55 protein-coding genes and 4 pseudogenes are annotated in these 55,627 nt (G+C 61.6%); 23 read left to right on the forward strand and 36 right to left on the reverse strand.

Features of this window, described 5'->3' with window-relative positions; translation table 11 throughout:
- A partial coding sequence (locus ACK41V_RS10870; protein WP_409781899.1) for a PLP-dependent aminotransferase family protein occupies window positions 1-1,113 on the forward strand: 1,113 nt, incomplete at its 5' end.
- Here the strand turns inward: ACK41V_RS10870 and ACK41V_RS10875 are convergent.
- Complete coding sequence (locus ACK41V_RS10875; protein WP_409781902.1) at window positions 1,114-1,632, reverse strand: GNAT family N-acetyltransferase; 519 nt, start codon at window positions 1,630-1,632, stop codon at window positions 1,114-1,116.
- 58 nt (window positions 1,633-1,690) lie between these two features.
- On the opposite strand from ACK41V_RS10875, the gene ACK41V_RS10880 reads away from it, so the two are divergent.
- Together ACK41V_RS10880 and ACK41V_RS10885 are read left to right on the forward strand one after the other, a co-directional pair.
- Window positions 1,691-2,026 carry a hypothetical protein gene (locus tag ACK41V_RS10880; RefSeq protein WP_409781905.1) on the forward strand — a complete coding sequence of 112 codons (336 nt, stop codon included), beginning with the start codon at window positions 1,691-1,693 and terminating at the stop codon, window positions 2,024-2,026.
- Window positions 2,027-2,139: 113 nt separating this feature from the next.
- A complete protein-coding gene (locus ACK41V_RS10885; RefSeq protein ID WP_409781908.1) occupies window positions 2,140-2,772 on the forward strand; it encodes a hypothetical protein in 633 nt (210 codons plus the stop codon).
- A 16-nt stretch (window positions 2,773-2,788) separates the two neighbouring features.
- Here the strand turns inward: ACK41V_RS10885 and ACK41V_RS10890 are convergent, their stop codons facing one another.
- The 10 genes and pseudogenes from ACK41V_RS10890 to ACK41V_RS10935 all read right to left on the reverse strand — a co-directional run.
- Window positions 2,789-3,721, reverse strand: a complete 933-nt coding sequence (locus ACK41V_RS10890; protein WP_409781910.1) for an electron transfer flavoprotein subunit alpha/FixB family protein — start codon at window positions 3,719-3,721, stop codon at window positions 2,789-2,791.
- Complete coding sequence (locus ACK41V_RS10895; protein ID WP_409781913.1) at window positions 3,722-4,477, reverse strand: electron transfer flavoprotein subunit beta/FixA family protein; 756 nt, start codon at window positions 4,475-4,477, stop codon at window positions 3,722-3,724.
- A 96-nt stretch (window positions 4,478-4,573) separates the two neighbouring features.
- A pseudogene (locus ACK41V_RS10900) lies at window positions 4,574-4,962 on the reverse strand (amidohydrolase family protein); the annotation flags it as partial.
- Between the two features lie 299 nt (window positions 4,963-5,261).
- Complete coding sequence (locus ACK41V_RS10905; protein WP_409782072.1) at window positions 5,262-6,395, reverse strand: branched-chain amino acid ABC transporter substrate-binding protein; 1,134 nt, start codon at window positions 6,393-6,395, stop codon at window positions 5,262-5,264.
- A gap of 527 nt (window positions 6,396-6,922) precedes the next feature.
- Window positions 6,923-7,519 carry an ABC transporter substrate-binding protein gene (locus tag ACK41V_RS10910; RefSeq protein WP_409781916.1) on the reverse strand — a complete coding sequence of 199 codons (597 nt, stop codon included), beginning with the start codon at window positions 7,517-7,519 and terminating at the stop codon, window positions 6,923-6,925.
- A gap of 251 nt (window positions 7,520-7,770) precedes the next feature.
- Complete coding sequence (locus ACK41V_RS10915; protein WP_409781919.1) at window positions 7,771-8,130, reverse strand: hypothetical protein; 360 nt, start codon at window positions 8,128-8,130, stop codon at window positions 7,771-7,773.
- Window positions 8,131-8,230: 100 nt separating this feature from the next.
- Window positions 8,231-8,629, reverse strand: a complete 399-nt coding sequence (locus ACK41V_RS10920; RefSeq protein ID WP_409781922.1) for a roadblock/LC7 domain-containing protein — start codon at window positions 8,627-8,629, stop codon at window positions 8,231-8,233.
- Complete coding sequence (locus ACK41V_RS10925) at window positions 8,626-9,201, reverse strand: GTPase (RefSeq protein ID WP_409781924.1); 576 nt, start codon at window positions 9,199-9,201, stop codon at window positions 8,626-8,628. Before ACK41V_RS10925 ends, ACK41V_RS10920 begins: the two co-directional genes overlap by 4 nt.
- Window positions 9,198-9,983, reverse strand: coding sequence for a hypothetical protein (locus ACK41V_RS10930; protein WP_409781927.1), 786 nt, complete (start codon window positions 9,981-9,983; stop codon window positions 9,198-9,200). The genes ACK41V_RS10925 and ACK41V_RS10930 overlap by 4 nt, the downstream gene beginning before the upstream one ends.
- A gap of 834 nt (window positions 9,984-10,817) precedes the next feature.
- A pseudogene (locus ACK41V_RS10935) lies at window positions 10,818-10,937 on the reverse strand (IS481 family transposase); the annotation flags it as partial.
- A 589-nt stretch (window positions 10,938-11,526) separates the two neighbouring features.
- Between ACK41V_RS10935 and ACK41V_RS10940 the strand changes: the two are divergent.
- Window positions 11,527-12,717, forward strand: coding sequence for a pyridoxal phosphate-dependent aminotransferase (locus ACK41V_RS10940; protein WP_409781930.1), 1,191 nt, complete (start codon window positions 11,527-11,529; stop codon window positions 12,715-12,717).
- A 229-nt stretch (window positions 12,718-12,946) separates the two neighbouring features.
- On the opposite strand, the gene ACK41V_RS10945 is transcribed toward ACK41V_RS10940, so the two are convergent.
- The 10 genes and pseudogenes from ACK41V_RS10945 to ACK41V_RS10990 form a co-directional block, all read right to left on the reverse strand.
- The gene (locus ACK41V_RS10945; protein WP_409781932.1) at window positions 12,947-14,890 is read right to left on the reverse strand and encodes a DUF3363 domain-containing protein; all 1,944 of its coding nucleotides are present in this window, start codon (window positions 14,888-14,890) and stop codon (window positions 12,947-12,949) included.
- 372 nt (window positions 14,891-15,262) lie between these two features.
- Window positions 15,263-15,769 carry a S26 family signal peptidase gene (locus tag ACK41V_RS10950; protein WP_409781935.1) on the reverse strand — a complete coding sequence of 169 codons (507 nt, stop codon included), beginning with the start codon at window positions 15,767-15,769 and terminating at the stop codon, window positions 15,263-15,265.
- Between the two features lie 23 nt (window positions 15,770-15,792).
- Window positions 15,793-16,242, reverse strand: coding sequence for a DUF2840 domain-containing protein (locus ACK41V_RS10955; protein ID WP_409781937.1), 450 nt, complete (start codon window positions 16,240-16,242; stop codon window positions 15,793-15,795).
- Between the two features lie 65 nt (window positions 16,243-16,307).
- Complete coding sequence (locus ACK41V_RS10960; RefSeq protein WP_409781939.1) at window positions 16,308-16,571, reverse strand: chromosome partitioning protein ParB; 264 nt, start codon at window positions 16,569-16,571, stop codon at window positions 16,308-16,310.
- Window positions 16,568-17,317 carry a ParA family partition ATPase gene (gene parA, locus ACK41V_RS10965; protein ID WP_409781941.1) on the reverse strand — a complete coding sequence of 250 codons (750 nt, stop codon included), beginning with the start codon at window positions 17,315-17,317 and terminating at the stop codon, window positions 16,568-16,570. Before parA ends, ACK41V_RS10960 begins: the two co-directional genes overlap by 4 nt.
- Window positions 17,318-17,550: 233 nt before the next feature.
- Window positions 17,551-18,369 (reverse strand): annotated as a pseudogene (locus ACK41V_RS10970) (replication initiator protein A); the annotation flags it as partial.
- 19 nt (window positions 18,370-18,388) lie between these two features.
- Window positions 18,389-18,685, reverse strand: coding sequence for a helix-turn-helix transcriptional regulator (locus ACK41V_RS10975; protein WP_409781944.1), 297 nt, complete (start codon window positions 18,683-18,685; stop codon window positions 18,389-18,391).
- A 92-nt stretch (window positions 18,686-18,777) separates the two neighbouring features.
- Window positions 18,778-19,317 (reverse strand): DNA -binding domain-containing protein, encoded by a 540-nt coding sequence (locus ACK41V_RS10980; RefSeq protein WP_409782075.1) that lies wholly within the window; start codon window positions 19,315-19,317, stop codon window positions 18,778-18,780.
- Window positions 19,235-19,657 (reverse strand): transcriptional regulator domain-containing protein, encoded by a 423-nt coding sequence (locus ACK41V_RS10985; RefSeq protein ID WP_409781947.1) that lies wholly within the window; start codon window positions 19,655-19,657, stop codon window positions 19,235-19,237. Before ACK41V_RS10985 ends, ACK41V_RS10980 begins: the two co-directional genes overlap by 83 nt.
- Window positions 19,658-19,677: 20 nt before the next feature.
- Window positions 19,678-20,019: a DUF2958 domain-containing protein gene (locus ACK41V_RS10990; protein ID WP_409781950.1), complete on the reverse strand. Its 342-nt coding sequence runs from the start codon at window positions 20,017-20,019 to the stop codon at window positions 19,678-19,680.
- Window positions 20,020-20,196: 177 nt separating this feature from the next.
- Here ACK41V_RS10990 and ACK41V_RS10995 point away from each other — a divergent pair, with 177 nt between their 5' ends.
- Entirely contained in the window at window positions 20,197-20,487 is a 291-nt protein-coding gene (locus ACK41V_RS10995; protein WP_093303043.1) for a helix-turn-helix domain-containing protein, read from the forward strand.
- Window positions 20,488-20,532: 45 nt separating this feature from the next.
- Here ACK41V_RS10995 and ACK41V_RS11000 read toward each other — a convergent pair whose 3' ends face one another.
- Window positions 20,533-20,880 carry a DUF2958 domain-containing protein gene (locus ACK41V_RS11000; RefSeq protein WP_409781952.1) on the reverse strand — a complete coding sequence of 116 codons (348 nt, stop codon included), beginning with the start codon at window positions 20,878-20,880 and terminating at the stop codon, window positions 20,533-20,535.
- A 588-nt stretch (window positions 20,881-21,468) separates the two neighbouring features.
- Between ACK41V_RS11000 and ACK41V_RS11005 the strand changes: the two genes are divergently transcribed.
- Window positions 21,469-22,137 carry a DUF6988 family protein gene (locus tag ACK41V_RS11005; protein WP_409781954.1) on the forward strand — a complete coding sequence of 223 codons (669 nt, stop codon included), beginning with the start codon at window positions 21,469-21,471 and terminating at the stop codon, window positions 22,135-22,137.
- Window positions 22,138-22,190: 53 nt separating this feature from the next.
- Here the strand turns inward: ACK41V_RS11005 and ACK41V_RS11010 are convergent, their stop codons facing one another.
- From ACK41V_RS11010 to ACK41V_RS11030, 5 genes and pseudogenes are all read right to left on the reverse strand, one after another.
- A complete protein-coding gene (locus tag ACK41V_RS11010; RefSeq protein ID WP_409781957.1) occupies window positions 22,191-22,496 on the reverse strand; it encodes a DUF736 domain-containing protein in 306 nt (101 codons plus the stop codon).
- Window positions 22,497-23,088: 592 nt separating this feature from the next.
- Window positions 23,089-23,538, reverse strand: coding sequence for a thioesterase family protein (locus ACK41V_RS11015; RefSeq protein WP_409781959.1), 450 nt, complete (start codon window positions 23,536-23,538; stop codon window positions 23,089-23,091).
- 236 nt (window positions 23,539-23,774) lie between these two features.
- Window positions 23,775-25,781 (reverse strand): ParB/RepB/Spo0J family partition protein, encoded by a 2,007-nt coding sequence (locus ACK41V_RS11020; protein ID WP_409781962.1) that lies wholly within the window; start codon window positions 25,779-25,781, stop codon window positions 23,775-23,777.
- A 638-nt stretch (window positions 25,782-26,419) separates the two neighbouring features.
- Window positions 26,420-26,929 (reverse strand): RadC family protein, encoded by a 510-nt coding sequence (gene radC / locus ACK41V_RS11025; RefSeq protein WP_409781965.1) that lies wholly within the window; start codon window positions 26,927-26,929, stop codon window positions 26,420-26,422.
- 324 nt (window positions 26,930-27,253) lie between these two features.
- Window positions 27,254-27,529: pseudogene (locus ACK41V_RS11030) on the reverse strand (transposase); the annotation flags it as partial.
- 315 nt (window positions 27,530-27,844) lie between these two features.
- Between ACK41V_RS11030 and ACK41V_RS11035 the strand changes: the two are divergent.
- From ACK41V_RS11035 to ACK41V_RS11085, 11 genes are all read left to right on the forward strand, one after another.
- Complete coding sequence (locus ACK41V_RS11035) at window positions 27,845-30,250, forward strand: UvrD-helicase domain-containing protein (RefSeq protein ID WP_409781967.1); 2,406 nt, start codon at window positions 27,845-27,847, stop codon at window positions 30,248-30,250.
- 2 nt (window positions 30,251-30,252) lie between these two features.
- On the forward strand, window positions 30,253-31,428 hold the full coding sequence (locus tag ACK41V_RS11040) for a PD-(D/E)XK nuclease family protein (protein ID WP_409781970.1): 1,176 nt from the start codon (window positions 30,253-30,255) through the stop codon (window positions 31,426-31,428).
- 181 nt (window positions 31,429-31,609) lie between these two features.
- The gene (locus ACK41V_RS11045; RefSeq protein ID WP_409781973.1) at window positions 31,610-32,401 is read left to right on the forward strand and encodes a DUF6884 domain-containing protein; all 792 of its coding nucleotides are present in this window, start codon (window positions 31,610-31,612) and stop codon (window positions 32,399-32,401) included.
- Entirely contained in the window at window positions 32,398-33,534 is a 1,137-nt protein-coding gene (gene dbpB / locus ACK41V_RS11050) for a DGQHR domain-containing protein DpdB (RefSeq protein ID WP_409781975.1), read from the forward strand. The genes ACK41V_RS11045 and dbpB (ACK41V_RS11050) overlap by 4 nt, the downstream gene beginning before the upstream one ends.
- Window positions 33,531-34,802, forward strand: coding sequence for a tRNA-guanine transglycosylase DpdA (gene dpdA, locus ACK41V_RS11055; protein WP_409781978.1), 1,272 nt, complete (start codon window positions 33,531-33,533; stop codon window positions 34,800-34,802). The genes dbpB (ACK41V_RS11050) and dpdA overlap by 4 nt, the downstream gene beginning before the upstream one ends.
- Window positions 34,799-35,887, forward strand: coding sequence for a DGQHR domain-containing protein DpdB (dbpB, locus tag ACK41V_RS11060; protein WP_409781981.1), 1,089 nt, complete (start codon window positions 34,799-34,801; stop codon window positions 35,885-35,887). Before dpdA ends, dbpB (ACK41V_RS11060) begins: the two co-directional genes overlap by 4 nt.
- On the forward strand, window positions 35,884-36,591 hold the full coding sequence (queC, locus tag ACK41V_RS11065) for a 7-cyano-7-deazaguanine synthase QueC (protein ID WP_409781983.1): 708 nt from the start codon (window positions 35,884-35,886) through the stop codon (window positions 36,589-36,591). The genes dbpB (ACK41V_RS11060) and queC overlap by 4 nt, the downstream gene beginning before the upstream one ends.
- On the forward strand, window positions 36,588-37,223 hold the full coding sequence (queE, locus tag ACK41V_RS11070; RefSeq protein ID WP_409781986.1) for a 7-carboxy-7-deazaguanine synthase: 636 nt from the start codon (window positions 36,588-36,590) through the stop codon (window positions 37,221-37,223). Before queC ends, queE begins: the two co-directional genes overlap by 4 nt.
- Window positions 37,220-37,597 carry a 6-carboxytetrahydropterin synthase gene (locus ACK41V_RS11075; RefSeq protein ID WP_409781989.1) on the forward strand — a complete coding sequence of 126 codons (378 nt, stop codon included), beginning with the start codon at window positions 37,220-37,222 and terminating at the stop codon, window positions 37,595-37,597. Before queE ends, ACK41V_RS11075 begins: the two co-directional genes overlap by 4 nt.
- Before the next feature lie 32 nt (window positions 37,598-37,629).
- On the forward strand, window positions 37,630-38,442 hold the full coding sequence (locus ACK41V_RS11080) for an HNH endonuclease (RefSeq protein WP_409781992.1): 813 nt from the start codon (window positions 37,630-37,632) through the stop codon (window positions 38,440-38,442).
- Window positions 38,443-38,445: 3 nt separating this feature from the next.
- Window positions 38,446-39,666, forward strand: a complete 1,221-nt coding sequence (locus ACK41V_RS11085; protein ID WP_409781995.1) for a DGQHR domain-containing protein — start codon at window positions 38,446-38,448, stop codon at window positions 39,664-39,666.
- A gap of 62 nt (window positions 39,667-39,728) precedes the next feature.
- Here the strand turns inward: ACK41V_RS11085 and ACK41V_RS11090 are convergent, their stop codons facing one another.
- The 4 genes from ACK41V_RS11090 to ACK41V_RS11105 all read right to left on the reverse strand — a co-directional run bounded on the left by ACK41V_RS11090 (window position 39,729) and on the right by ACK41V_RS11105 (window position 42,944).
- The gene (locus ACK41V_RS11090) at window positions 39,729-40,340 is read right to left on the reverse strand and encodes a hypothetical protein (RefSeq protein ID WP_409781998.1); all 612 of its coding nucleotides are present in this window, start codon (window positions 40,338-40,340) and stop codon (window positions 39,729-39,731) included.
- A 230-nt stretch (window positions 40,341-40,570) separates the two neighbouring features.
- On the reverse strand, window positions 40,571-41,386 hold the full coding sequence (locus ACK41V_RS11095; RefSeq protein WP_409782001.1) for a TatD family hydrolase: 816 nt from the start codon (window positions 41,384-41,386) through the stop codon (window positions 40,571-40,573).
- A gap of 104 nt (window positions 41,387-41,490) precedes the next feature.
- Window positions 41,491-42,336: a nucleotidyl transferase AbiEii/AbiGii toxin family protein gene (locus ACK41V_RS11100; protein WP_409782003.1), complete on the reverse strand. Its 846-nt coding sequence runs from the start codon at window positions 42,334-42,336 to the stop codon at window positions 41,491-41,493.
- The gene (locus ACK41V_RS11105; RefSeq protein WP_409782006.1) at window positions 42,333-42,944 is read right to left on the reverse strand and encodes an AbiEi antitoxin N-terminal domain-containing protein; all 612 of its coding nucleotides are present in this window, start codon (window positions 42,942-42,944) and stop codon (window positions 42,333-42,335) included. The genes ACK41V_RS11100 and ACK41V_RS11105 overlap by 4 nt, the downstream gene beginning before the upstream one ends.
- 607 nt (window positions 42,945-43,551) lie before the next feature.
- Between ACK41V_RS11105 and ACK41V_RS11110 the strand changes: the two genes are divergently transcribed.
- Together ACK41V_RS11110 and ACK41V_RS11115 are read left to right on the forward strand one after the other, a co-directional pair.
- A complete protein-coding gene (locus tag ACK41V_RS11110) occupies window positions 43,552-44,022 on the forward strand; it encodes a 2'-5' RNA ligase family protein (RefSeq protein ID WP_409782009.1) in 471 nt (156 codons plus the stop codon).
- 106 nt (window positions 44,023-44,128) lie between these two features.
- Entirely contained in the window at window positions 44,129-45,199 is a 1,071-nt protein-coding gene (locus ACK41V_RS11115) for a DUF6352 family protein (RefSeq protein WP_409782011.1), read from the forward strand.
- A 425-nt stretch (window positions 45,200-45,624) separates the two neighbouring features.
- On the opposite strand, the gene putA is transcribed toward ACK41V_RS11115, so the two are convergent.
- Window positions 45,625-49,383: a trifunctional transcriptional regulator/proline dehydrogenase/L-glutamate gamma-semialdehyde dehydrogenase gene (putA, locus tag ACK41V_RS11120; RefSeq protein ID WP_409782014.1), complete on the reverse strand. Its 3,759-nt coding sequence runs from the start codon at window positions 49,381-49,383 to the stop codon at window positions 45,625-45,627.
- Window positions 49,384-49,509: 126 nt separating this feature from the next.
- On the opposite strand from putA, the gene ACK41V_RS11125 reads away from it, so the two are divergent.
- The 3 genes from ACK41V_RS11125 to rlmD all read left to right on the forward strand — a co-directional run bounded on the left by ACK41V_RS11125 (window position 49,510) and on the right by rlmD (window position 51,910).
- Window positions 49,510-49,983: an Lrp/AsnC ligand binding domain-containing protein gene (locus ACK41V_RS11125; RefSeq protein WP_409782017.1), complete on the forward strand. Its 474-nt coding sequence runs from the start codon at window positions 49,510-49,512 to the stop codon at window positions 49,981-49,983.
- A 114-nt stretch (window positions 49,984-50,097) separates the two neighbouring features.
- Complete coding sequence (locus ACK41V_RS11130) at window positions 50,098-50,391, forward strand: hypothetical protein (protein WP_409782019.1); 294 nt, start codon at window positions 50,098-50,100, stop codon at window positions 50,389-50,391.
- A 58-nt stretch (window positions 50,392-50,449) separates the two neighbouring features.
- Complete coding sequence (gene rlmD, locus ACK41V_RS11135; RefSeq protein ID WP_409782022.1) at window positions 50,450-51,910, forward strand: 23S rRNA (uracil(1939)-C(5))-methyltransferase RlmD; 1,461 nt, start codon at window positions 50,450-50,452, stop codon at window positions 51,908-51,910.
- Between the two features lie 103 nt (window positions 51,911-52,013).
- On the opposite strand, the gene ACK41V_RS11140 is transcribed toward rlmD, so the two are convergent.
- Window positions 52,014-52,388 carry a hypothetical protein gene (locus tag ACK41V_RS11140; RefSeq protein ID WP_409782025.1) on the reverse strand — a complete coding sequence of 125 codons (375 nt, stop codon included), beginning with the start codon at window positions 52,386-52,388 and terminating at the stop codon, window positions 52,014-52,016.
- A 113-nt stretch (window positions 52,389-52,501) separates the two neighbouring features.
- Complete coding sequence (locus ACK41V_RS11145) at window positions 52,502-53,197, reverse strand: Bax inhibitor-1/YccA family protein (RefSeq protein ID WP_409782028.1); 696 nt, start codon at window positions 53,195-53,197, stop codon at window positions 52,502-52,504.
- A gap of 242 nt (window positions 53,198-53,439) precedes the next feature.
- Between ACK41V_RS11145 and ACK41V_RS11150 the strand changes: the two genes are divergently transcribed.
- Window positions 53,440-53,847 (forward strand): GlcG/HbpS family heme-binding protein, encoded by a 408-nt coding sequence (locus ACK41V_RS11150; RefSeq protein ID WP_409782031.1) that lies wholly within the window; start codon window positions 53,440-53,442, stop codon window positions 53,845-53,847.
- A 284-nt stretch (window positions 53,848-54,131) separates the two neighbouring features.
- On the opposite strand, the gene hemP is transcribed toward ACK41V_RS11150, so the two are convergent.
- Both hemP and ACK41V_RS11160 read right to left on the reverse strand, forming a co-directional pair.
- Window positions 54,132-54,353, reverse strand: a complete 222-nt coding sequence (hemP, locus tag ACK41V_RS11155; RefSeq protein ID WP_409782032.1) for a hemin uptake protein HemP — start codon at window positions 54,351-54,353, stop codon at window positions 54,132-54,134.
- Between the two features lie 185 nt (window positions 54,354-54,538).
- Entirely contained in the window at window positions 54,539-55,570 is a 1,032-nt protein-coding gene (locus ACK41V_RS11160; protein ID WP_409782035.1) for a hypothetical protein, read from the reverse strand.
- Window positions 55,571-55,627 lie beyond the last annotated feature (57 nt).

The following is a 55,627-nucleotide window of genomic DNA, read 5'->3' on the forward strand; positions in this document are numbered from 1 at the left end:
CCGGTGGCCAACTACCCGCGCAGCGTGAGTGGCATGTTCCAGATGGGCGTGCCGGCGCAGGATGCCTTCCCGGCCAAGGTGTGGGCGCGCATCGTCACGCGCGCTGCGCGTGCATCGGCCGATGCCCCGCTGCGCTACCCCGACCCGCGGGGCGATGCAGCACTGCGCACGGCCATCGCTGCCTATCTGGCGGTGGCGCGCGGCATGGCTTGCAGCGCGGCGCAGGTGTTCATCACCAGCGGGCACACGGCGGCCATCACGCTGGCCGTGCAGGCACTGGGTCTGCAGGGTGAGGTCTGGTGCGAAGACCCTGGCTACCCGCTCACGCGGCGCACGCTGGCGGCCCTGGGCCTGACCAGCGTGGCCGTGCCCGTGGATGCGCAGGGCCTGGACGTGGCAGCCGGCATGGCGACCGCACCCCACGCTGTGCTGGCTGTGGTCACCCCGGGGCAGCAGGCGCCGCTGGGTGCCACGCTGTCGGTAGAGCGCCGGCAGGCCCTGCTCGCCTGGGCAGCGCAGGCCGGGGCCTGGGTGCTGGAGGACGACTACCTGGGCGAGCTGCAGCTGCCGCCAGGGCGCGCCATGCGCGCCCTGGCGGCGCAGGACGCTGGCGGGCGCGTGCTGCACATGGGCACCTTCAGCAAGACCATCAACCCATCGCTGCGACTGGGTTTTCTGGTGGTGCCGGCCGCGCAGGTGGCGCGTTTCGACGATGCGGCGGCGCTGTTCGGCTCGGCCCCCGCGCCGCTGCTGCAGCAGGCCGTCGCCGAGTTCCTGCAGGGCGGCCACCTGCTGCGGCACCTGCGCCGCATGAAGGCGCTGTACGCCCGGCGGCGCGACGCCATCGTGGCCAGCCTGCAGGCGCAATCGGCCACCTGCCGCGCAGGCGGGCTCTCGGTGCTGGTGCGCCTGCCGCCCGGCACGGACGACCTGGCGCTGGCCCTGCAGGCGCGCCAGTACGGCCTGGCACCGGTGCCGCTGTCGCCCTGGTATGCCGACCCACAGCCTCACCATGCCGGGCTGGTCCTGGGCGTTGCCAATGTGCCCGAGGGCGACGCCGCCGTGCACTGCCGGCAGCTCCTGGACCTGGTGGAGGACAGCCAGCGCGGCTGATCAGGCCGCCGCGGCGGCCGCGGCCTGCAGTGGTCGCCCGAAACGCATGGCCTGCGTCAGCAAACCCTGGCGAAAATAGAAGCGCTGGGCCAGCGCGTTCGACAGCCCGGTGTCCAGCACCAGGCAGCTGCAGCCTGCTTCCTCGCCAATGCGTGCCATGGCGTCCATCAGCGCCTGGCCCCAGCGTGCGCCGCGTGCCGTGTCCAGGGTGACCAAGTCGTCCACGTACAGAAAGCGCCCATAGATCAAGTTCTCCGCCAGGCGGTAGCCGCCCAGCGCCACGGCCGTATGGCTGTCCTGCCACGCGGCCAGTATGCGGTAGTGGTCTGCCCGCATGCGGTGCACGCGGGAGATGAAGTCCTCGGCACTTTGCAGCCGGGGCCGCAACTGGTGCACCACGGGCCAGCAGGCCAGCAGGTCGGCATCGCTGTCGGCGTGGCGCAACGCCGGGCCGTAGGGTGTTTGGCTGGCTGCCAATGGCGACGAGGTGCTGGGGGGCAGGGGTGAGTGTGGGTCCATGGGCTGGACTTTAGGCACGGACCCGGCCGGGCGGTAGCACCAAGAATTGGCGATTGGCATGGACCATGTAGCGGCTTTTCGCCCTTGGCGGCCTGGCGCAGGCCGTGTTTTTGTGGTGTGGCGGCACCAGGTTCACGCATATGCATCGGCAAAGCAGTGGGAGTGCGGGCTACCGCATGTAACCGACTCGGCAACGCTCATCGGTGGCGACCGCGCAGCCATTGCCAGGGTCGATGGCGAACCCTTGCTATGGCAGCTGGGTGAGCAGTCTTACAAAGCGCCGTTCAGCCTGTTCTACCTGGTCGTGCTGGCCTCTTTCGGCAAGGACGAGGAAACCCGCACCTTTCAAAGGTACCGGGTGCCTAGACCAGGACGGCCTGCCCGCAGGCCCTGACACCGTTTCCATCTCCAGCTTTGCGTGGGGCGTGCCTGCGGTGCTGCGCCGCAAGGCTGGCACGCTGGCCCGATGCCGAACGGCTCCTCCGCGAGCAACTTCACCAGCGCCTCGTGCGGGTGGATAGCGGGGGCCTGTCCCTGCCGCTGGACCTGAAGGCGATCAACGACAGCCATGCTTGGCTGTGTGCCACCCTGGGCCTGCGCCCCGACCATGTGCTGCCGTCGAGCTTCGTGGCGCGGCTGTACCGCCACCCCAAGCTGGAGGGGGCGCTGGATGCGCCGCCCATCAATTCGTTCTACCTCGACGATCTGGCCAAAGCGCGCGCCATGTTGGATGTCGGGACTGCGCCCGAAACCCTGCTGCGCAATCTGTCCGTGCTGAAGCCCGCGCCGGCAGTCGATTTGCTCAAGGATACTGCAGGCATTGCCGATCTGATTTCCCCCGCGCGCTTTCCGCCTGCATGCTGGCCCAGCCGGGGCAGCCACCCGGTGGTGATGCTGCAGCAGGTGGCCGTGAGTGCGGCACGCACCGAATTTGCTGGCGACAGGCAGGGCATCCTGGCGGTGAATGACCCCCCGGCACAGGCACTTTGCTGGGCCTATGCTTGGGCGCCGGCCGTTGGCACGCCCGTGGCGCTGCAGGGCAAGGGCTACCGCATCGACCACGAGCGCGACAGCCGCCCGAATGGCGGCGCCTACACAAACGCCCCTGCAGGCGCGGTGCGGGTTGCCAACGGCTATTGAGCTGCGGCAGGCCTGATCACAGTGCCTTGACCAGCTCCGGCACAGCGGTAAACAGATCCGCCTCCAGCCCATAGTCCGCCACACTGAAGATAGGCGCCTCCGCATCCTTGTTGATCGCCACGATCACCTTGGAGTCCTTCATCCCGGCCAGATGCTGGATGGCCCCCGAGATCCCCGCCGCGATGTACAGCTGCGGCGCCACGATCTTGCCCGTCTGGCCCACTTGCCAGTCGTTCGGTGCGTAGCCCGCATCCACCGCGGCGCGGCTGGCACCCAGCGCAGCGCCGAGCTTGTCGGCCAGCGGGGTCATCACTTCATCGAACTTTTCCTTGCTGCCCAAGGCCCGGCCACCGGAGACGATGATCTTGGCAGCGGTGAGTTCGGGGCGGTCGCTCTTGGCGATCTCGCTGCCCACAAAGACGCTTTTGCCGGTGTCGGTGGTCGCTGCTGCGGTTTCCGTGGCTGCACTGCCACCGGATGCTGCCGCGGGGTCAAACCCCGTGGTACGCACGGTGATGACCTTGACGCTGTCTGCGCTTTGCACGGTGGCGATGGCGTTGCCGGCGTAGATGGGGCGCTCGAAGGTGTCAGGGGAGATCACCTTGGTGATGTCGCTGATCTGCGCAACATCGAGCTTGGCGGCCACGCGGGGGGCCACGTTCTTGCCGCTGGCGGTCGCCGGGAACAGGATGTGGCTGTAGTTGGATGCGATTGCGAGCACCTGGGCGGCCACGTCCTCGGCCAGGCCGTGTTCCAGGCCGGGGGCATCGGCGTGGATGACCTTGGCCACACCGGCGATTTGTGCGGCGGATTGGGCTGCAGATCCGGCATTGTGGCCGGCGATCAGCACATGCACGTCGCCACCGCAGGCAATGGCGGCGGTCACGGTGTTCAGGGTGGCGCCCTTGATGGCGGCGTTGTCGTGTTCAGCAATAACGAGTACCGACATTTAGATCACCTTCGCTTCGTTCTTGAGTTTCTCGACCAGGGCAGCCACATCGGCCACCTTGACGCCGGCGCCTCGCTTGGCGGGTTCGGTCACCTTCAGGGTCTTCAGGCGGGGCGTGACGTCCACGCCGAGGTCTTCGGGCTTGACGGTATCGAGCTGCTTCTTCTTGGCCTTCATGATGTTGGGCAAGGTGACGTAGCGCGGCTCGTTCAGGCGCAGGTCGGTGGTGATGACGGCGGGCAGGGTCAGGGACAGGGTTTCCAGGCCGCCGTCGACTTCGCGGGTGACGCTGACCTTGTCGGCAGTGAGTTCCACCTTGCTGGCGAAGGTGGCCTGAGGCAGGTCGGCCAGGGCCGCCAGCATCTGGCCGGTCTGGTTGGCGTCGTCGTCGATGGCCTGCTTGCCCAGGATGACCAAACCGGGTTGTTCCTTGTCGACCAGGGCCTTGAGGATCTTGGCCACGGCCAGGGGCTGCAGTTCCAGATCGGCGGGGATTTCCACCAGGATGGCGCGGTCGGCGCCAATCGCCATGGCGGTGCGCAGGGTCTCCTGGCACTGGGCCACGCCGCAGGAGACGGCGATGACTTCGGTCACCAGGCCTTTTTCTTTCAGGCGCACGGCCTCTTCGACGGCGATTTCGTCAAAGGGGTTCATGCTCATCTTCACGTTGGCGATGTCCACACCCGTTTGGTCCGACTTGACTCGGACTTTGACGTTGTAGTCGACCACGCGCTTGACGGCGACGATTGCTTTCATGGGAGGAACTCCATCAGTACAAGGAAAAGGTTCGCGCAGGCGTGTGGGCCTGCGCAGGGAATGAGGAGGGTGTGCTGAAGGCGTCCAGGCCGGGGTTCAGAGAACGACAGGGATCTCGGTCGCCGGCGGCGTGTTGCGGCTGCGGCCGCAGCGCACCAGGCCGTCGATCATCACCATGCCGATGCCGGGGATGTCGCCCAGCTGCACGCTTTCGAGCAGCGTGGCGCCGGCGGTGTGCTGGGCGCGGTCCATGAACACGAAGTCCGCCGCGCGGCCCGGCTCGATCAGCCCGCAGTTGAGGTTGCGGATGCGCGCCGTGTTGCCCGTGGCAAAGCAGAACACCAGCTCGGCCGGGATGTTGGCGAAGCTAGAGATCAGCGCGACCATGCGCAGCATGCCCAAGGGTTGCACGCCCGAGCCCGCGGGACCGTCGATGCCCAGGATCACGCCGTGCGGGCACTTTTAAGTTCCATGGCGGCGCGCGACCCCGCCTTTGATGACTGCTTTGCCCGTGCATGAGAACACTGCATCCATCATGGTCTAGGCAGTGTTGACCACTTTTCAAACGGGACGCGGAGGTGCGAGCCTGGCGCGAAGGCCTCGAGCTTGCGGACGGGGAACAGGCTCTTAGTGATTGTGTGGGTGCCGCGCATGGGAATCTGGCAATGGGGAAGTGGCTGGTGAGCTCACCGGCCTGCGTTGCAGGTCAGGTAGAGCGGAGATGCTTCTTCGGCCTATAAGGCCATGAATAGGTAGTATCTTCCCAGTCGTGAGGAAGTACCAACTAATTCAAAGGCATTTTTTTGCCGCTTTTATAGGTTGACAATGTAGTTAGCGGATTTTTCAGTTCGCCATTTGCATCAAAAGAAATGGCAGAGGTGACACCGCTGTAAATGGTCTTGGAAATTTCTGAAATATAGACCTTGGGATCGGTTGAGTTCGCTCGCTTCATCGCGTCTACCAATACCATTGTCGCATCGTATGTATATGGGCTATAAATTTGGAACTGTCCTGGAAATTTTGCATCGTAACGCTTCTTCCAAGCCTCTCCACCAGTCATTTTGGCGAGACTAACTCCACCCTCCGCGCATACTACATTTTCAACGGTCTTCGCTCCACCAGCGAGTTTGACCACCTCTTCTGTACAAATGCCATCACCGCCAAAGAACTTCACATTTGCCATGCCTAGCTGCTCCATTTGTCGCAGCATTGGTCCCGCTTGCGGGTCCATGCCGCCAAAAAATATCGCATCAGGTGACTTGCCTTTTATGGATGTTAAAACCGCCATGAAATCAGTAGTCTTGTCGTTGGTATACTGTTCATCTACGATCGAAATCCCTTTGTCAATTGCTCGTCGTTTAAAAACCTCCGCGACACCCTGTCCATAGGCTGTGCGATCGTCAATAATGGCGACTTTCTTTAGATTTAATGTATCGGCTGCGTAGAGAGCTATAGCCGCACCAAGTGAGTTGTCATTCGCAATAATTCGATATGTTGTTTTATACCGTGGTTTTGTAAGGTTTGGATTTGTAGCAGATCCCGTGATGTGAGGGATGCCGCAATCGTTATAAATCTTGGAGGCAGGGATGCTGGTACCCGAATTTTGGTGGCCTACGACACCATTGACCTTAGCGTCGCAAAGCTTTTGTGCGACGGCAGTCCCTTGCCTCGGATCACCAGCATCATCTTCTCCGATAACCTCAAACTTAATATTTTTTCCACCTATTTTCAGCTTCTGCGCATTTAAGTCCTCGATTGCCATTCGAACGCCATTCTCATTATCCCGTCCATAGTGCGCCTGAGGCCCAGAAAGCGGCCCAGCGTGACCGATTTTAACAGTCGCCGTTTCCTGAGCGTTTGCGGCGTTAGAGAAAATGCTGATGAGTGCTGCAATTTGGAAATAGATTTTAGTTTTCATATATTGCTTTGGTTTCTGATGCTGCAAGGATGTGGTTTCGCGGATGAGCTTGTATTTTCAATGAAAATAAATGGATCCAAAAATAATTAATTATTTATCTAATTGCCTTTCTCGTAAACAATTTAATTATAAATATTTCTAATTAAAGCGCGATAAGCTGGAATTATTTGCACTTTTGGAATTTCTTCGGCGAAGTATTGAATGGATGGGTAATTTTAACGAAATGAACCGTAGAATCGGAAGGCCAAAGGCGTGCGGCCTTGAGTGAGGCAAATTTCCCGTGTGCAAGGTATTAATCGACTAGGGTGTCGGACTCACAGCGGGCGCCTCAAGCAAAGCGGCGTCAAAGTCTGAATTTTCTGCGCTTAGTGTAGGCATGAAGAGTTTTTAACATCGGCTTAGAAATATTGATTTCGCTGCAGGAAATATGCCAAATCGTAAACCCCAAGCTGAAACCGTTAATTCTTCAACGACGTTGCTCGCAACGCAATTCGAGAACTTCAGCAGAGCGAAAGGAGCCGGGCAATTCATGTGTTCGTAGGTACGCCAACAATGCGGAAGTCTTCGAACGAGGCACCATCCACCGAGCGTGAGAGGATTGCGATTTGGCACAGCCCGCTTTGCCACAGATCAGTTGGCATAGGGAAGGTCTGCAAAACCTCTCTGCCTGATGTTCGCCGGCGCCCATGTTTCAATAAAAATGGCGACATGGATTTGACGGCTGGCGCGGCCACCACATCGGTTAGTGGGCGCCCCCAGCGCATTGCGCCCCTGCATAAGACGTAGCTTGCGGCCGACGGATACTTCGCGGTGACGGCGGTGCCCGAGGAGCAGGGCACGATCAGCGGCGATTTAGCGTCCTGGAACAGGTCGATGGCCTTCATGGCCACGCCGGTGTTGCAAAAGCCGATGGTGGCGACCACCTTTTCATCCAGCAGGTCCTGCGAGACTTTGCGTCCCTGGTCGGGGTTGGCGGCATCGTCCTTAGCCACCAGTTCCAGCCGGCGGCCCAGGTAGCCGCCCCTCGCGTCGATCTCGTCCACCGCCATGCGAATGCCGTTGAGTATGGGCACGCCGATATCGGCCGACGCTCCTGTATACGGCCCCACCATCCCAATTCGCATGGGCGCCGAGTTGCCGGTCTGGGGCGGGCGGGCAGCGCTGCCAGCACCACCACAAAGGCGTCTAGAATCAGCAACTCGCCACCCCGCCATGCGCGTTGCCGCTCGGTGGCAGTTTGGCGCGATGGCGCGAGGCTCTTGTACGGCATGGCACTGCCCTTCCGGGTTGTCTCGTTGAACTCTGAGTATCTAAGTGCCAACTGAGCCCCGACAACGAAGTTTGTCGCAGTCGGGACGTGCGCCGCGGGGCGTCGTCAGAACTCGATCAGCTTCTCGAGGTCCTGCACCTTGCGGCGGGCCAGGGCGAGGTTCGCGCGCGCCTTGTCGAGCACCAGATAGATGAAGATGCCTTCCTTGGTGGCCAGGGGGCGGATGATGTGATACTGCTTGCCCAGCGTGATCAGGACGTCGTCGATGGTGTCCTGCAGGCCAAGCGCCTGCATGGTCTTGTTCTTGGAGCGCAGCACTTCAGTGTTGCCGGCGGCGGCCAGTTCCATGTCTACCCCCGTGCCGATGCTGCCCAGCAGCATGCCGCTGTTGCCGTCGACGATGGCCGCGCACAGCGCTCCCTCCACGCTCAGCAACTGGGTCAGGGATTCATTGAGAGTCGTCATTTTTCTGGTTTCCTTGGGTTTCATTTGCATTGGCTGGAATGGGATGGGTGCTGGCTGCCAATGAAATGCCCGCACCCGAAAATCGGTCGAAAGAGGGCCGTCAACTACGGGACATTTCCTGCACCACTTCGCCCGCGGCCCACAGGGCGCGGCCAAGCAGGGCATCGCTACCCAGCGCCAGGCACAGGATGCAGGGTACCGGCGCATCGATGGACTGGAAAACCACGGTGCTCCCCTCGGCCTCGAAGGTCAGGCGCTTGCACTGAGGGTTCTGAATCTCGCGCCCGACCGCACGCGCCATGGCCATGAGCGAGCTGGCCATGGCTGAAAGCCGACTGGCCTGCAGGTCGCTGCGGTTGCGCAGGCAGGCTATCTCGAAACCATCGGGTGTGGCCAGCAAGGCCAACTGCAGGCCGCTGATGGGCGCGGCATGGGTATCAAGAGCGCGCTGGGCCGTCTGGGCCAGCGCTTCGGAAATCAGGGGGGAACTGCTTTTCATGGGGACTCACTGCACAGGGACAACATCGATACCAGTACCGCAAGGGCCTGCAGCACATCTGCACGCTTTCGCACATCCACCTGCAGCACTACCGGCACCACGCCGTGACCAGCAGTCTGCAGTCCGTTTGCAAGGGCCTGCATCGTTGCCGCTGACGCGGTGCGGGTGCTCAGCACTAGGGCCAGCGGCGGATGTTCGGCCGCTGCGGCTTCGGCCAGCAGCGCGCCGGTGGACTGCACGGCATCCGGGGCATTGGCGTCAACCATCACGAAGACGCCGACGGAGGCGGACACGACCCACTGGCGCAAGAAGTCGAAGCGGTCCTGCCCAGGGCAGCCGCAGACCTGCACGAACTCGCCATTGCCCAGATCGATCTGGCCGAACTCTGCGCCCACCGTGGTGAAGTCCTTGGCATGTGACTGCCGATCCAGGTTAGGCACGTCAGACTCGACCATGTCGTCGCCGCACAGGGCGCGGATGGCGGTTGTCTTGCCCACGCCCATCGGCCCCATGAACGCGATGCGGGGCATTTGGGTGGTGCTCGAAGAGGTCATGGCTGCGGTGACATTCATGGGCGGCTTGCTCTGCTGAGCCATTGAGACAGGCGGCGTACCAGGCCCTTGTGCACGGGCGCCAAGCCGCGGGACGCGGGGGCCGAGGACAGTGGCGTCACCGCGTGGGCCGGCGCGATCACCTGCAGCACCTTGCGACGTGCCAGCTCCTTGAGTAGTTCGCCGAGTTCTGCCGGCGCCAAGCCGCTGTGGGTACGCAGCTGCTGCGTCGTGACAGGCTGGCGCGCCAGCAGGGCCAGGGCGCCGATGCAGCCAGCGCTGTCGAACGGTACCCCCAGGAACACCCAGGAGTCCAGGAGATAGCGGCTGCCTTGCGCCGTAGCCATCGCGGCCGAGCCCAGGGCAGCAGGAGCCGCATGCTGGATGGTGCTGTGGGCGAATGACCGCTCATACGCATATACCGAGGTTGCGGCGGGTGGCTGCCCCGCCGTGGCGGTGGCAGGCTGGCGCGCCTTCCAGTCCAGCAGAAAGACGGCGGCGCGGTCCAGAATGTCGATCAGGTCGGCCACGGTGTGGTCTTGAGCGAGGCGGCCCACCCAGGCATCCGAGAAGCCTGCTGCGGGCTGCTCGTACCCAAGCCAGATCACGCAGGGCGGCAGAGGCTGCAGGCGCAGTAGGTTTGATGACGCGTCGAGCATGACGACCTGCGCCTGATCCAGGGGCGATTCGCTCCACAAGAAAACGGATTTGCGGGCCGCCACGGCAAACAATTCGGAAAACCGGGTGTGCAGTGCCGCACCCAGCAAGTCAGTGGACAGCTCCCCCTTCAGATGAGTTTTCACAGAATCACGCCTAGGAAATCTTTGAGATATAGGCCTTGGGATCTGTTGCTAGGCCGCTTCATCGCATCTTCCAATACCATTATTGCATCGTATGTATGTGGGCTAGAAAATTGGCTTTCCATTTAATTTAATGCGTAGAAATTAAACTTATAGGTATACTGGCATTTCTAATTGAAATGAATTTGCAAGGGATTTATAGGAAAAGAACCGCGAAACTGACGAAATCAAAGGGCCCATATTATTCAGCGAGGCTCAGTGGTCGATTGGACGGTATTAATTCACCGGGTTGTCAGGCGCTTAGCGAAAGTCTCCAACCCAAGCTGCGAAAAATGTGTGAACCCTGTGCGCTTGCAATTTGAATGAAGCAATTTTCAAGCATGGCTTAAAAATGCAGCACTATAGGACCGAGCTGAATCATAACGATAAGCTGAAACTGTTAATTCTTCAACGACGTTGCTCCCAACGCAATTCGATAACGTTAACGAACCCGCAGGAGCCCAAGCATGATGTCTATCGCACCGATGACGTGAGGGAAGTTTTCGAACGCGATGGCATTCGCCCTGCGTCAGAGGATAGGGTTTTGACGCGGACCGCTGTGCCACAGATCATTTGGCTTACTAGGACGTCGCAGTACCGACAATGAGCGCGAATTCCGCCGTAGAGGTTCTGTCCGACAAGGTCATGCGGGGCGGCGAAATTGCCCGATTGGGCTCCGTAAGGGGTTTACGCGGTCAGAACTGACCATTTCTACGTTCAGCTTGGAGATCGGGCGCACGGAGTGCGTAGCTGTGCCCAGGTGCACAACCCCTGGAACAGTTGGTCGAATTACCGCATCCCACTTGGCTCGCGTTCCTTGCCGGAAAACACGCAGTCAGTGAGCTCTTTGCCATTGTCGGTCAGCAGCTTTTTGATCTCCATCTGACAGGCCTTGTGCAATGCTTGAGACAGGTCCTGGCAATGCTCGCATGCCACGCAGATCGCGGTGACCAACTGTGTTTGCGAGCTCGTCGAGTGTGCTGGTGGCGTAGTGCTCAGCTTGTTGCTCCCGGAGCAGCAAGCGATCACGATCCCTGATGGCCCTATCAGCTAGATGTTCTGGTCAACACTAACGATGGCTCTTAAAGTGGCGCGATGTTTGATGTTCTAGTAAATGGCGTGGAAATCCGGCGTTGTGCGCAACTTCTTTCATTCGCGCAGCAGGGCGCTGCTGTGATTTTTGGGGAGGCATTGCCGCACGCTTGTCGCACGGCGATTCACAGCTTACTCAAAATTTCTAGGGTTTGACGACGTCTTAGATTGTGACTTATTGATAATTACCCACAGACTAAATATTCGCAAAACAGCCCTATATGATGCTGTTTTTGAATGTCGCGATGGAATGCCATTTGTAAAGTCATGCTTAATGCGGGAATCAATTATTTCAGAGTAAAAGGTGTAGTGAATTTAAGCGTAAATTTACTGCCTCGAATAATTGATTTCGGCGAAGCCTTATTTCGCCAAAATTCTGACAGTAAAAACATTTTTTTAATCTGCAAGGATCAATATGCGACAAGCAATGCTCAACCTAGAAGCTTCGCGAATCCGAGAAATCGCTAATGCCGGCATGGGTCGTGAGGATTTGCTGGCTTTCTGGTTTGGGGAGAGTGATGAAGTTACTTCCGAAATCATTCGTAATGTGGCCATCGATTCTCTCAAAATAGGAGAAACTTTCTATTCCCAAAACCTCGGCATTCCGATTTTGCGCGATGCCATTGCTAATTATGCGAGTAGTTTGCACAAGCCTGTGCAATTAGATCGCATTGCTGTCACATCTGGCGGGGTAAGCGCGCTTATGCTGGCTTGTCAAGCACTACTAGGCTCCGGTGATGAGGTCGTAGTAATTACGCCGGTGTGGCCCAGCCTAACAGCGCAGCCGCTTATCATGGGTGCTGAGGTGCATATGGTCGCGCTTTTGCATACTGATGGTGAATGGTCGCTGGATTTGCCTAGGCTTTTAGCTGCGGTTACTGAAAAAACTAAACTTTTAGTCGTCAATTCACCGAACAATCCTACTGGTTGGACAATCTCGCAGACAGAGCAGCAGACCATTCTTGAGCATTGTCGGAAGACAGGCACTTGGATCCTCTCAGACGAGGTGTATGAGCGCCTTTACTATGAACACTCTTCCAACGGTTGTGCTCCAAGCTTTTTGGATATTTGTGAGCCAGACGATCAAGTGGTGGTGGTGCAGAGTTTTTCCAAAAGTTTCCTGATGACCGGATGGCGTCTGGGTTGGCTAGTTGTTCCTCCGAAAATGATATCCGTGATTGAGAAGTTAATTGAGTTCAATACTAGCTGCGCAAGCGTATTCGCGCAACGCGCAGGACTGATTGCCATTGAGCGACAAGCGGACATAACACCGCGAGTGCTAGAGCATCTTAGAATTTGCAGAAACACGCTTGTCCCATTGCTGCAAGCAATACCTGGGGTGACGGCCAGTAACCCTAACGGCGGAATGTACGCATTTTTCAAATTGGATATCATATTGGCTGACAATTCGCTCGAGATCGCGAAGCGCCTCGTTGTTGAGGCCGGTATTGGGTTAGCACCAGGCGACGCCTTCGCATCTGGAGGGAATGGTTGGTTGAGATGGTGCTTCGCCACTAGTAATGTTGAGCGGCTACGGGAAGGTGCTAAGCGACTTGAGAGCTGGACCCGGGTAAACAGGCCCAAACTTATAAAAAATTCGCTTTGATACCCGGAATTTGGTGACAATATGCATATATTTTATAGCTAATTTTCGCTATCGTTGATGCAATTCATAATGCGTTGGAGTGTATGCTGAATTAAATATTGCGGTCATACCATCGACAGGATGTCTTTGTGCATCAGGCAGACATTTATTTTGAGTCGTCGGCAATTTTTTGATGCCGAATACGACTTCTTCTTCAAGACGCGCTGCGATGGATCTGGGCATTTCACCGTCAGATGGATATGCCTCGCTGCCTGCCGAGATTCCATGTGGCCGATGAACCGCGCACCACGGCGATGAGTTGCTGGCCCAGCCGCTGCTCGATAACCCGCCGCCAGGGCACGAGGCTGAAACCCATGCCGTCGTCGAGCATGGCGAAGCGGCCGCTGGTCAGCTGGATGCTGCGGCTGTAGACGCCGCTGGCCTGTTGGCCGTCCTGCAACGGGCGGTAGATATGACCGCTCTTGTCTTGGAGGGCCTTGCCCACTGCGGTGAGTTCCCGGTCGCGCAGAGTTGTCAGCAGATTTCGCGAAAGGACGATGCGCTGGCCTTGGCGTTCCGCCAGACCCTGCTCGGCGAGAAAGTCCCCGCGTAATTGCATCGCGTCGCGGACCTGTGCGCCGAAGCCCTGGCTCGCCACGCCGCCATCGACCACCAGATTGCCGTCCAGCCAAGTCGCTCCGATGGCGCGCACCTGCTGCTCGATGGGCAGGTGCGAGCGCAGCTCGATCACCCGGCCCGTCGTCTTCTGCGCATCGTGCTGCTGCGTCCTTTGCATCAGGTCGACTGGAATCTTCCAGACGCCATCGGCCAGGCGCTCCACCACACCGGCGCGACGCAAGGCTTCGAGCCGGCGCACATGGGTTTCGACGGCGGCCTGCGGATCACGACCTCCGGCCTGCCCGAGCTCGGCCAGATGACTGAGTGTGCGGTATATGCCATCCTTCGACACGGCCACGATGTTGCGGTCCACGGGCTTCTCCTGTCCTAACGGCCTGGCCTCCACGATGGCGTGCATAGGGAGTTCGGCCAGATCGGCACCAGCCGGCAGCTTCAGGTAGTGCGCCCGGCCATCGATGCCGTCGACCACCAGATAGCCGCGGTCCTTAAGTTCGTCGGCCAGTCCCTTGCCGGCAATGCGGCCAAGAACGGGTGCAGCGTTGGCACCATCGGCGTCATGCACCACCAGTTCACGCTGCTGGCCCTTGAGCGCGCGACGCATCGTGTTCAGCGCATCCTCGCGCTCGCCCATGGCGTTGAGCGTGACCGCCATGCCGGGTTGAAGCGTCCATCGGTTCGCATCCACCCGCTCGGCCAGTCCCATCCCTTCAAGGCGTTGTAGACGCGCGCGCAGGATGTTCTGGCGCTGCCGATTCGGTGGATTGCCCGTGAGGTTGATGCCGTCCAGGCCCGCCTGCCGGATTATCGCGCGGTCCAGGCTGGTCAGCCGCTGGTGGTCCACCTCGCGCACCAGACTCTGCTGCATCTCGGTTTCGGTGCGCGGCCCCAGCCATTCGGTGGCGATCTCGCTGGCTCGCAAGCGCATTCCATGTGCCATGTAATCCGGAGCGATCACCAGATCTTCTTTGCTGGCGGTGCGACCGTTCATCACGATGTGGGTGTGCGGGTTGTCGGTGTCCCAGTGATCGACGGCCACCCAGTCCAGTCGGGTCTCCAGATCGATCTCCATGCGGCGCATGAGATGGCGGGTGAAGCCTTTGAGGTCTTCCAGTTCCAATCCGTCCTCAAGTGAAACGATGAAGCGGAACTGGTGGCGGTCGCCCTGGCCCCGTTCTTGAAAAGCCTTCAGGTCGGCCACGTCGGTGTCAGCGCCGTAAGCCTGGCCCTTCTGACCGTCGCGTGTGACGCCATCACGCTCGATGTAGCGCAGGTGAAGGGCCGCCGAGTTCGGGCTGGCGCGCCGCAACACCACGAAGCGGGACTTGATGACCACGCGACGCGCGTTCGGTCCCAGGCGCTGGCCGGCCATAGTGGAAGCGACGCGGCCGCGTCCGAACGTGTTGGCGGGCCTTCCAAGGGTCTTGCTGGCGGACTTTGCGCCGGTCTTCGATACCTGTTTGAGGACCTGCGAAACGAAGCGCTGCGCGCGCGGGCTGCCACGCGATCTAGGTGGCGCGGGCTCGATGTGAAAGCGATCCTCATTATTGCCAGCCATGAGGACTCCAGCACACGGTAGCGCAGCGCATCGGAAACAGCACGCGGCGACCGCCGCTGCCACGCGGATTCCAGTCTCTGCGCGGCACGCGCAAGGCCCCTTGCGGTGCCGCCGCAAAACCACGTGCAGACTGGCTTGGAGGGGCGCCGCGTGCCACCCCCTTTATCTGGCCCTCCGTCTCCGCCTTCCGCGTTTGCTCCCGGCTCCGACCTGCCGCCAGCCGCGCACCGGGTGCGCAGCGCTGCCCGAGGGGCAGCGACGATGCAGCGCGAACTGCACGCTGGCGGTGGGCTCCCTGCACGATGGAGTGCAGCGCGGGCGCATGCCCGGCCGCAGTCCCGCGGCATGTTGGGTGATGCGACAAGGCAAGCTTCATGGGGCGTTCCAGGTCCAAAGCGGTCGCGCGATGCCGAGCACGGCAGAGGGGGTGATGGGGCCGAAGTAGCGGCTGTCGAAAGACGCAGGGTTCGTGTCGCTGAGCAGGAACAGTTCGCCGCTGGCGAGGGGGCGGCAATGCGGCCAAGCCTGCAATGGCCGGCGCGCGCCGTCATGTGTGCGTGCGGTCGCCGCCACTGCGCCATCAATCAGCACGACCTGTTCTCGAATGCACACCGACTGCGGCGCAATGGCGCCGATACGCTTGAGGATAGGCACGCCGCTCGGCAGGTAGCGGCGTTGTCCTGCGAATGCTGCCGCGTCGACAGGAAGCCGGGCGAGCACGATGCCGCCGACGTGCAGCGCGGCTGCACTGTCGATGCTGCGGACCTGGTACCAGCCGCGCGGCACGCTGTCCGTCGGGTTGTAGACCAGGAACACACGTTCATGCTCCGACATCGGCATAGAGGCCGGCGCGCATAGCGCAGCCAGGCCGATACCCATGGCGGCAAAAAGTACCCGCCGGGTCATCGGAGGGCCCCGCGCGCAAGATGCGCCGCATGCCCCTCGCTGGTGTAGTCCGGCAGCGGCTGGCGCGCAGCCAGCCGGTTGCCGACGGTGTGCCAGTACGTGGCGGCAACCGCGGCCGGTTCGATGCTGAGCGCTTCGATGGCATCGATCTTTTCAAGCAGCGACTTGACCTGCTGCTCGCCGTCGGCGCGTAGCAGGATGCGCGCGCCCGGCACCACGCCGGCGATGCGCTGCGCGCCATCGAACGGCATCGGTGCTTGCAGCACCATGAGCTGCCAGAGCGCCGTGCCGTAGTCGTTGCCGATCCATTTGACGCGACAGCACACCGCATTGGGCTCGAAGATTGCCACGCGCCGCCATCGATCTAGCACCGTCTCGCGCACCGGCTGGCCGAAGCGCAGCCAGACGTTCACGCGATGCTCGACGAAGGCGAGCGAGACGCGCATAGGGGCAGGCCGTGGCGGCAGCACTGCGTGGGGCCAGGTCTGCGCGGCAATGGGCGACGGCTGCGTCATGACTGGCCTCCACCGTATTCGCGCTCCAGCAGCTCGCGCAGCATCTCGGCCGCCGTGACGCCACGTTCGAAGGCAATCACCTTGATGCGGCCCCGCAGCGCCGGTGTCACGTCGACGGTAAGGCGTGCGGTGAAGATCGACGCCTTCACGACGTTCTCCGGTGCATCGGCCTGGCGCACCCAGGTCGATGCCGGGTCGGCGGCAGGTTTGCGGCCGATGGATGCCCGCTTCGGCGTTGAGGATGACACTGATGCCGTCATCGCAGCATCTCCTGCACTGCCTGCGCCAGTGCCGCGATCTCGCGCGCCGCGGCGCACTTCGGCGCGGCCTCGCATGCAAGCCGGCCGGCGGCCACGCTGTCGGCAAACACGATGCGCTGCGAGACTTCCGTCTGCAGCGCGGCAAAAGGCTGATCGGCCAGGGCGGCGCGCGCTTCGCGGCCGATCACCGTGCCGACCACACGCCGGTTGATCACGAAGGCCGCGCGAAGCTGCGGCCTGAACACCCGGGCTTCGGCGATGAGCGCCACCATCTCGTGGCTGGCCCAGACGTCGTAGGCGCTGGGCTGGACGGGGATCAGCACCAGGTCGGCGGCCAGCAGCGCGGAGCGCGCAAGGGCCGCAACGCGGGGCGGCCCGTCGATCACCACGTAATCCGCCTCCAGGGCGATCTGAGGCGCCTCCTGATGCAGCGAGTCCCGGGCCAGCCCGAACACGCCGTAGAGTCGTCGCTTGCCGTTCTGAAGCCTCCGTTGCGCCCAGTCAAGGGCCGACCCCTGCGGATCAGCGTCCAGCAGCGTCACGCGGCTTCCCGCCATCGCCAGTTCGCCGGCCAAGTGCGTGGCGAGCGTGGTCTTGCCCGCGCCGCCTTTCTGATTGAGCAATGCGATCACCTTGCCAGGTCGGTCCTGTCTTCCTGCCGAGCGGTTTTCGGGTGTTCGGACTGCCTCCTGCAAGGCGCTGCCCGCGTTTTGGGCAGCTTCGGTTCGCGCGCGTGTGACTTCCATTTATGTATCCCTTTAGATGTTTAGGGAGGGCCGAAACCGATGCTGGGTGCGGGTTGCGGGACGTTTTGCGCCGGTGATCCACCGATGTTTGCGCCGGTGATCACCCGAGTCGCGCGCCGGTGATCCACCGAGCCCGTCCCCATGAAATCCACAGGTTCTTCAACAGAAGCTGTGGATAAGTCTCGGTCGACGCAAGAAGTGGATAAGTCGGTCTTCGGGCAGTTGTCGATACAAGGGTGAAACGCCAACCACTCGATTCCGCCGCTGCGTTCGATGGACAGGCGGTAACCGGGCAGCGCCTGGCGCAATGCGAGACCACGCAGATGCGCGGCGAAGTCCCGGGAGCGCTGGAGCGCGCCGGACTTCAAGTACAGGTGCCGCATCTCGAACCGCCAGCCATTGGGTTGCCGCCCGCCGTGCTTTCGCACGAGCCGGTACAGCCAGCGTTCGATGCCGCCTGAAAGTCGGAAATACGTGGGATCGAGCGTGAGCACGAGCGCTTCTTCCATCACGCCAGTGAAAAACCAATCGGCCAGGATCAGCTCGATGCCGTCAGAGCGCCCATCCGGCCGGATGTACTCCTTCCATTCGTTGATCCAGGAGAAGCGGTGCACCCGCTTGCCGCCGTTCGGACGCTCGCGCTGGCGCAGCGTGGTGGCGACGGTGGTGGACTGCAGGCGGTCCAGCGCGGCGCGCAGCGCAAGGTAGTCGCTGCGACCGGTGCCCCGCTGCGCAAAGCGCAGGATCTCGTAGGGCGTGGCCACCATCAGCCGCGAAGGCGCGATGCCTTCTTTCTTGGCCTGGATGATCTGGCTGGCAGCCCAGATCAGCACGTCGGCGTCCCAGATGGTGGCGATGCCGTGCTCGGGCACGCCCTCTACGGTGAGCGAAATGCCACCGGCCTCGAAGCGGATCGGCACGATGCGCGGCGACTTGGCCAGCGAAAAGAAGGGGTAGGCCATCAGGTCCTGCGCATCACGCAGCGCCATACCGTCGTGCGGCAGCGCGCGGAACAGCGAGAGCTGTTCGCGTTCGCTCATGCGCTTGGACATGCGGCGTTGCCCAGGTATGTCAGCGGACGGAGTCGCGCTGCACGTAGCCCGGATCCGAGGTCATGCCGTAGGTGTGGCTGTCCGCCCAAGCGCGCAGGTCGGCGGCGGCGTAGACCACGCGCGCCCCGAATTTGCGAAAGCGCGGACCACCGCCGAGCACCCGCTGCTTCTCCAGCGTCCGCGGCGACAGCCGCAGGAAGGCGCCGGCTTCGTCGGTGGTGAGGAACTCGGGATTGGCCGGCGCAGCCGGAACCGCAGCAGACTGCGGCGCAGCCGCAGCGGTCGTGCGGTGAGGAAACGAACTGCCAACTGCCATGACGGACTCCATCGCTGTCGATGGGCCGCAAACCATTCGCGGCCCGATGGAGGCAGTCTCGGGAATCAGGCCCGATCAAGGCAGGGAGAGATTCAGCGCACCGGCTCGTCTCCGGGGTGGTCTGCTGCGGTGTGCGGCACGCCGGCGAGAGCCAAATAGCCGCCGGCCATGTACGCCTGTGCACGCCGCAGCAGGTGGCGCACCTGCGCGCGCAGTTCGCCATCCTCATGCCAGCGCAGGACGACGGCTTCAAGGCCAAACAAAGCCTGGGCGATGTCCCGGTGCGACGCGCCCGCCTGCGCGGCGTCGAGCGCCTGCAGAGCGCGCAGATGCATCAGCGCGGCGCGGGTGACCGCCCGCGCGGGATCGACACGAGGCGCATGGCCTTCCAGGGCCTGTGCCTGCGCATGGAAGGTATCGAGCTTGCCCCGCAGACGCGATGTCAGCGGCACGGTGCTCACATAGGCCGCACCATCAGCCACGGTGCTCGACAGCGACAAGCGCATGTGCCGTGCGCTGAGGTCGGCAGTGAGCGACAGGTCCGGGCCGTCAAGCGCTAGCCATTTGCGGCCGGGAATGCGCCACAAGTCGAAACGGTGGGCTGCGGCGTCGTGCGCATGCGCGGCGCGCACCTGCAGCAACCCGTCTTGAGAGGACAGCCACAGCGGACACGTAGCGCGCCCGTCGAGACCTGGATCTTCGGCGACATCGCAACCCCCAGCGGGCGAAGGACACTACGCGCCTGCGACGCCCCCAATCCAGGCCGTAGCCCGGGTGGCGGCGAAGGTATTCCCATGCGACGCCTGAGTCGTCAAGGTCCAGCACGTACAGATAGGCGGCGGTGAGAGCCCACGTGGCGCTAGGCAGATCTTCGGGGTTGAGCTTGGTCACAGGAATCCTCCTTGGAGGAGGAAACCTGCCACAGGGGAGGGCGCACAAGGTCGCTTTCGAGGCGACCCTGCGTCGCTCCATCGGCGACTACCTGCGATCGGTCAGTCGTTGATCGACCCGTCCCGTTGTGCGGCTGCCAGGTAGCCCGAGAGTGGCTGGCGCGGCTTGAAGTGGGGATCAGCAACGATGCGCATGCCGCGCGGGCCGCGGACGCCTTCGAGAGCGGAGAGGCTGACTTGCGCCAGCTCCGGGCTACCGGTGCCGGCATCGCACAGCCCAAAGGCGCGATCCTCGTCGGCATCGAGTTCAGTCAGCAACCAGGCGGCTCCTGCGTCGAGGGTGTAGAGCTTGACCACGGGCAGGGGGTCGATGGCTTCGCCGCGCGTACGCGCGGCGCCATTTGCCAGCATTCGGAGGCGCTGTTCGTTGGTTAGGAATGTCATCGTTATCGCCGGGAGGAATACGAATATAGCTTTCAAATAGAACTGTGCAAACCGGGGAAGCGCCCGATGGAAGTGCGGCAGCGCTTGCATCAGCGCCGCCGCAGTTACGACAAGCCGGCATTTTATGAGTTAAAGATAACGTGGTTTTAATTGCTTTAAAACGTAACGCTTCTGTTGATGCAGAAGCAGGGAATACAGCGCGGGCGGCCGACCGGCGCGACGACATTTGAGGCAGGCCCGGCACGGGCCTTCGGAGACGCGGTGCGCGCCTTGCGCACCGAGGATGGTGTTGCCCAGGAAACCCTGGCGCACCAGGCTGGCATCGAGCGTTCGCACATGGGCAAGATCGAGCGCGGCGAGCATATGCCGACCTTGGCGATGATCCTGAAGATCGCGCGGGCGTTGGGCCGTAGCGCTGGCGAACTGATGCTGGAAACCGAAGCGCGTCTTCCCAAGGAAGAGGGCTAGGACGAGATCGGCCGCCGACCGTCGCCGGCGGCCAATGCGTCTTGGCTAAGCCACGATTCGACCGGCAAGACGTGCCTCTCGCGCATACGCGCTCAAGCGTTTCTGCGCCGCGAAGTGCAAGTCCCGTTCAATGGGAAGCCCGAGCCCGCCGCGCACAGTTGCGATTTCCGCCAGGCTGACCCACCCCAATTCAGGGTAGCCCAGGCCCAGGTCGCACAGCCCGAACGCATGGTCGTGGTCGTCCGGGTCGATCTCGGTCAGCAGCCAGGTCGCACCCGCGTCTGGGGTGAACAGCTTGACCACCGGGGCGGGATCGAAACTGTCCTGTTCGAGGGACTGCCGGCCGTTGGCCAGCAGTTGCGCGTGTTGTTCGTCCGTGATGAGCTTCGTCATGGTCTTCTCCTTGGAAGGAATCAGGGCGGGATTGCCCGAGACCGCAAGCAGCACGCCGCAGCGCAGCCGTCAGGGTTCGACAGACGGCCGCCAGGCCGCCAGCGTGCACAGCACGCGCAGACCTTGACGGTGAGAACGGCGTGATACGGTGAAGGGAACAGCAAGCCAGCCCCCCACCAGCGCCACTCACCTGACTTGGCAAGCGCAGCGCGCAGCGCCGATAGGCGCGAAGGCGTCAGCGATGGAAGCCCGAAGGGACGAGACGCCACCGGCGGCTCGATGCGCAGCACGACAGCGCGGCCGGCATCGCCGGAGACGCACAAGAACTTTTGGGCTGGATGACGAATCTGCGGAGAGTCGTAGAGCCGGCGATCCGGCATTCAACAAACCCTTCGAAGCGTAAAGCCGCCTTCACGAATCGCCGTTGAACCGTTGAACCGTGGAGCCGTAAAGCCGTAAAAGCGGATTGGCAAGCAGACGCAGATACGGGTTAACTAAATTGGGAACATCAGCAAACCCGTGAGTCAGGGGCGAGTCTGCGCCGGTCTGACGACGCGCAGCTCAACAGGGAGCGAATACGATGCCTGTATGGAAGCTCCCCAACAAGAACCATTGGACGAACCCCTGGAAGTCATGCTCCGTCGGTCCGACGAACTGCACGAAGCGCTGCTGCACCTGCTCGACGGCGCCGAGTTCGACCCCTCGCCTCGTGGTGAGGCTGCCTTCGGCATGTGCTCCGTTGCGCTCGAGCACGGTCTCAGCCTGCGCGCCTTGATGGCGATGGGATTGGCCACGTCGGCGGTTGGCCTGATGCGGCTGCAGTTCGAGGCCTTGACCTGCGCCATGTGGCTGCAATACGCCGCCAACGACCTGGCCATCCAAAAGCTCAGCGCACCGCTGACCATCGAGAGCGAGCAGGCCGCGAAGAATCTCCCCTCGGCCAGCGAGATGATCGAGCAGATCGGCAAGCGTGTCGGGCCCAGCGTGCCCGCGGCCGCGCACCAGATGCTGGCGCACTTCAAGGACGTGTCGTGGCACTCCTTGAACTCGTTCGTGCACGGCGGCATCCACCCACTGCGCCGCCAGTCCGAGGGCTTTCCGGTCCACCTGGCCCTGCAGATCCTGCGCAATTCAAATGGATTGCTCACGATGACCGCCATGACCTTGGCGGTCCTGACATGGGATGAAGCGGTCGCCAAGCCCATGAGCAAGATCCAGCCTGCGTTCGCCGACTGCCTGCCCGACCTGTTGAAGTAGCGAAGTGGCAGAAGAAAAGCGCCCCGCCGGCGGCGGGGCGCCGAGGGCGACGCTCAGTCGCCCTTGCTGCGCGACCAGATCAGGTTGTGCGCGCCATCCTCGCCTTCGACCAGGCGGGCATAGATGGTCGCTGGGAACGACGGATCATCCAGGGTGACCGATAGGTAGGGGCGGTCCTGACGGCTCATCTTCTTCCATGCCGCGCCGATCTCGAAGTTGCCGGCGACGATGCGGTAGTCAGGAGCGTTCTCGCTTTCCTTGTCGTTGGGAACGATCTTGACCTTGACGTTGAGCGTCAGGGTGCGAACCGTGCCGGTGTAGCTGTCGTTCTGTGCGGTGAAGGTGCCGATGTTGGCCATGATGAAGTCCTTTTGAAGTTGACCAGGTCGCGCCCATCGCGGCCTTGGCGTGATCCGATGGGTGAGGGCCGGGCGCGCCGCATCCCATAGCGAAGCGAAGGGGCCGCAACGCAGTGAAGGACCGGGAAGCCCGAGAAATTTGTCTCGCGAGGAAGACCGTAGGTCGGGGAAATTTGTCGGGTTGGACGGTTGCGGCGAAGAAGCCCGAGGCGGCGCGAAACGAAGTGCAGCGCCGCCGTGCCCTCGCCAGGATTCACGACAGATACAAGGCCGTTGTGGGTGTGATCCTGTCGCGAAAGGACGCATGGCCCCAGCACGGTCACCGCTGCAACAGCGTTCCGGCAGGACCCCCGACGCAGCCCAGATCCATGTCGGTCGACAACGAAGCAATGAAGAACGATCCCACCGCATCGGCGCTGCCAGCGGATCGGCATTTGCGCCGTGAAAGGAGATGCGCATCGGTACGCTCTCTGTGAGCCGCCGTCGTCATGACGGACTGTTAGCCCGCTTCATCCAGAAGCGATCGCACGACATTCGAGTGCAGCACGTGGAGTCGTATCCCGCGCTCCGCCATTTGGCGGGGCGCGCTTTTCTAGCTTTCAGGGCATTGGAGCGCCAGGACCTTTGTCGCGATGCGCGATTCCATCTGTGCCCGCTGGACAGCCACCAGCGTGACAGCCGCTTCGCAGACGACTTCGTGCGCATCGTGGGCCTGAACGCGGAACGTCGCGCTTCGGTCTCCCAGGCGTTCGAGCCATCCGCGCAGCCGCAGCGGCGACCCTGGCGGGATTGGCCCCCGATGGTCGATACGGATGGTTCGACCGACCACCACTTCTGTGGTGGCATCGACGTGCTGCTGCATCTCGCGAATGCAAATGGATTCGACCACTGCCACCAGGTATCCCGTGGCCAGACATTCGATCAGTCGCTCCGCATACCCGCTTCCGTGAGGAAGCCGCGCGAAGAGCGACTTCGCCGTCTGGTCCGCTGGCACGGTGTAGGACTCTTCAAAGAATATCTCGCTGACGCCTTGGTGGTTCATGGGTATCCGGGTGCGTTGTGAAGGCTCGATCCGTGCGCTGGAATGCGGGCGACCGGTGCTGTTCGATGCTCCCGTGTCGGGCAGGCATTCCCAACCCACCTCAGCGAACATTGGCGTAGAGCGCCACTTATGGAGCAGAGGGCAGGGTGTTCCGGAAGGCAAAACGCGCGGCAGACTTGCCGCGCGCGTCGCGCCGATTTCTCGATCCCCGGCTCGCGGCCGGGGAGTCATGAGGATCACGCCGTTGCGTGCGCGTCCTCGTGGTTTTCGGCATCGGCCTGCACCTCACCAATCGGTTCAGCGCTTGCGACGTCAGCCGGCGTTACCTCCGGGGCGCGGAACATCGCAGGCAGCCAGCCTGTACCCGCTGTCAGCCGCTCGGCCTCGCTAGAAATCTGCGCCTTCTTGAGCTTGCCGAGCCGGTTCACTTCACCGGGTGCGAAGGCCTGCAACCCTTCCAGGGTCTTGGCCTTGGAGACGTGGTCGAAGTAGCCCGCTGCGGTCGGCGTCCACCATGCATGCATGTCCAGCCCAACGGCGTGTGCCAGTGCAGCGGCCGGGGCGTCGTCCTCACGCGAAGCGATGGCCGTCACCGTGAAGCCCACGCAAACTGCCAGCAGCGACAGCAGCTCCTGCTGTGGCATTGCCAGCAACTCGGCGAACAGCGCATCCGGCTCGCTGGGCAGGCGCTTGCCCCAAGCCTCCCGCACCTGTCGCATGCCCACCGCAGCCGATGCCTCGGCCAGGTCCGGCGCGTACTGCTCCAGACGGTCCTGCGGGTTGGCGGTGATGTTGATGGGCGAACCGTAGTGCGCGTCATGGATGACGCGCAACGCAAGCCGGTGCACCACGGCCACCAGCGCCACATGCGGATGCCGGGCGACCTCGGCCTGCAGGGCGGCGGTACGATGGGCACTCAGGCGCTTGACCAGCTTCTCCGAAATGGTGAGCTTGGTCTCCCGCTGCCCGCTGTCGTCTTCGGCTTCCTCATCCGCACTGTGCCCGCCGCGTTCCTGCTCCCGCAACGCCTTGGCCTGTTCCTCGCGCAGCAGCCCGCGATGCACGATTACGCCGCCCATGTGGTCGAGTGACACCACGGCCCCCGCCGTCGCCATCCCTCGCGGCGGATAGACCACCAGCGTGCGCTCGAAGGCTTCCAGCTCACTGCCCAGGCTGTCCATCTCGTCCTGCATGGTCTGCGCCTGCTCGTCCGTCATGTCCTCGTTCTCGTCGTCCAGGCGGTCTTGCAGCTTGCGTTGCTGCGCTTCGAGCTTGGCGATGCGCTTGGCTTCGGCCTTGCTCGGCTCGCGCCGCTTGCTGCGCATCCGCTGGAACTGGTGCAGGTCCGCGTAGGTGGCACGCGGCGCCACGTCCACCCAACCCCAGCCCTCGGCCCGCATCTGCTCAGCCACCGGCATGAGCCCTTCCTTCGTCAGCGACTCCAGCAGCGCTGCATCCGTGAGGAAGATGCCGTTCTGCGCGTCCGCGAACAGGTCGCGCCGCACAGCCCCCCCAGCCTGCTCGTAGACCTCAACGCCCACGAACTTCGCGAGCGCATCGCGGCCCGCGTCGATCTCTTCATGCGTGAGGTGATCGCGCAGCGCCTCCGGGCTGCGCTGCCACTGCGGCGACTCATAAAACGCCGCTTCCTGCGCCGCATGGTCGTCGGTGATAGCAAGGGCCATCAATTGCTCCAGCGTGACGGCGTCAGTCCGGTAGTCAGCCAACAGGCGCGGCGAGACGTTGGCGAGCTTCAAGCGCCGCTGCACCACCAAGGGCGTCACGCCGAAGTCGGCGGCAATGTCCTCGATCGGGCGTCCCTCGGCCACCAGATCAGCGAAGGCCTCGAACTGGTCGGCGGGGTGCATGGCCTCTCGCTGCACGTTCTCGGTCAGGCTGACGGTGCGTGCCGCCGCATCGGACCCCAGCAGGCAGGGCACCTCGAAGTCCTTGGCAAGCTTGCGCCGCTTGACCAGCAGCTTGAGCGCGGCGAGGCGGCGGCGACCAGCCACGACCTCGTAGTGCTCGCCATCCGCGGCCAGCACCACGTTGAGGTTTTGCAGCAAGCCGACGCGGGCGATGCTGGCAGCGAGTTCGGGTATTGACGTGCCGCCGCTCTTGCGCACGTTGCGGCTGGAAGGCCGCAGCTTGGACAGCGGAATCAGCAGCAGTTCCTGCGCAGCCGTGACGGCTGCGACAGCAGCGGCGATGGCGGTGGTTTCGTGAAGGGTAGCGGTGTTCATATTGAATCTCCTGTCCCACACTGGGACGTTGAAAGTGAAGGAAGAAATAGAGGGAGGGGGTTCAAGGTGTCGGTGTCTGCATGCGCGGCTCTCCTGTGGTTTCCCACACCAGCCGGATTCCAAGATTCGGAGCCCGGTGTTGGCTTCGTGGGTTCGGCGCAGTGACCTGGGCTGGTCGCCGTTGCCGCCGTCTTTCCTGAGTTCATCGCCCGCGAAAAACCGGGTCGGCGGGGACTGGCCGTCAAGGAAACAAGACAGGGTTGGTGCGGCCCGCAGCCGAAGGCGAGGACACGGCCCTGCGCGCCTTGACGGCCAGGCACCGGCGGCTACGGTCGCGGGATCAGCGATGAAGGAGGGGAAAGACGGAAGCCCGGCCAACGGCCAGGGGAGCGACGAACCCACGGCCGCGCGGCGAGCGCCCTCGCGCGCCGTAGGCGCGCCTAACTTGTAGGTGAGCAAGCGCGCAGCGCGCATAGGCACCATGCACTGGCCGATCAGGCGCCGCCTGGTCGGCGGTACCAAGGGGCGCCAAGCCTGCGCGGCGGGGATTGGCTTCAGCCAGTCCCCTGGAGAACCACTGGCGACGCGCGCAGCGCGCACGACAAAGAAAGAATCAAAGGGCCCGCAGGCCCCTTGTGTCACAGCAACCCGCGCTCCGCGAAGCTGAGCACGTCGTTGCCCGCGACGATCAGGTGGTCCAGCACCCCCACGTCCACCAGCGCCAGCGCCGCCTTCAGAGTCTGCGTCAGGTGTTCATCAGCCCGCGACGGCTCTGCGACGCCGGAAGGATGGTTGTGCACCAGGATCAGCGCCGCCGCATTGCGCGCCAGCGACTCCTTGACCGCCTCCCGGGGATAGACCGATGCCTGGCTCACCGTCCCGCGGAACAGTTCGACGTATTCGATCAACCGGTTCTGCGCATCGAGCATCAACACGGCAAACACCTCGTGCTCCAACGCCCCGAGCTTGACCCGCAGGAAGTCGCGCACCGCCTGCGGCGACGACAGCACCTCGCGCCCCTGCAACTGCTGTCCCAGCAGCCGCTGCGCGGCCTGCAGCACCTCGCCGGCGTCAGCCGGCCGGTAGTCGCCCGCGACATCGCGAACCAGAAGAACGGAAGAATCGAAAGAGAAGAGATCGTGTGCCATCGTCGGCTCCGTGAATCGGGCGGGATTGCCCGAGACCGGCACCAGCACGGCGTAGCGCAGTGGTCAGGGTTCGAAGACGGCCGCCAGGACGCAAGCGCACAACCGCAGGGCAGGGCGCGCAGACCTTGACGACGAGAACGGCGTGATACGGTGAAGGGAACAGCAAGCCAGCCCATCGCCACACACCCCGTTGCCGGATTGGCAAGCGAAGCGCGCAGCGCGGACACGCGCGAAGGCGTCAGCAATAGATGCCGAAAGGGTGAGACGCCGCCAGCGGCTCGATGCGCAGCACGACAGCGCGACCCGGCAATGCCGGGTGACGCACAGGTGGTTGTATTGGGTCTGCTCCATGAGTTGGCGCTCCGAGCGAACGCTGAAGAAGATTTGCAGGAGCATGGCGCGCAAGAGCTTCTGCGGTGCGATGCTGGGGCGCCCACCCTTGATATCGGCCTCGTACATGCCGGCGAACAGGCCATCCATCTTCAAGAGCGCCTGACTGACCATCGCGCGGATCGGGCGCAGCGGGTGATCGGCAGGCACGAAGCCCCCCAGGCGGCGCATGGTGAACAGGCTCTCGGTGAAGGTGTCGGTTCCGCGCATGTCCGGGGTCTTCGGTTGCAACTGTCGGGGGGTCAGCTTCCAACGCTTGCACAGCGCCGCGCGTGGGCTGGAAGAGAGTATTTCAGCAGCCTGCTAAGCCTGCGCGGCGGGGATTGCCTTTGGTCAGTCCCCTGGAGGCTCCCGCAACTCGGCTTACCCCATGCGCGCCAAAGCCACTTCGGAGAGCATCACCGCGAAGGTCAAAGTCCGTTAAACGCTGCAGAAGCAGGACGGCTCAGGAGCGCACATGCGTGATTTCACATGCCGACAAAAATTAGATAATAGATGTAACGGCAACAAAGAAGAAATCCACTGATGATTACTGCGTCCGAATACATCGATGCCTTGGCGAAAATCGTTCTGGGAGGCAGGCCTCCGAACAGCCACCAAGCAAGTTGCCTGTCTCATCCGTTGGCGCCGGATCTCATGATCGTTGCTGGGCCCGGTAGCGGTAAGACCACGGTGCTGGTCTTGCGAGCGTTGCGCCATGTGATCGTCGATGGGGTGCTTCCCGAAAACATCATCATCACGACCTTCACGAAAAAGGCCGCGGCGGAGATTCGCAGTCGGTTAATCACTTGGGGCATCGTGCTCCTGGATCATTTCAAGGCCGTAGCGGCGCAGCGCCAAGACGAGAAGTTAGCGCGGCACTTGGCGTTGTGCGACGTGAACGGCTTCATGACCGGCACGCTGGACAGCTTGTGCGAAAAATGGAACGCGCGCATGCGGCACCAGGGTGAGGTTCCACCCGTGATGATCGAGACCTTCGCCGCCCGCCAGATCTTCTCGCGATCGGTGTTCGGAGCGATCTACCGCGACCCGGCTAACAAGACCGTGTTGGACGACCTGCTGGCCAACTACACATGGGAGCAGAAGGCCCCCTCGTCGCAGGGGGAGGCGGTCGAGGTCGCCAAGCTGATGGTCGACAGGCTGGTGCAGGACTTGGCGGACGTCGACAAGTTCGCCAATGCCCCTGGACCGCATGCGCAGGCCCGCAAACTGGTTGCCCAGTGCTTGAGGGAGTTGCACGCGCTGATGCGCAACCGGGGCCAGTACGACTTTGCCCTCCTGGAGGCTGATTTCCTGCGCAAGCTCGCGGACCCGATCCTGCGCGCCAAAATCGACCTGCCCAAGGTGCTGTTGATCGATGAGTACCAGGACACGAATCCGCTGCAGGAGGCGATCTACTTCAACCTGGCGGCGGTGGGCAAGGCGAGCGTCACCATTGTGGGTGATGACGACCAAGCCCTCTACCGGTTCCGCGGTGCGACGGTGGAGTTGTTCCGGGATTTTCGCAACCGGTTCACCGCCGCCACCGGCCGCCCTACACCGGCGATGGAGTACCTAGTGGACAACTACCGGTCCACGGAGCCGATCGTGAAGTTCTGCAATGGCTTCATCGGGAACGACCCCAATTTCCTGCCGGCCCGGGTGACGCCGCCAAAGCCGTCGATCATTGCTTCGGGCGCGAACAAGTCCAAGCAGGTTCCCATCCTGGGCATGTTCCGCGCGACCCCCGAAGCGCTCGCGAACGGCATCGCGGACCTGATCCACACGGTGTTTCGCGGCGGCGGCTACACGATCGCCGGCACCAGCACCACCCTGCGTGGTTTCGAGCATGGCGGCGACTGCGCCGACGCGGTGCTCATGGCCCACAGTGTGAACGAGTTCGCTCGCCCGTTCATGGGCAAGCCCGGCAAGGCCCGCCTGCCCTGGATGCTGCGGGAAGAACTGGCGGCCCGCGGCGTGAGCGTGTTCAATCCGCGCGGACGCGCATTGAAGGACATCCCGCAGATCCGGCAAATGCTGGGGCTTGTCTGCCTGTGCGTCGACCCGGACCAGATGTTGCTGGATGGGATGGCCATGTATGGCGATACAAAGCGCGAAATGGTTGCCTGGCGCGACGACGCGCGTGACTTCGTGGCGACGAACCCGGCGCCGAACAAACCTCACACACTGGCTTCGTACGTGAACGCGTGGCGCACAGGCGTGCCGCAGACCGCCGGCATGCGGGAGTGGCCCCAAGAGTGGCCGATCCTCGACCTGCTGTACAAGCTGCTGGCCTGGTTCCCGGAGTTCCAGAACTTGCCCGAGTTCCAGGTGTACTTGGAGGCGATCACCCGCAGCGCCACTCAGGCCACGGCCTTCTCGCCCTATCAGGGACGGCTGATGCGCGACGAGCCGCACCACACCAGAAGCCGCGAAAGCGTGATGCGGGATATCCTGGCACCTATCGCGGAAAACATCGTCGAGGTCGATGAGGATCTGCTGACCCATCTCCCACGGAACCACCTGAACGTCATGACGATCCACCAGAGCAAGGGCTTGGAGTTCCCGCTGGTTATCGTCGACGTAGGTGCCGATTTCTCGCGTAATTCGCCGCAGCAGCGCTTCAAGCGCTTTCCCGACGAGGCGTCGAATGTGGCCCGGATGGAGGACGACCTCAAAGACTATGCGGAAGTAGGTGCGCTGCGCACCAAGCGCACTTCACTGGACCGCACATTTGAGGACCTGATCCGTCTCTATTACGTGGCATACAGCCGGCCGCAAACTGCGCTGCTGCTGGTGGGCCACACCAATCAGCTCGGCTACGCCACGTCCATCCGGAACGTCGCCACCTTCTGGCGGCAGGCGGGCACCTGGCCCTGGCAGCAAGGCACGCCGGTTCCCGGCAAGAAACCCCCGGCCTCGGTGAGCGGCTTTGGCATTGTGGAGATCTGAGCATGGCACTAGAAACCCGAAACCCCGCCAAGCTGGTTCCCAGCTACAGCCTGACCGGCGACCTGCTGTCCTACCTGCGGTGTGGTCTGCAGTACCGCTACCAGAACGGCAGCGCGCTGCCGCCGTCCCGGCCCGTGCAGTTGTGGTTCGGTGAGTTCATCCACGGCGTCATGGAGGCGGCGTACCGCCTCTGGGCGGATGGAACCACGGATTTCAGCAAACCCTGGCCGTGCTCGATGACCGAGTGGGACTCCCGCAAGACGCCCGATCCGACGCGGCCGGTCCACGATATCGGCGTCATTGGGGAAAAGATCGAGATGTCGCTGGCCAACCAGGGCAAACGGCCGCGCAACCGCGACGTGCGCACAGCCGCTTACCGGCGCGCCGAGGTGGCGATCAACCTGGTCGGCAAGTACCTGTTCCCGCTGGTCACGCTCGCTGAAGAGCCGCTGCGCGGCGCGCGCCTGATCCCAAATGCAACGGGACTGCGCGCCGACCGCTACGAATTGACGGGCGTGGCGGACGTGTTGTCGCACATCAAGGTCAACGAATGCCCGCCCAACAACCCGTTCCGGGAGGCGTTGCAGCGGGTCTGCACGGCCTTGCCCGACCAGTACGAAGTCGTGGTGGATTACAAGGGTGCACACCGCCCCAATGAGGACTCAGCGTACTGGCAGCAGGGCGAGTGGCAGGTCCACACCTATGCCTGGCTGCGAAACCGCAAGGACCCACCGGTGAAGGTGGCCGCTGGCATCCTGATCTACATCAATGAGTTGTCGCCCGGCAACGACGACATCATCAACCTCAAGCGGGGCATCTCGGAGGGGACAACGGACGAACTCCCGAAGACGGCAGAGGAGCGCGGGCGGCTGGACCGGTGGCGCCCCGGCATGGACACAGAGAACTTGCTGTCGATGGAGTACCGCTGGCGCAGGGCTGTCCGAGTTGTACCCGCTACGCCAGAAGCCATTGCGCACGCCACCACCGAATTCGACGATGTCGTGCGCAGCATTGAGTCATTGATCGCAGACGAAGGGCGGTCAGGCAGTATCGGATCGGTGTGGCGCCCCAACTGCGAGGACAAGTCCACTTGCGATGCCTGCGACTTCAGAACCTTCTGTCCGCAGCAGGCCGGTTGGACCATACCTCGCGTGCCGGCTGCACCTGAAGCGCCGTAATAACTGCGGTCCGCCCTCGTAGAAGAGATGCAGTAATTTTGCTGTATCCTTCGGGGCTATGCAGTTAATTGTTGCCGTAAACTGTACCTCTAGAAAAACTGCCGAGGCCGGCCGAAGCCTTAGCGCGCGCGACCTCCGCCGGGGAGAGGTTGCGCAACTAGCGCAAGAGTGGCGATCGCGGGTGAAAAACTCCAACGTGAGGGCGGTCCCCGCCCGCGAACTCTATTCAGGGCGCGCATTCGCGCTGGCTAGCCAGACAGCTGATAGCGTCGGCGCGGACCTGTACGTGCTCTCGGCCGGCATGGGGTTCATCAGGCAGGACACGCCGGTGCGGCCCTACAACCTATCGGTTGCGCGCAACACTGACGATTGCATCTTGTCGCGATCAAGCGCTGGGCGCTTCACCGCCTCAGAATGGTGGGCTGCTCTTCATGACCTCCCGCGTGCCAGGCCCTTGGCGAAGCTGTTGAGCGGTCGTCCCAAGGCAATGTTGGTCCTCGCAGCCACCCGTCCCTACATAGAGATGGTAGAGGATGAACTGGCGAGCCTAACCGCCGCGCAGGTTGCACGGCTGCGCATTGTGGGTCCAACGCGGGCAAATGCCCTGCCTGAGGTTCTGCAGGCTTCGGTAATGCCGTACGACGATCGCCTCAATGACGCGGAGATCGGGTTGCAGGGCACCCGTTTTGATTTTGCGGCCAGAGCGCTGAGTCATTTCGTGCGCCTCGTCTGCCGTGATGACAGCATTCAATCGCCGCAAGACCATGCCAAGCGCGTACGCCTTTCCCTTTCTAGGCGCAAGGCCCCTGACCGGCTTGACCGGAAGCGGCTCGATACCGCGGCCTTACAGAGTCACATCCGCGCATTTAAGAAGGGCGGCGAATCGAAAACAAGCGCGCTGGTCATGCTGAGGCGAGACCTCGGCTACGCCTGTGAGCAAAAGCGCTTTTTCAGAGCGTGGGAAGCGCAATGACGCAGCAGAAAAAATCTTCGCACATCGTCGTCGCTCCTGCTGTCAAATCGAAGCAGGGCGACACCACCATCTATCTCACTTTCCTTCCCGGCAGCGATTTGCTGCAGATTGCGGATATTCGTCGGCTGCAGCGCGACAAAAACCATGCACTGGAAGGATTCCAACGCCAGGAGATTCGCGACCACGTCAACGAAATCAAGCAGTACCTGGACGAAGGGGGGATGCTGTTCCCGAACGCGATCATTTTGGCTCTGGAGCCCACTATCAAGTTTGAGGGGTCCCGCGGGAGTCCAGCAAAGGAAGTCACTGTCAAGGGCTCGTCGTTGGGCCGGCTTCACATTCCGGTGCGGGACCCGGGGCAGCGCCTCGCTTGGATCGTCGATGGCCAACAGCGATCGCTGGCACTGTCCAAGTCGAAGAATCCCGGCCTAGTTGTCCCGGTGGTCGCCTTCGTGACAAATTCGATCCACGTGCAACGGGAGCAGTTCATCTTGGTGAACCGGGCCAAACCGCTGCCCCAACGATTGATCGACGAACTCCTGCCCGAAACCCAGGGCGTCTCCCTGCCGCGCGATCTTACGACGCGCCAAATGCCGAGCCAGTTGTGCAACGCGCTCAACTCGCATGAGCAATCGCCCTTAAAAGGCTTGATCAAACGCTCTTCGCAGGCCAGTGGATCTGGACACGTTGTCACAGACACCGCTATTTTGGACATGATCAGGCGCAGCCTCAACAATCCCAATGGTGCATTGGCGGACTTCAAAGCGCTTGGCGATGAAACGGGCGACGCCAGTTTGATGTTGCAAACGCTGATCGATTTTTGGTCTGCTGTTCGCGACACCTTCCCCGACGCTTGGGGAAAGCCCCCTTCAGAAAGCCGGCTGATGCATTCGACCGGTATCGCAGCGCTGGGCGATCTAATGGATCGAATCGCCGCGCGAGCCACGACGCGAAAGCGCCAGCGGGAGTTCTTCGCCACAGAACTCGCGCGCATCAAGAAAGACTGCGCGTGGACAGAGGGGGCCTGGAAGGGCCTCGACAGGGAATGGGACCAGATCCAGAACACGCCGCAGGATGTCAAGATGCTTTCGCAGGCCCTGGTGCAACTCTATGCCCAGAAGATCAAGCGATGAAATTCATCTTCGCCGACTCCATGGACATGATCGATCCGACCTTCGACTTCGAAGCGGATCGGGCGGGCGCGGACCGCGAGATGTACTGGGGTGACGTCTATCCACATGAATTTTTTCCAACGCCGCCTTACCAAGGCGTTCTGGTATCGCGCGGCATCGTCGGTGATGACATGTTTCCTGGAAAGTACCCGGAAGACCTGATGATGCGGTTCCGCCGAGTAGGCGCCCGCAAGTTCCTCCGAATGGAAGGCAAGCTCGCGAAGATGGACATCTTCGGGGACTGTGGCGCGTTCTCGTATGTGGACCGAGAGGTACCGCCCTACACGCCAGAAATGATGCTCGATTTCTATGCGGACGGCGGCTTCACACACGGGTGCTCGGTAGACCATATCATTTTCGACTTTTTGCCAGAGAGTCGAGGGATGGAAGGCGGCACACCTGAAGCCCGCCGGCGCTTCGACATCACGCTGGAAAACGCTGCCGCCTTCTTGAAGGCCTCCAAGGCAATGGGCAAAGGCTTTACGCCTCTGGGCGTAATTCAGGGATGGTCGCCCGACAGTATGGCCGTTGCAGGTCAACGTCTGGAGAAGATGGGCTACACGTATCTGGCCATCGGCGGGATGGTGCCTCTATCTGCGGATCAAGTGCATCAATGTCTGCAGGCAATCCGGCAGAAGATCTCCAGCAAGGTGAAGCTGCACATTCTCGGATTCGCAAAAGCGGAGCAGATTCACGAGTTTACGGATTACGGTATTGCAAGCTTCGACAGCACCTCGCCACTGACGCGTGCGTTCAAGGATGCCAAAGCGAACTACTACTTGCCGGGCACCAACGGCGGCCTGGAGTACTTCACGGCGATACGTGTTCCTCAGGCGACTGAAAACGCACGGCTAAAGCGCAAGGCCAAAGAATCCGGCGTCGACCAGGAGAGCTTGGTCAAGCTGGAGGAGGGCGCATTGCGCGAACTCAGGCTGTACGACAAGAACGGCGGTTCTAGCAAACACGCATGCGATGCCGTGCTTAACTACAACCGTGAATTTCTGTGGGATGCCAAAAAAAGCGCGACCGCCAATGAGATTGCTTTTGGGAAGGCCAAAGCGGCCCTCCAGCGCACGCTCGACGAAACGCCCTGGAAGCGATGCAACTGCCGTGTCTGTAGTGAAGCTGGCATCGATGCCGTGATCTTCCGTGGTAGCAATCGGAACAAACGACGGGGCTTTCACAACCTGGCCGTCTACAACCAACATTTCAAGAAGTTCGCACAATGAGTTCGACGTTCAAGTACCGCGCGGTCGCGGCACAACAGGCGCCCGGCGCGCATGTTTTAGCTTTCGCAGCCACGGCGAGCGACATCTTGGCGACCTGCGAGATCAGCCGAGCAGGCCGTTCCGAGAACGGAAAACTGTTCGGCTTCCAGCGACCCCAGATCGCGGGACACATTCAGGAGATCCAAGACTACCTCCGGAAGCCTGAAGCCGTGCTGCCCAACGCCGTTGTTGTGGGATTCCTGGGAGGAACAAAAATTAAGGCTCTAGGCAACGGTGTCGTGGAAATCTCAATTTCGACCGCCGGTGGAAAACCCGGTTTTGTAGTCGACGGGCAGCAACGTCTGACGGCGCTCGCGAAAACGGGACGCGACGACTTCGAGGTGTTCGTGTCTTGCGTTGTCTGCGACAGTGAGGAGGAACTGCGCAGGCAGTTCATTCTGATCAACAACACCAGACCGCTACCGAAGTCCCTGATCTACGAACTGCTGCCTGAGGTGAAAGCGCTGCCCAAGCGCCTCACCTCGCGTGCGCTCGCGGCGAAGCTTGTCGAGTTGCTGAACTACCGTCCCGAGTCGTCTCTCCACGGCCAGATTGCCATGCACACCAACCCCGGTGGGGCAATCAAGGACACCTCGTTGCAGAAGGTCATCATGAATTCTGCTGACAGCGGCGCGATTCGGGACCACGCCGACGTCAACACGCGCATGGAGTTCGGCTATCAGTTGCTGAGCAACTTCTATGCGGCTGTCGCGCAAGTGTTTCCCAAGGCTTGGCACGATCACACGCCCCGCACATCTCGCCTTGTGCACGGTGCGGGCGTCGTGTCCATGGGGTACGTCATGGAAACGCTTTACAGCCGGACGGGCAGCATCGCGGTTGAGGACTTCGTCGAAGGGCTGCAGCCGCTGGTGAAGAACTCCGCCTGGACCTCTGGCGCCTGGACGTTCGTTGACGGCGCCGTCGCCAAATGGGATGAGGTCGAGAACACTCCACGACAGATCCAGCGGCTGTCCCTGCATCTTGTTGGCAGGGTGAAGCGCGCGGAAGCCCTCAAGCAGCGCACAAAAGAAAGGAAGACGAAATGATTGCGAAAAAGGCCATCGTCCTCTTTTCTGGAGGGCAAGACTCCACGACATGCTTGGCGTGGGCGCTCAATCAGTATGAGCACGTCGAGACGATCGGGTTTGACTACGGCCAGAACCACCGCATTGAATTGGATTGCCGGCACACCGTCCTGGCCCGCATCCGAAACGACTTTCCCCAGTGGGCGGAGCGGCTTGGCGAAGACCACTTGCTCGAGATCGGCGTACTCGGGAGGATCAGCGATACGGCGCTTACCAAAGATGCGGAAATCGTTCTTCAGAACGACGGGCTACCCAACACGTTCGTTCCTGGACGGAACTTACTCTTCCTTACGCTGGCGTCCGCGGTCGCCTATCGGAGGGGCTGCACCGTACTGGTAGGCGGGATGTGCGAAACCGACTTTTCAGGCTACCCAGACTGCCGGGATAACACGATGAAGGCGATGCAGGTCGCCTTGAGCCTTGGCATTGCGCGCCCGTTGGTGATCGAGACGCCTCTGATGTGGATCGATAAGGCCGAGACGTGGCAGTTGGCGGCGACGCTCGGCGGCGACAAACTGGTTAAGACCATTCAGGAAGACACGCATACCTGCTACCGGGGCGACCGTGAGCACATGCACGAGTGGGGATTCGGCTGCGGTACCTGTCCGGCGTGCGAGCTAAGGGCTGGGGGATACAGCAACTGGCAAAAGGAGACTCGCCCATGAGTTACATGGTTAAGGAGATCTTTTATACCTTGCAAGGAGAAGGCGGGAATGCCGGCAGGGCCGCAGTCTTCTGCCGATTCGCCGGTTGCAATCTCTGGTCAGGCCGGGAAGTCGATCGGGTATCCGCTCAGTGCAAGTTCTGCGACACGGAGTTTGTTGGCGTGGACGGCACCGGCGGAGGTAAGTTTGCAACACCTTCCGAATTGGTCTCCGAGGTAGCGGCACATTGGCCCGCGACGGCCGCGGGTAAGAAACTGGTGGTCTTGACAGGTGGAGAGCCGTTGCTGCAGGTGAATGCTGAGTTGATCTGCGCGTTGCACGCAAGCGACTTCGAAGTCGCCGTGGAAACAAATGGCACAGTCGAAGCGCCGCATGGCTTGGATTGGATCTGCGTAAGCCCGAAGGCGAATACCGAGCTTAAGGTCAGAGAAGGCCGAGAACTCAAAGTCGTCGTGCCGCAGCCTGGCCTGGATCTTGACGCCCTGATCAGGCTAAGCTTTGACCGGCACCTGCTGCAGCCCATGGATGGCCCACTGTTGAGGGAGAACACCCAATGGGCCATCGACTACTGCATGCGCGACCCGCGCTGGCGCCTCAGCGTGCAGACCCACAAGATGGTGGGCATACGATGACATTCGAACTAAGCCAGCGGTTTTTCTTTGATGCCGCACACACCCTCAACAGGGAAATCGACGTCGAGCCGAGCAGACGCATTCACGGACATACCTATCAGGTGGAAGTCGGTGTGACCGGCGTCAAGGATGAAACGACCGGCATGGTTGTTGACCTTGGCCATCTCCGTCGGGACATTGCAATTCTGCGCGATGAACTGGACCACCGGTTGCTTGACGATGTGCGAGATCTCGGGCAGCCGACGCTTGAGAACCTCTGCCTGTATATAGCGAAGCGGCTCCAGACCACGGCCACATTGCACTCGGTGAAAGTCTGGCGCGAATCGATTGGGGACTCTTGTACCTTAAGGGTCAGCGAGACTGGGCTTTCGTAGATTTAAGTCTTTGCAGCAAAGAGAGATCAAGCGTGGCAACCTTTTCCAATGTCGCTCAGTGGGTGCCAGAAACCGACGGGGAACGGTTGTTCTTGTCCATTTATCAGTTCGTCGCACCAAACGTTCCGGATCTCTTCAAGTCCAACAGTTGGGTGGTGTCGCCGGCAGGTCTATCTGAATTGTGTCGCCTTGCAGTATCAATGGAACTTACTCATCGCTGCCTCAATGCTGGCGTGGACCTGTACACCGCAAGTCCCTACGCTTCAGTGGACTCGCTCATTCACCGACTGCGACTGCAAGTGGGGCTACATCAAGCGCCGGAGATTCTTTTAAGACTTGCGCAGTCGACGAGGCTAGCGGCCTTTGCTTATATTCACCGAAAATTGACGCCGGCGCGAATTGGAGAAGTTCACCGAAACGGCACGAATATGTGCTGCTGGTGCGGCGTAACTACGGCGCGTAAGCGCGGGACTTTACCTGCGTTTAAGGCAACGGTGGAGCATCTTTGGCCTGAGTTTCTTGGAGGCACCTCTGCACCTGAGAATCTGACTATTGCGTGCGAAGAGTGCAACTCGGCGCGTCAGCACGCATTTAGTTGGGCATGGTTCCCGGCGCAGGCCGTCAACGAGAAGCTAGATAAGAATGGATCTGTACCCAGAGAAATTCTGCTTGCCCTCGCCCTTCACAGGTTGATGAAAGTTGCGAGTGGGCAAACCACGCTGGCACTTGGAAAGATGTCGCTTAAAGATGCGGCAAGACACCTTAATCCGGCAATACCGGCTATAAGCCTAGAAAAAGGCGTTCGGTACACATTTTTTGAGATTTTGCAGAACGCAACGGAGTGAAATATGGCTACAGCAAAGAAGACAGTCGCGAGCAAGACACCGGCAAAAAAGGCCGTTGCGGCGAAATCTACAACTCAAACTCGTGAGTATCCGGCTCTGGAGAATATTCAACGCACCGATTCAACCGGGGTTCGCTTCTACTTGTTTCACGCCCCCGCTTCCGAGATTTACCAATGGGGCTTGATTGATAGGATGTCACCCACGAATCCCAAGGCGATTCAACGAAGACTCAACAAAACCAAGGTTCTCCGCATTAAGGAATTTTTGGACTTCCCCGGAAATACCATCGCTACATCAGTTGTCATTGTGTTCAACGACAAGATGGTTGACTTTAACTCAACCTCTGACGGTATCGGTGTCCTGTCGGTTAGTTGGAAGCCGACTGTGGCTGCGGGGATCATTGTTGACGGGCAGCACCGCGTAATCGGAGCTCACGACTATGACGCTGATATTGACCTTAATGTCGTCGGTATTACAGGCGCCGATGATACGGAGGGTGCCTTTCAATTTCTCGTCATAAACAACAACAGTTCAAAAGTTAATCCAAGTCAAGTCAAGGCGTTGTTCACGTCATACAAAGAAGAGGCGCTTCTGCAGCGGATGCTCGATAGCGGAAGTACAAACGTCGACGCAGAGAAAATTACAGCGTTGGATTACTTTGACGGCGGTGCTGACAGCCCGTTCAAGGGTCAGCTGAAATGGGCAAAGAATGAGAAGGGTTTTGTGGTTGCCAACGCCTTGGAATCGGGCCTAAGTGAAGTACAGAACAGGAGTTCGCTGCTTTCTATTGGCGAACTTGAGCTCGATACTTTTGCCGGCGTTTGGACCGTTATCAAAGAACAGTGGGGCGACATGTGGAACGAAAAGTCTCACTTGCTCGAAAAAGCTTCTGTACAGGCACTTACAGCATACGTTTGCGATGCTCTGGAGAAGTTGTTGGTGTACGCAGAAGACGACATCGACTATTCCGATCCGGAAGTCCTGGCGAAAGGTGTCAGGCAGGTTTTGAGGATGCTTGAGCCAGGTTTCTTTGAAGTGCAGTGGGCAGTGACCGGGCTAGACACTCGAGCAGGGCACGAAATGCTGATGTCTGACCTCAAAAAGATGGCGAGCAATGTGAAGGCTCGGCGCCCTTGGTACACAAGCCTCGAGACAGTGAATATTGGCGCTGTTTCTGGTGGTCAAGTTGAGAAAGGTGCACGTCCTAGGAAAGTCAAGTCCTGACGGGCGGGTTGTGAGATGAGACATCGACATCATCGACCGCGCCGGCGCGAAGAAATAGCAGACTACGGCGTCAACCCTGGAGAGGACGCGCGCAATTTGAGTGCGTTTTTTATCACCTGATGCCGGATGTACGCGCAGTATCCGATTGAGATGATTAGCACTGCGTAGGGGAGGGCGACTTCCGCGTCGAAGATCCCGTTTGGTATCTTGAGGCTCGGAAGCACCTGCTTGAAAAGATGCACGACGACCACGATGACGGCAATCATCACGCCCAGGAAAAGTTGAATCCTGAAGTGCTGGACGAGATCCTTGGCTTCCCTGTGGTTCAGGAAGAAAGGGTGTACGAGCGATACGTCTTGCTGCTCGAGAAACAGCCTTTCAATGTTGGTAATAATCACCAGGTTTCGGTCAAACCATGCGTACGCGTCGAAGACGTTCGCGCAATACCACCCGCACAACAGGAGAGCTATCGCAGTCGCATGGTGGATGGAGATGACATTCTTTTCCTGAAACGCGAAAGCCGCGTAGGCGCCACCAAGGAGTGCGACGCTTTGCCACAGCAAGAGAACATGGCGATTCAGGTGATTGGACGTCTGCCGATACATCTCGAGCAGGAACTCCGTTCGTGGAACACTCATATCACTTGGCTTGGCACTTGTTTGCGATGTACTCATTTGCTTTTTCTTTGGATGGTCTGCCTTAACGGCGCTAGAGGAGACGGCGTTTAGATCCGCTGGATAACAAAGATTTGCACGATAGCAGCCTATGTTGTAGTACGGAACCTATTTGGGCTTCGCCGGTTTACCGTACACATCGCATGATACGAAGTGTTTAGGAGTGACTTCAGCCTACAGCCGAAGACTGGGCAGCGAACGTCTGAATCGATTGCCATGCACCGGTCTATTCAATTGACTGGAAGGTCGAACATCCGTCGGCTGTTGGAGCTGCAGGCTCGAATGATCTCGTCGACATCGCGACCCATGAGTTCTGCCACGCCGGCGGCGACCCATGGAAGATTGGCCGGCTCGTTGTGTCCACGACGTTTTTCGGCATTCTTGGGAAACAGATAGGGGGCATCCGTCTCAAGGTGCAGTCGATCCAGCGGTATGGCCGGCAGGGCCTCTCGAAGCGCCTGGCCGCGTTGGAGATCTGTGACCCAGCCCGTGATGCCAATGTCGAGCCCCAGCGCGAGAAAGGCTTCTGCTTCCGCGCGGTTGCCCGTGAAACAGTGCACGACGCCACGCGCTCCATCGGCCACCACAGGGGTAAGCATGTCGTGGAAATCGGTGAAGGCGTCGCGGCAGTGCAGAAAAAGCGGCTTGCCAGTCTCTACGGCCATTGACAGCTGTTGCTCGAAGGCCATGCGCTGCGCTTGGGGAGTCGAAAAGTTGCGGTTGTAGTCAAGGCCGCACTCTCCGACAGCCACGACTTCCGGGCATTTCCAGAGTTCAGTCAGCTCGCGAAAGGTGCTTGGGTCGTACGATTTTGAGCCGTGGGGGTGTACCCCAGCAGTCGCGAAGACGGTGCCCGGATTGGCTCTTGCAAGCTCAAGGGCCAGACGGCTGGAAACCGCCGATGTGCCTGTCGCGAGGATCTGGGTCACGTTGGCCGCCCGTGCACGCATCAACAATTGATCAGTCAGCGACACCAACTGCGCCGAGTGGAAATTGACGCCGATGTCGACCAATTGCGCTCGTTCGAATTTTGATCCTGTGCTCATGCGCCAATGGTATGAGGTGCGGCAGATCGTCCATCTGTGCGCAGGTGCGGGACTGTGCTTGGGTGACGCCGCAGCAGGCACACCCTCGACTTCTTCTTCGCCCTTCAGAAGGCCCCGAGTTTCTGGAACTCGCCGCGCAACAGCGCGACGACCTGGGCGAGGTCCAGGGCCTCGAGTCGGTTCTTTTTCAGGAAGGCCGCCCACTGTCGTTGCTTCGCAGCATCCTGCACGAATGTATCGCTCAAGCCCGAGGGGAGGGTGCTGGGCATCGCGAGTTTCCGCCGATCAAAAGTGGCCTCGACTGCGCGGCGCAGTTCGGCGGTTTTCAAGGCACCTTCGGTCAGCAACACCCATAGATCAAAGTAGTCCTTCATGCGGGTATTGGCGATGCCGAGCAGGCACAGCGCATGAAACTTCTCGGCCACCACCGTGTATTTCGGATAGGAGCGCAGTTGCGGGGCGGGCAGGTCTTCGAGCAGCACCGGGTAGCTGACCGTCTCCGGCGCCGGCGTGACCGCGTCGCCAAAACCGATGTCCACCTGCAGCGCGATGCGCGCACCATCCAGCTTCGCCCGCAGGTCGATCCGCACACCGCCGTAGCCCGCCTCCCTGCGGATCACCGAGCCATTGACCGAGGCAGGATCGAATGCGATGCCATCCTCCACCTCGATCTGGCAGATCTCGCGGAAGGCCGCCACAGCGGTGTCGATATCGTCCGGACCAAATCCCAGCAGGTCCGCATCCCGCGTCGGCCGATGCGGTTGGTCGTACCACAGCGAAAACAGCAGTGCGCCCTTGAGCAGGTAGTTGGCGGCATGCAGCGATACCGACAGCCGGTACAGGAGCCGCTCCAACCCATAGTGAGTCAGTGTCAGGTTGAAGTCCTGCTTCGTGGCATCGGCGCGCTGCTTCAGGCGGGCGCGGATGGAAGCGGCCAGGTTGCGGCTCATGCGGTGACGCTTTCCAGATAGGGCCGCATGACATTGGCAACGCGATCCACCGTGGCGTAGTGCCAGAGCGCATCCATGGTCAGCTTGCGCTGTGTCCAGCCATCGCGCAGCGCTTCCAGCGCTACGTCCAGGCCGATCTTGTTGCGGTACTTGAAACAGTCAGCCACCGTCTTGGCCGCGTTGAACACCGGGACGTTCACGCCGTCGATCTCGACCGGCTCGATGCCCTCGGTCAGAGCGTCGCCGGACATGCGCACCACGCGCAGGGCAGGCTGGTCCAGCCGGGGTGTGGGCGAGTGATGGGGGATTGCCATCCAGACCTCGAAGGGCGCTTGCGTGCCGATGCCATGGACGCGCAGCGCCGACAGCAGGCACACCACGCCACGCGGCACGCGCAGGGCTACCTCGGCCAGAGACCGGTGCTCGCTGAGCGGGCGCCCTGGCAGGCTGTAGACGCCGCGGGCGATGCGCTCAAGCTTGCCGGCTGCAACCAGCCGGCTGAGCACCACGGTCGGCAGGCCCTGCTCAGCCAGATCTCGCGCGCGCAGCAGTGGCCGACCTCCGGCGAACGCAAGGACGGCTTGTTCGAGCGTAGAGTCCGAGCCCATCCCTGAAGTATGTTGCAATAATTAGTCATTTGTCAATAAACGACTAGCTAACGCAATGCCATTGAAGGCTACCTGGAAATGCCAAAGGCGTGAGTTTCGGAACAGCGCTCCCACCGCGTAAGGCGAACCCATCCTGGAAGCCCGGTAGGACACCCTGCCTGCGCCGTCTTGCAGCCAGCGCGTTTGACGCGCGCAAAATAGAGCCTCGGTGCTGGCGATCGTTGACGATTGATGGGCAGGAGTAGCTTCCCCGCAAACCGAGTCCATCTCCCGCGCCAGTAAAAGCGCTCGTTTTTCGACGGTAGAAGTGACGGTAAAGTACGATGTCCCAACCCAACAAAGCTAGCATTCATGCGGGTTTTCGGCCCTCGGAAACCATTGAGTGGGAGTGAGCCGACGGGGCCATGCTCACTGAAATACTGTTTATTTAAACAGTATTGATGCACAATGCACCGGATCTCCCAGAGCTTTGTGTGCCATGGCCCAGCCTCACGACCTCTACTATTTTCTCTATCCCCCACCGCTTGTCGCCGAAGCGGCTAGGCACGCGTTTCTACGCGCCCAAGGGGACCTTCAGCTGGGTAGAGGGCTGGGTAAAGGCGATCCTATGCCCGACGACCGGCTGCACATCACACTGCACTCCCTGGGGCGCTTCCTGAACGGCGTTCCACGAGAGGTACTTGACCTGGCGCTCGCTGCGGGTGGGGCAATGGACTACGAGCCGTTTGGCGTCAGCCTCAATTTGCTGCAGTCCCGGGGCGGGGGTGGCGCAGGGAAGCTGGGTACTGTCGAGTTGGCTGCGCAAGCGGGCGCAGCGCGCGAACTGCGAGGGTTTCAGCGGGCACTGGGCAACACCATGCGCCGCATGGGGTTTGGCGAATCGCAGATACGCAGCCATTTCAATCCGCACATGACTTTGCATTACCAACATGAAGGCATTGGCCGCACGGCTGTTGCGCCCATCACGTGGACGGCGATGCAGTTTGCCTTGGTCGACAGTCTCTACGGGTTGGGCAGGCACGAGGTGCTGGCGCGTTGGTTCCTGGAGGCGCGGCAACAGGCCTTCGTTGATTGGTGATGATGTGAAGCTGGTGGATACCCGTGCACCCTTGGGTCATGGCGTCGTCCAGCGAAAGCTCTAGCGGCTACCATCCACCGCAGCCGCACGATCTCTTTCTTTCTTCATGACAACTCCTCACGATTTCTGGCCCAGTTGCGGTTTCCAAACCCTGGAGCGCAACGCGCGTGGCTGGCTGGTGCCCACCAATGGATACTTGCAGTGGCTACTCGCCCGGCCTGAGCTGGCGCTGGTGCCAGAGTCCTGCGCTGACGAGATCGCACTGCACGAATCGCTGGCGTTGTCGCCTGCGCGGGTGGTTTCAGCGGCCGAGCTGGCGGCGCTGGAGGACGACGATGCCCGCGAAAACTACGCCGTGTTTCTGCGCTTTCGCGATGGCCTGCTGGCTGCGGGCACTTTGGAAGCGTACTACCTGCAACTCATGCGCAGCGGATCGGTGAACGTGCCCGCTGTGTTTATCGACGCCGTGGTGCAAGCTCTGCTGCGCAACCTGCTTGACGATTGCAACGATGCCTTTGAAGCCCGTGCGGCCGAGATGCTGTTTCGCCCGCAACGCATCACTTTGCAAGACGGGCAAATGCTGGCAGGCGATCGTGAAACGCTGGACATGTTGAATGAGACGGCGGGCTTGGGCGAGGTGGGGCGGCTCCTTTTGCAAAGCGGGGCACTTCAGCCCACAGCGCAGGTGCAGGTGCTGGCCGTCGACAACGCCGGTCAGTATTGGCAAGCGAGTGATCGCCACCACTTTCTGCTCGACCTGACCCACGAACTGACGCAGGACCTGAGCCATGGCTTGACTTTCAAGATGACCCGCGCCCGCTCGGGCTTGAAGGCGCTGGCCCGGGTCTTGGAGCGCTGGGTGGCCCACTTGCTGGGCGTGCAGGTGTCGATTGAGCCTGTGCACCAAGTCACCGACAGTGCGTGGCGCTGGCATGTGGGGCTGGATGTGGAGTCCACCGCCATCCTCAACGACTTGTACGAGGACCGCTCGGTCGATGCGGATCGCATGGCGCGCCTGGTGAGTCTGTTCACACTGACTTTCGCCGACCCGGCCGAGATGCGCGCGGATGTGGCGGGCAAGCCGGTGTACTTGGGGCTGGCGACCACGGCAGATGGTGTGGTGCGCATCAAGCCGCAGAACCTGTTGCTCAATCTGCCGCTGGCGGCGCAATCTTGAGATGCTATTGAATGGATAGCTGCTAGCGCTTTATCTATAAGCGCTGGAGACCTATTTCATTCAAATTTTCTATTTCTACCCTCATCAAGTAGGTCGGGTTAGCGCAGCGTAACCCGACGCCACCGCTGCGGGGCGTGCAGGTGTCGGGTTACGCCCTGGCGGGCTAACCCGACCTACGTGGCTGACCTTTGTTAACCCGACCGAGATGCGCGCCGACGTGGCGGGCAATCCGGTGTACCTGGGGCTGGCGATCAAGGCAGATGGCGTGGTACGCATCAAGCCGCAGGACTTGCTGCTCAATCTGCCGCTGGCATCAGCGTCTTGATTGCTATCGAATAAATAGCTGCTAGCGGATGATGAATAAGCGCTAGCGGCTAATTTGATTGAAATTTCTCCACGCCGGATGTTAGCCCTGTGCCAGACGCTTATCCAATCGTCATCAGGCTGGCATTGCCCCCGGCCGCCGCCGTGTTCACACTGAGCGCGCGTTCGATCACCAGCCGTTCCAAAGGAATGTCCACGGCGCCGGGCTGCAGTGCCGTCACGCCCACGATGGGACCATCGCGGCGGGCGAGGGCGGAGCACGCGGCCTGCAGCGATGGGGCGTCGCCGTGGTGCAGCACGGCATCCAGCACCAAAGTGCCGTTGTTCAGTGTGTTGTCCTGCAGCATGACCTGCGCTTGCACCAGCGTGGGCAATTGCGTGCGCTGGCTGGCCTGGGCGGTGGACCACAGGGCTGTGCCGCCAGTGGCGAGCACGGCTGCGGTCTGCACCAGCAGGTCGTCCACACTTTGCGCCAGGCACAGCACCCGGGCGCGCGGTGCCAGGGTGTAGACGTTGCGCTCGCCCGTGGGGCCGGGCAGGGTGCGGGCGGTGCCGCTTTGGGTTTGCTGGGCAAACTGCTGGCAGGTGGTGGCCAGAGTTGCGTTGCCTTGTTGCTGCGCCCATTGCTGCAAGGTGGCCAAGGGCGCCAGCAGGCGCTCGCGCGCAGCATCTTCGGGCGGGGTGGCGCTGTCAGCATCCGCAAAGGTGCGTGCCAGCGCATCGGCCGGGCGCTGCGACAGCAGGCGCAGCAGGTACAGCGGCCCACCTGCTTTCGGTCCCGTGCCCGACAGGCCTTCGCCGCCAAACGGCTGTACGCCCACCACGGCACCGACCATGTTGCGGTTCACGTACACATTGCCTGCGTGGGCGCGGTTCACCACGCGGGCAATGGTTTCGTCGATGCGGGTGTGTACGCCCTGGGTCAGGCCGTAGCCGGTGGCGTTGATCTGGTCCAGCAACTGGTCCAGGTCGTTGCGTGCGTAGCGCACCAGGTGCAGCACAGGGCCGAAGACTTCGCGCTGCAGCTCGCCGATGTGGTTCAGCTCGATCAGCGTGGGGGGCACAAAGGTGCCTTGGTGGGTCGCAGTCGCAAGGTGCTGCGGGTGCTGGAACACGCGGTGGCCTTGCGCCTTGAAGTTCTCGATGTGTTGGGTGATGCCCGCTTGCGCTTCGGCATCGATCACCGGGCCCACGTCCACCCGCAGCGCACCGGGGTTGCCCACGCGCAGTTCGCCCATGGCGCCTTGCAGCATCTCCACCACGCGGTCGGCGGCTTCTTCCTGCACGCACAGCACGCGCAGGGCGGAGCAGCGCTGGCCTGCGCTGTCAAAGGCCGACGACACCGCATCGCCCACCACCTGTTCCACCAGCGCGGACGAGTCCACGATCATTGCGTTCTGCCCCCCGGTTTCGGCAATCAGCGGGATGGGGCGGCCTGCGGCATCCAGGCGCCCGGCCACCGTGCGCTGCAGGATGCGCGCCACCTCGGTGGAGCCAGTGAACATCACGCCCATCACGCGGGCGTCGCCAATCAGGCGGGCGCCCACGGTCTCGCCCTGGCCGGGCAGCAACTGCACGGCGGCGCGGGGCACACCGGTCTGCCACAGAAGGCGCACGGCTTCGGCGGCGATCAGCGGGGTCTGCTCTGCCGGCTTGGCCAGCACGGGGTTGCCTGCGGCCAGCGCTGCCGCCACCTGGCCCATGAAGATGGCGAGCGGGAAGTTCCAGGGGCTGATGCAGGCCACCGGGCCCAGCGGGATGTGGGTGGCGTTGTCGAAGGTGCTTTGCACCTGGGCCGCGTAGTAGCGCAGAAAGTCCACGGCCTCGCGCACTTCGGCGATGGCGTTGCTGGCGCTCTTGCCTGCTTCGCGCATCAGCAGGCCCATGAGGGGCTGGATGCGCTCCTCCAGCAAGTCGGCCGTGCGCAGCAGCGCGGCAGCACGCTCGGTGGGCGGTGTGGCCGCCCAGGGGGCTGCGGCGGCCTGGGCGTGGGCCAGGGCCTGGTCCACATCGGCGGTAGTGGCCTCTTGCACCTGGCCCACCACATCGCTGTGGTCGGCGGGGTTGCGCACGGGCTGCATGGGGCCTGCGGGGGCATCAGTACCCAGCAAAGGGGCGGCGGTCCAGGCATGGGCGGCAGTGGCTTGCAGGGCGGCGGCCAGTTCGGTCAGCGTGTTTTCGTTCGACAGGTCCAGCCCGCGGGAGTTGCTGCGGTGGGCTCCATACAGGCCCTGCGGCGTGGCAATGCGGGGGTGGGGCAAGCCCGCAGTGCCTTCCACCGCAGCTTGCCGGTCTACGACCAACACGGGGCTCTTTACCAGCTCATCCAGTGCAATCGTTTCGTCGGCAATGCGGTTCACGAACGAGGTGTTGGCGCCGTTCTCCAGCAGGCGGCGCACCAAATAGGCTAGCAGGGTTTCGTGCGTACCCACGGGGGCGTAGATGCGGCAGGGGCGGCCGAGCTTGCCCGCAGTGATGGCACCCACCACCTGCTCATACAGCGGCTCGCCCATGCCGTGCAGGCACTGGAATTCGTATTGGCCCGCGTAGTAGTTGCTGCCCGCCAGTTGGTAGATGGTGGCCACCGTCTCGGCGTTGTGCGTGGCGAACTGGGGGTACACGGCCTCGGGCGCGGCCAGCAGCTTCTTGGCGCAGGCGATGTACGAAATGTCGGTGTGCACCTTGCGGGTGTAGACGGGGTAGTCCTCAAGCCCATCAACCTGGGCGCGCTTGATTTCGCTGTCCCAGTAGGCGCCCTTGACCAGGCGCACCATCAGTCGGCGCTGGGTGCGGCGGGCCAGGTCGACCACGCAGTCGATGACGAAGGGGCAGCGCTTTTGGTAGGCCTGGATGACGAAGCCAATGCCGTTCCAGCCCGCCAGCGTGGGCTCGTGGCACAGGCGCTCCAGCAGGTCCAGCGACAGCTCCAGGCGGTCGGCTTCTTCGGCGTCGATGTTCAGGCCGATGTCGTACTGCTTGGCCAGGGCGGTCAGGCGCAGCACCAGCGGGTACAGCTCGTTCATCACCCGGCCAAACTGCGCGCGGCTGTAGCGCGGGTGCAGGGCCGAGAGCTTGATGGAGATGCCCGGCCCTTCGTAGATGCCGCGCCCGGCGGACGCCTTGCCAATCGCATGGATGGCCTGCTCGTAGGACTGGTAGTAGCGCAGGGCATCCGCGCTGGTCAGTGCGGCCTCGCCGAGCATGTCGTACGAATAGCGAAAGCCCTCCGCTTCCATCGTGCGGGCGTTGCGCAGGGCCTCGTCAATGGTCTCGCCGGTCACAAACTGCTCACCCATCATGCGCATGGCCATGTCCACGCCTTTGCGGATCAGCGGCTCGCCGCCTTTGCCAATCAGGCGGCCCAGCGAGTTACCCAGGCTGCCTTCGCTGTGCGTGGCCACCAGCTTGCCGGTGATGAGCAGGCCCCAGGTGGCGGCGTTGACGAACAGGGACGGGCTCTTGCCCAGGTGGGCATCCCACTGGCCGTGGCTGATCTTGTCGCGGATCAGCGCATCGCGCGTAGCCTTGTCGGGGATGCGCAGCAGCGCCTCGGCCAGGCACATCAGCGCCACGCCTTCTTGCGACGACAGCGAAAACTCCTGCAGCAGCCCCTGCACGATGCCCGCGCGCCCGGCGCTGGCCTTGCGTTCGCGCAGTGCCTTGGCAATGCGCAGGGCCAGTTGCTCGGCTGACGCGGCTTGATCGCCAGGCAGGCGGGCCTGGGCCAGCAGCGGGGCCAGGGCCTCGGGCTCGGGGCGGCGGGTGGCGGCGGTGATGGCAGCGCGCAGCGGGTTGTTCAGCGGGGTGCGGGGGGCGAAGTCAGCGAACGGAGCAGAGGGCAGGGCGGTGGGCTGCGTCATGGCGGTGTCTTTCGGTGGATTTGTGGGCCAAAAGCCTGTTTGGCGTGATGATGGCAATGATCCTTGGACCGATGCTGAATAAATGTTCGAAAATTGCATCTAACGCCGAACTAATAACTATCCAGAATGCAAGCAGATCCCGATATCGACCGAATCGACCGCAAGATCCTGTCAATCCTGCAGGAAGACGGCCGCATTGCCAACCTCAAGCTGGCCGAGGCCGTAGCCCTGTCCCCTACGGCGGTGCTTGCGCGGGTGCAGCGCCTCACGCGCGATGGCTTCATCCTTGGCTACGAGGCGCGGCTGAACCCGTTGAAGCTGGGCGCGGGCATGCTGGTGTTTGTGGAGGTGCTGCTCGACCGCACCACGCCCAATGTGTTCGACCAGTTCAAGGCCGCCGTGCAGGTGCACCCCGAGATCATGGAGTGCCATATGGTGGCGGGCGGGTTTGACTACCTGCTGAAAACCCGCTCTGCCGACATGAACGCCTACCGCCTGTTTGCGGGCAATGTGTTGTGGCAATTGCCGGGGGTGCGCGAGACGCGTACCTATGCGGTGATGGAAGAGGTCAAGCACACCAACCACTTGTATCTGCGCTGAGCGCGGAGGCCGCGTCAGCACCGCAAAGCGGCCTGAAAGCCACAACCGCATTGGCTCGCGCGGCATAAGCCCGCATAATCAGCCGCAGATTTGCCCGAATTGAGGAGAAGAACCATGACCGCCTTGCCCTACGCTGCCGCTGCCCTGGTGGCTGCCCTTTTCAGCCAGTCCGCCGCGGCTTCGTGTTACGTTGTCTACGGCCCCGACAAGGACATCGTCTACCGCGCTCCGGAGCCACCGATCGATATGTCCCGCCAGATTCATGAAACCTTGCCGCTGGTAGCACCCGGCTCCACGCTGGTGTTCTCCCCTGACAACCACGGATGTGACGTTGCCATCAACAGACTGCCACTCGCGTCGGCACAACGCGGCATGGGTGGCCGCCCCGCCCGCGCAGACCGCAGCTAAGCGTCTGATGCCGTCCAGCCCCGGGTCGATGCGGCCCCGGGCCTGAGACAATCGGGGGATGAGCGCACCCAAAGAACTATCCCCCTCGTTTGAACCCTCCGCACAAGACGCCACGGATCTGCCTGAAGGCTGGCTGCACGTGCAGTCCATGGACCTCGACGCCCAGGGCGTTGCCCGCAAGCCGGACGGCAAGGTCATCTTCATCGACGGTGCACTGCCTTTTGAGCTGGTCACCGCCAACACCCACCGCAAAAAGAACAACTGGGAGCAAGCCAGCCTGTTGGCGATTCATCGCGAGTCGTCGCAGCGCGTGCGGCCGGGCTGTCCGCACTTTGGCCTGCATGCAGGTGCGTGTGGCGGTTGCAAGATGCAGCATCTGCACGTGGGCGCGCAGGTGGCCGTCAAGCAGCGGGTGCTGGAAGACAACCTCTGGCACCTGGGCAAGGTCAAGGCCCAGACCATGCTGCGCCCCATCGAAGGCCCTGCCTGGGGCTATCGCTACCGCGCCCGGCTGTCGGTGCGTCATGTGATCAAAAAAGGCCAGGTGCTGGTGGGTTTTCATGAGCGCAAAAGCCGCTATGTAGCCGACATGCAGCAGTGCCCCGTGCTCCCGCCCCACGTCGACGCCATGTTGATGCCCCTGCGGGCGCTGATTGCCGGCATGGACGCGCGTGACACCTGTCCGCAGATCGAACTGGCCTGTGGCGACAGCGTGACCGCCCTGGTACTGCGCCATCTGGAGGCGCTGAGTGCGGACGACATCGCCTGTCTGCGCGCCTTTGCGGCCGAACACCACGTGCAATGGTGGTTGCAGCCCAAGGGCCCGGACACCGTGAAGCTGCTGGACGAGGGCGGCGAGCTGCTTTCGTATGCGCTGCCCGACTTTGGCATCACCATGCCTTTCAAGCCCACAGACTTCACGCAGGTCAACCCGCACATCAACCGCGTGCTGGTCTCGCGTGCGCTGCGTTTGCTGGATGTGAAGCCCGACGAGCGCGTGATCGATTGGTTTTGTGGCCTGGGCAATTTCACCTTGCCGCTGGCGACCCAGGCGCGCGAGGTGCTGGGCATTGAGGGCAGCGAAGCCCTGGTGGCCCGTTCACGCGAAAACTATGCGCTAAATCAGGCTGTAGCGCAGGATCATAAAGCGCTGGCAGCTACTGATTTTGTAGCGCGCAACTTGTTTGAGATGACCCCTGAGATGCTGGTGGCCGATGGGTCCGCCGACAAGTGGCTGGTAGACCCCCCACGCGAAGGCGCTTTTGCGCTGGTTCAGGCGCTGGCCGACATCGAGCAGGCCCGCATCGGAGCGGAAGGTGCAGGCCCGCTGCCCGCTGGCGCCGAGGGCTGGACGCCGCCCAAGCGCATCGTCTACGTGAGCTGCAACCCCGCCACACTGGCGCGCGATGCAGGGCTGCTCGTGCACTCCGCTGGCTACCAATGCACGGCCGCAGGCATGGTGAACATGTTCCCGCATACAGCCCACGTGGAGAGCATGGCGGTGTTTGACCGGGTCTGAGCGTCCCTGAAGCACCGGCGCGGTGTTAGCCAGCACCGCGTCTGCCGCTAAAGATGGTGGGGTGTCGGGTGGCGCCGACCCTGGGCGGCGCAATTCGAAGAAATCAGCTGCGATTGCGGCTGCTCGCCGGGTCGCGCGTTTCGGTCTCGATGTCGGTGGATTTTTCAGCGCTGGCTGGCTTTTCAGCTTTGCCCAGCACCGACGGAGTGCCTTCCAGCTTGTTTTCGCGCATGTACGCGTCCATGTCCTTCCAGCCCGCAAACACCGAGGCCTTGGCGGCTTTGGGGTTCAGCGTGTAGCAGTCTTCCAGCCCCCGCAGCGCATGGCGGCAGGCACCGCCAATGGCCTTGGCTTCTTCATCGCGCTGCGCAACGCGCGGGTCCGGGCCCATGCCCGGAATTTTGTCGCACGCGGCCAGCAGCAGCACGCCAGAGACGGCCAGCAGACGCAGCACGGTGGAAGGGTTGTTGCGATACATGTACTTGCATTATCGGCACGTGGCCCGTTCTATTGAGGCTTGACCCTCTTGGGTGCCCAAGAAAAAGGCTCCCGAAGGAGCCTTTTGACGGAGAAGGGGGTCTTCAGCAATGGTCAGTCGCGCTCGCCGCCTGCGATGCCCAGCAAGGCCAGCAGACTCTGAAACACGTTGAAGATGCTCAGGTACAAGGCCAGCGTAGCGCTGATGTAGTTGGTTTCGCCGCCGTCCAGAATGCGCTTGAGGTCATACAGCATGAAGGCACTGAAGATACCGATGGCAGCCACCGAGATCGCCATCATGCCGGCCGTGGAGCCGACAAAAACGTTGATCACAGCGCCCACCATGAGCACCAGTGCACCCACGGTCAGCCACTTGCCCATGCCCGACAGGTCACGCTTGATCACGCTGGCCAGGCTGGCCATCACGAAGAAGACGCCCGCCGTGCCCGCAAACGCCGTCATGATCAGGTCGGTGCCGTTCTTGAAGCCCAGCACCATGCCAATCATGCGCGACAGCATCAGGCCCATGAAGAACGTGAACGCCAGCAGCACCGGCACGCCGGCGGCAGAGCGCTTGGTCTTTTCGATGGCATACATGAAGCCGAACGCGCCGCCGAGGAACACGATCAGGCCAATGCCGCCGCTCAGCGAGCGGGTGATACCGGTGGCAACGCCGACCCAGGCGCCCAGCACGGTGGGAAGCATGCTCAGTGCGAGCAGCCAGTACGTATTGCGAAGCACCTTGTGGCGCTCTTCCTGCGAGATGCCATAGCCCGCAGAGTGGCCCAGGGTGGTGACGTTGTCATTCATCTTGTGTCTCTCCTTGTTGGCCTGCACAGCGCAGACACAGCAAATTTTAGGTGGTGACGCCATCGGGCATTGCAATAACCGCGTCCGCTCACCTACTTTTGGTAAGGGTTCTTTCGCCCTGGATGGGGGTGAAGGGCGGGGGAGATGTCGCTATGCTTGCCGATTCTTCTCGTTTCGGGTGGCCTGTTGGCAGCCCGGCACTTCTTCTTTCTACGTCTTCTCTCCATATTCTGGATCGCTCCATGAAAACCAAACCCGAACTCGAACTGGCCGACGTCAAGGCAGTGGCCGCCGCAGCCGAAGCCGAGGCTCTCAAGAACAACTGGGCAGTGACTATTGCCATCGTCGACGACGGCGGCCACCTGCTGTGGCTGCAGCGCCTGGATGGTGCAGCGGCGGTGTCGTCCCACATTGCCCCCTCCAAGGCTCGCACAGCCGCCTTGGGGCGCCGCGAGAGCAAGGTGTATGAAGACGTCGTCAACGGTGGTCGCATGTCCTTCCTGAGCGCTCCCGGGATCGACGGTTTGCTCGAAGGCGGTGTGCCGATCATGAAAGACGGCCAGTGCCTGGGCGCAGTGGGCGTGAGCGGCGTCAAGTCCACCGAAGATGCGCAGATTGCACGCGCCGGTATCGCAGCCCTGGGTCTCTGAACAAAGTAGTTTGCCCGATATGCTATTTAATTAATAGCAGCTGGCCCTTGTCCATAAAGCGCTAGAGGCCAAAATGGCTTGAAATTGTCTGGCGCAACAAAAAACCGGCTCAGTGGCCGGTTTTTTTGTGGGTCAATGAATCTCGGGGCGAGGATGTCTGAGTAGAAAAAAAGCCTGGCTACGCGGGCGAACCCGTTGGCTGGCAAAAACGACCCTTTCGAGCTTGTAGCAAGCCCGGGAGTCGCCCCACGATGAAACTTGGAACCAAGTGCAAGTGCGCTGAATTACTTGGTGAGGATGAGCTTGCCCAGCTTGGTGGCTTGCAGGCGGTACACCGAGCCGTTGTGGCTGATGGCGACCGCTTTTTGCCCCTGAAGCAGGGCGCTGCTGTCTACGGCACCCGCTACGGCGTCGACCGAGTGGGCCGTGTCACGGTCTGCACGCGAGACGGGCAGATCGGATGGGACGTTACGCAGGAGCGAGGCGGCGGTCAGAGTGGCTTGCATGAAGAGTTTTCCTGTTGCGTTGCAGTGCGTTTTGCTAATGATAACGATTCGCAATTACTGGTCAAGCGATTTCGGTGTTTCTTTTTGTTCTTTTTTCAGATGGAGTGGCGTGCCGCGCGCTTTGGCACTGATTTACGCGGCCTCGCGAGCTAACTTCCGTCGCCTACGGCGCGCCGCAAGGGCCGCTATGCGCCGCCCAAAGCCTTGTAGAGCCAAGTCGCTACAAGAGCAGAAGTCACGGCAATCACCCATGAAGCGATTGAAGGCAAGAGCCGAAGCCAAACCGACGGAGCAGGCTTAGCAGGGAAAACCAACAGTTCTGGAATGAATCGCGTGTGAGCCCAAAGCAGAAACTGCTGTATCGCAATACAACCCACCACGAAAGCGGCGCGTTTCGAGCTAGAGGTGATTTCTGGCAGAACGATCAGCATTCCGAGAAAGATGAATGAATTCAGTCCTAGACCAAATTTCTTGTAGCTGGTGACAAGGAAGCTCTCGTATTCGCTTAGCTTCCTGGTCAACGCTTCTGAGTGCCCCACCACCCACGTCTCGCTGGCCCCTTGGACACGGACCTCATTTTTCCCAAAAGTGCCCAAATCGACGGTGACCATGCGCAAAATTCCGTGCACGTCTGGCGTCTGGATATGCAGCTTGAATCTTCGTAACGGGTTAGCCCCAGGAAGATCGGAAAGGAAGTGCTCAAGATACCGGGTGACATCGTTACCCCTGACCGAATAGGTCACGATCAAACGCCCGCCCGGGAACTCTCTGAGAATGAGATCGGTAATCTCGACTATTGATTCACGAGCGAGTCGCAGCGCTCGTAACTCATGCGTCGCGGAGAACAACTGCTCTGGCGCAGACGACGGCTGGACGGCCGTGATTTCCTGACTCTTGTCGTGTGGGAACGCTATGACGGTACCTGCCCCCCCGTTTACCGAGGACCACTCCCCTCGCAGCGTGCCGTCTGGCGCTAGCTTCGCCGAAACACTGATCTGTGAGATTCCAGGTGAAGCTGGTTCAACAGGGATGCCAAGGAGCGCTAGACCATCGGTAAATGTACCTGCCACTTCATAAACGGAGAACCCTAACTGGGCATCGTTGAAGTGCAATCGCCCCGTGCATGAGTTTCCAGCTTGATCGAATGTGAGGTTTAAGAAGAAATTACCTACATTCGTACCGTAGACCGAACCTGCCCACCGCTGACCAAGTTTCATAGCGCTTCCCATTTAACTGCCATCAGTGTAGGGCGCTCAGCTGCTTGGCAGTTACCA

The sequence above is a fragment of the Acidovorax sp. genome (assembly GCF_046291265.1).
Taxonomy (GTDB): domain Bacteria; phylum Pseudomonadota; class Gammaproteobacteria; order Burkholderiales; family Burkholderiaceae_C; genus Acidovorax.

Coding starts and splice junctions, on each gene's coding strand:
- hemP (WP_409782032.1), bottom strand. CDS start 54,353: ATGCAAGCCACTCTGACCGCCGCCTCGCTCCTGCGTAACGTCCCATCC.
- ACK41V_RS10940 (WP_409781930.1), top strand. CDS start 11,527: ATGCGACAAGCAATGCTCAACCTAGAAGCTTCGCGAATCCGAGAAATC.
- ACK41V_RS10905 (WP_409782072.1), bottom strand. CDS start 6,395: ATGAAAACTAAAATCTATTTCCAAATTGCAGCACTCATCAGCATTTTC.
- ACK41V_RS10910 (WP_409781916.1), bottom strand. CDS start 7,519: ATGCGAATTGGGATGGTGGGGCCGTATACAGGAGCGTCGGCCGATATC.
- ACK41V_RS10895 (WP_409781913.1), bottom strand. CDS start 4,477: ATGAAAGCAATCGTCGCCGTCAAGCGCGTGGTCGACTACAACGTCAAA.
- ACK41V_RS11085 (WP_409781995.1), top strand. CDS start 38,446: ATGGCTACAGCAAAGAAGACAGTCGCGAGCAAGACACCGGCAAAAAAG.
- ACK41V_RS11010 (WP_409781957.1), bottom strand. CDS start 22,496: ATGGCCAACATCGGCACCTTCACCGCACAGAACGACAGCTACACCGGC.
- ACK41V_RS11035 (WP_409781967.1), top strand. CDS start 27,845: ATGATTACTGCGTCCGAATACATCGATGCCTTGGCGAAAATCGTTCTG.
- rlmD (WP_409782022.1), top strand. CDS start 50,450: ATGAGCGCACCCAAAGAACTATCCCCCTCGTTTGAACCCTCCGCACAA.
- ACK41V_RS10955 (WP_409781937.1), bottom strand. CDS start 16,242: ATGCGCGTCTCGCTCGCCTTCGTCGAGCATCGCGTGAACGTCTGGCTG.
- ACK41V_RS10880 (WP_409781905.1), top strand. CDS start 1,691: ATGGACCATGTAGCGGCTTTTCGCCCTTGGCGGCCTGGCGCAGGCCGT.
- parA (WP_409781941.1), bottom strand. CDS start 17,317: ATGGAAGTCACACGCGCGCGAACCGAAGCTGCCCAAAACGCGGGCAGC.
- ACK41V_RS11160 (WP_409782035.1), bottom strand. CDS start 55,570: ATGAAACTTGGTCAGCGGTGGGCAGGTTCGGTCTACGGTACGAATGTA.
- ACK41V_RS11145 (WP_409782028.1), bottom strand. CDS start 53,197: ATGAATGACAACGTCACCACCCTGGGCCACTCTGCGGGCTATGGCATC.
- ACK41V_RS11040 (WP_409781970.1), top strand. CDS start 30,253: ATGGCACTAGAAACCCGAAACCCCGCCAAGCTGGTTCCCAGCTACAGC.
- putA (WP_409782014.1), bottom strand. CDS start 49,383: ATGACGCAGCCCACCGCCCTGCCCTCTGCTCCGTTCGCTGACTTCGCC.
- ACK41V_RS10890 (WP_409781910.1), bottom strand. CDS start 3,721: ATGTCGGTACTCGTTATTGCTGAACACGACAACGCCGCCATCAAGGGC.
- radC (WP_409781965.1), bottom strand. CDS start 26,929: ATGGCACACGATCTCTTCTCTTTCGATTCTTCCGTTCTTCTGGTTCGC.
- ACK41V_RS10975 (WP_409781944.1), bottom strand. CDS start 18,685: ATGGCAGTTGGCAGTTCGTTTCCTCACCGCACGACCGCTGCGGCTGCG.
- ACK41V_RS10875 (WP_409781902.1), bottom strand. CDS start 1,632: ATGGACCCACACTCACCCCTGCCCCCCAGCACCTCGTCGCCATTGGCA.
- dbpB (WP_409781981.1), top strand. CDS start 34,799: ATGAGTTCGACGTTCAAGTACCGCGCGGTCGCGGCACAACAGGCGCCC.
- ACK41V_RS10985 (WP_409781947.1), bottom strand. CDS start 19,657: ATGGAGCGACGCAGGGTCGCCTCGAAAGCGACCTTGTGCGCCCTCCCC.
- ACK41V_RS10925 (WP_409781924.1), bottom strand. CDS start 9,201: ATGAATGTCACCGCAGCCATGACCTCTTCGAGCACCACCCAAATGCCC.
- dbpB (WP_409781975.1), top strand. CDS start 32,398: ATGACGCAGCAGAAAAAATCTTCGCACATCGTCGTCGCTCCTGCTGTC.
- ACK41V_RS11125 (WP_409782017.1), top strand. CDS start 49,510: ATGCAAGCAGATCCCGATATCGACCGAATCGACCGCAAGATCCTGTCA.
- dpdA (WP_409781978.1), top strand. CDS start 33,531: ATGAAATTCATCTTCGCCGACTCCATGGACATGATCGATCCGACCTTC.
- ACK41V_RS11105 (WP_409782006.1), bottom strand. CDS start 42,944: ATGGGCTCGGACTCTACGCTCGAACAAGCCGTCCTTGCGTTCGCCGGA.
- ACK41V_RS11130 (WP_409782019.1), top strand. CDS start 50,098: ATGACCGCCTTGCCCTACGCTGCCGCTGCCCTGGTGGCTGCCCTTTTC.
- ACK41V_RS11075 (WP_409781989.1), top strand. CDS start 37,220: ATGACATTCGAACTAAGCCAGCGGTTTTTCTTTGATGCCGCACACACC.
- ACK41V_RS11020 (WP_409781962.1), bottom strand. CDS start 25,781: ATGAACACCGCTACCCTTCACGAAACCACCGCCATCGCCGCTGCTGTC.
- ACK41V_RS10950 (WP_409781935.1), bottom strand. CDS start 15,769: ATGGGTATCGGCCTGGCTGCGCTATGCGCGCCGGCCTCTATGCCGATG.
- queC (WP_409781983.1), top strand. CDS start 35,884: ATGATTGCGAAAAAGGCCATCGTCCTCTTTTCTGGAGGGCAAGACTCC.
- ACK41V_RS11015 (WP_409781959.1), bottom strand. CDS start 23,538: ATGAACCACCAAGGCGTCAGCGAGATATTCTTTGAAGAGTCCTACACC.
- ACK41V_RS11115 (WP_409782011.1), top strand. CDS start 44,129: ATGACAACTCCTCACGATTTCTGGCCCAGTTGCGGTTTCCAAACCCTG.
- queE (WP_409781986.1), top strand. CDS start 36,588: ATGAGTTACATGGTTAAGGAGATCTTTTATACCTTGCAAGGAGAAGGC.
- ACK41V_RS11095 (WP_409782001.1), bottom strand. CDS start 41,386: ATGAGCACAGGATCAAAATTCGAACGAGCGCAATTGGTCGACATCGGC.
- ACK41V_RS11140 (WP_409782025.1), bottom strand. CDS start 52,388: ATGTATCGCAACAACCCTTCCACCGTGCTGCGTCTGCTGGCCGTCTCT.
- ACK41V_RS10915 (WP_409781919.1), bottom strand. CDS start 8,130: ATGACGACTCTCAATGAATCCCTGACCCAGTTGCTGAGCGTGGAGGGA.
- ACK41V_RS11110 (WP_409782009.1), top strand. CDS start 43,552: ATGCCCGACGACCGGCTGCACATCACACTGCACTCCCTGGGGCGCTTC.
- ACK41V_RS10995 (WP_093303043.1), top strand. CDS start 20,197: ATGCAGAAGCAGGGAATACAGCGCGGGCGGCCGACCGGCGCGACGACA.
- ACK41V_RS11090 (WP_409781998.1), bottom strand. CDS start 40,340: ATGAGTACATCGCAAACAAGTGCCAAGCCAAGTGATATGAGTGTTCCA.
- ACK41V_RS11100 (WP_409782003.1), bottom strand. CDS start 42,336: ATGAGCCGCAACCTGGCCGCTTCCATCCGCGCCCGCCTGAAGCAGCGC.
- ACK41V_RS10945 (WP_409781932.1), bottom strand. CDS start 14,890: ATGGCTGGCAATAATGAGGATCGCTTTCACATCGAGCCCGCGCCACCT.
- ACK41V_RS10990 (WP_409781950.1), bottom strand. CDS start 20,019: ATGACATTCCTAACCAACGAACAGCGCCTCCGAATGCTGGCAAATGGC.
- ACK41V_RS10960 (WP_409781939.1), bottom strand. CDS start 16,571: ATGACGGCATCAGTGTCATCCTCAACGCCGAAGCGGGCATCCATCGGC.
- ACK41V_RS11005 (WP_409781954.1), top strand. CDS start 21,469: ATGGAAGCTCCCCAACAAGAACCATTGGACGAACCCCTGGAAGTCATG.
- ACK41V_RS11000 (WP_409781952.1), bottom strand. CDS start 20,880: ATGACGAAGCTCATCACGGACGAACAACACGCGCAACTGCTGGCCAAC.
- ACK41V_RS11150 (WP_409782031.1), top strand. CDS start 53,440: ATGAAAACCAAACCCGAACTCGAACTGGCCGACGTCAAGGCAGTGGCC.
- ACK41V_RS10920 (WP_409781922.1), bottom strand. CDS start 8,629: ATGAAAAGCAGTTCCCCCCTGATTTCCGAAGCGCTGGCCCAGACGGCC.